This is a genomic window from Rhodoferax sp. (genome assembly GCF_018780565.1).
Lineage (GTDB): Bacteria > Pseudomonadota > Gammaproteobacteria > Burkholderiales > Burkholderiaceae_C > Rhodoferax.
Map to the genome: position 1 here is coordinate 454,521 of NZ_JADMJN010000002.1, position 55,414 is coordinate 509,934.

The 55,414-nt window shown below is 59.6% G+C and carries 58 protein-coding genes and 2 tRNA genes (2 of these 60 only partly in view); 27 read left to right on the top strand and 33 right to left on the bottom strand.

The features are described from left to right. On the top strand, window positions 1–836 hold the 3' portion of the coding sequence (locus tag IV109_RS02595; protein WP_296691669.1) for a cytochrome c oxidase subunit 3. Its footprint begins 46 nt before the window's first position; the window shows 836 of its 882 coding nt (coding positions 47–882); its start codon lies beyond the left edge, outside the window; it ends in the stop codon at window positions 834–836. Between the two features lie 76 nt (window positions 837–912). On the opposite strand, the gene IV109_RS02600 is transcribed toward IV109_RS02595, so the two are convergent. Then, window positions 913–1,134 (bottom strand): twin transmembrane helix small protein, encoded by a 222-nt coding sequence (locus tag IV109_RS02600; RefSeq protein WP_296691671.1) that lies wholly within the window; start codon window positions 1,132–1,134, stop codon window positions 913–915. Between the two features lie 15 nt (window positions 1,135–1,149). Between IV109_RS02600 and IV109_RS02605 the strand changes: the two genes are divergently transcribed. The 6 genes from IV109_RS02605 to IV109_RS02630 are packed head-to-tail and all read left to right on the top strand — an operon-like array spanning window position 1,150 to window position 6,087. After that, complete coding sequence (locus tag IV109_RS02605; RefSeq protein ID WP_296691673.1) at window positions 1,150–1,872, top strand: SURF1 family protein; 723 nt, start codon at window positions 1,150–1,152, stop codon at window positions 1,870–1,872. Window positions 1,873–1,912: 40 nt separating this feature from the next. Further along, entirely contained in the window at window positions 1,913–2,572 is a 660-nt protein-coding gene (locus tag IV109_RS02610) for a hypothetical protein (RefSeq protein WP_366834220.1), read from the top strand. 11 nt (window positions 2,573–2,583) lie between these two features. Further along, window positions 2,584–3,756: a heme A synthase gene (locus IV109_RS02615; RefSeq protein WP_296691679.1), complete on the top strand. Its 1,173-nt coding sequence runs from the start codon at window positions 2,584–2,586 to the stop codon at window positions 3,754–3,756. After that, window positions 3,753–4,649, top strand: a complete 897-nt coding sequence (cyoE, locus tag IV109_RS02620; protein ID WP_296691683.1) for a heme o synthase — start codon at window positions 3,753–3,755, stop codon at window positions 4,647–4,649. The genes IV109_RS02615 and cyoE overlap by 4 nt, the downstream gene beginning before the upstream one ends. 11 nt (window positions 4,650–4,660) lie before the next feature. Further along, entirely contained in the window at window positions 4,661–5,266 is a 606-nt protein-coding gene (locus tag IV109_RS02625; RefSeq protein ID WP_296691685.1) for an SCO family protein, read from the top strand. A gap of 5 nt (window positions 5,267–5,271) precedes the next feature. Next, window positions 5,272–6,087 carry a DNA alkylation repair protein gene (locus IV109_RS02630; RefSeq protein ID WP_296691686.1) on the top strand — a complete coding sequence of 272 codons (816 nt, stop codon included), beginning with the start codon at window positions 5,272–5,274 and terminating at the stop codon, window positions 6,085–6,087. Between the two features lie 46 nt (window positions 6,088–6,133). Here IV109_RS02630 and IV109_RS02635 read toward each other — a convergent pair whose 3' ends face one another. Further along, window positions 6,134–7,126, bottom strand: coding sequence for a tripartite tricarboxylate transporter substrate binding protein (locus IV109_RS02635; RefSeq protein ID WP_296691689.1), 993 nt, complete (start codon window positions 7,124–7,126; stop codon window positions 6,134–6,136). A 135-nt stretch (window positions 7,127–7,261) separates the two neighbouring features. After that, entirely contained in the window at window positions 7,262–8,203 is a 942-nt protein-coding gene (gene rpoH / locus IV109_RS02640) for an RNA polymerase sigma factor RpoH (protein WP_296691691.1), read from the bottom strand. Between the two features lie 156 nt (window positions 8,204–8,359). Here rpoH and IV109_RS02645 point away from each other — a divergent pair, with 156 nt between their 5' ends. The 6 genes from IV109_RS02645 to selD all read left to right on the top strand — a co-directional run bounded on the left by IV109_RS02645 (window position 8,360) and on the right by selD (window position 14,535). Further along, a complete protein-coding gene (locus tag IV109_RS02645) occupies window positions 8,360–8,983 on the top strand; it encodes a TetR/AcrR family transcriptional regulator (RefSeq protein ID WP_296691693.1) in 624 nt (207 codons plus the stop codon). Further along, complete coding sequence (locus IV109_RS02650; protein ID WP_296691694.1) at window positions 8,980–9,792, top strand: amidohydrolase family protein; 813 nt, start codon at window positions 8,980–8,982, stop codon at window positions 9,790–9,792. The genes IV109_RS02645 and IV109_RS02650 overlap by 4 nt, the downstream gene beginning before the upstream one ends. Before the next feature lie 98 nt (window positions 9,793–9,890). Continuing rightward, on the top strand, window positions 9,891–10,895 hold the full coding sequence (egtD, locus tag IV109_RS02655; RefSeq protein WP_296691695.1) for an L-histidine N(alpha)-methyltransferase: 1,005 nt from the start codon (window positions 9,891–9,893) through the stop codon (window positions 10,893–10,895). A 24-nt stretch (window positions 10,896–10,919) separates the two neighbouring features. Next, entirely contained in the window at window positions 10,920–12,380 is a 1,461-nt protein-coding gene (locus tag IV109_RS02660; protein ID WP_296691697.1) for an NAD(P)/FAD-dependent oxidoreductase, read from the top strand. Window positions 12,381–12,429: 49 nt separating this feature from the next. Next, on the top strand, window positions 12,430–13,389 hold the full coding sequence (gene senB / locus IV109_RS02665) for a selenoneine biosynthesis selenosugar synthase SenB (protein ID WP_296691699.1): 960 nt from the start codon (window positions 12,430–12,432) through the stop codon (window positions 13,387–13,389). Between the two features lie 42 nt (window positions 13,390–13,431). Beyond that, the gene (gene selD / locus IV109_RS02670; protein ID WP_296691701.1) at window positions 13,432–14,535 is read left to right on the top strand and encodes a selenide, water dikinase SelD; all 1,104 of its coding nucleotides are present in this window, start codon (window positions 13,432–13,434) and stop codon (window positions 14,533–14,535) included. 3 nt (window positions 14,536–14,538) lie between these two features. On the opposite strand, the gene IV109_RS02675 is transcribed toward selD, so the two are convergent. From IV109_RS02675 to IV109_RS02685, 3 genes are read right to left on the bottom strand one after another with little or no spacing between them, the layout of a single operon-like run. Continuing rightward, window positions 14,539–15,663: an FAD-dependent oxidoreductase gene (locus IV109_RS02675; protein ID WP_296691703.1), complete on the bottom strand. Its 1,125-nt coding sequence runs from the start codon at window positions 15,661–15,663 to the stop codon at window positions 14,539–14,541. After that, window positions 15,660–16,406: a DUF3047 domain-containing protein gene (locus IV109_RS02680; protein ID WP_296691706.1), complete on the bottom strand. Its 747-nt coding sequence runs from the start codon at window positions 16,404–16,406 to the stop codon at window positions 15,660–15,662. The genes IV109_RS02675 and IV109_RS02680 overlap by 4 nt, the downstream gene beginning before the upstream one ends. 34 nt (window positions 16,407–16,440) lie before the next feature. Further along, window positions 16,441–18,603, bottom strand: coding sequence for an FAD-dependent oxidoreductase (locus IV109_RS02685; RefSeq protein ID WP_296691708.1), 2,163 nt, complete (start codon window positions 18,601–18,603; stop codon window positions 16,441–16,443). Between the two features lie 160 nt (window positions 18,604–18,763). On the opposite strand from IV109_RS02685, the gene IV109_RS02690 reads away from it, so the two are divergent. Both IV109_RS02690 and IV109_RS02695 read left to right on the top strand, forming a co-directional pair. Further along, window positions 18,764–19,345: a hypothetical protein gene (locus IV109_RS02690; RefSeq protein WP_296691710.1), complete on the top strand. Its 582-nt coding sequence runs from the start codon at window positions 18,764–18,766 to the stop codon at window positions 19,343–19,345. A gap of 18 nt (window positions 19,346–19,363) precedes the next feature. Continuing rightward, window positions 19,364–19,870: a heme-binding protein gene (locus tag IV109_RS02695; protein WP_296691711.1), complete on the top strand. Its 507-nt coding sequence runs from the start codon at window positions 19,364–19,366 to the stop codon at window positions 19,868–19,870. A gap of 67 nt (window positions 19,871–19,937) precedes the next feature. Here the strand turns inward: IV109_RS02695 and IV109_RS02700 are convergent, their stop codons facing one another. The 5 genes from IV109_RS02700 to ftsY all read right to left on the bottom strand — a co-directional run bounded on the left by IV109_RS02700 (window position 19,938) and on the right by ftsY (window position 25,751). Next, on the bottom strand, window positions 19,938–21,236 hold the full coding sequence (locus tag IV109_RS02700) for an Hsp70 family protein (protein ID WP_296691712.1): 1,299 nt from the start codon (window positions 21,234–21,236) through the stop codon (window positions 19,938–19,940). After that, window positions 21,226–21,912 carry a dienelactone hydrolase family protein gene (locus tag IV109_RS02705; protein WP_296691713.1) on the bottom strand — a complete coding sequence of 229 codons (687 nt, stop codon included), beginning with the start codon at window positions 21,910–21,912 and terminating at the stop codon, window positions 21,226–21,228. Before IV109_RS02705 ends, IV109_RS02700 begins: the two co-directional genes overlap by 11 nt. A gap of 87 nt (window positions 21,913–21,999) precedes the next feature. Next, window positions 22,000–23,334: a beta-propeller fold lactonase family protein gene (locus IV109_RS02710; protein ID WP_296691714.1), complete on the bottom strand. Its 1,335-nt coding sequence runs from the start codon at window positions 23,332–23,334 to the stop codon at window positions 22,000–22,002. A 186-nt stretch (window positions 23,335–23,520) separates the two neighbouring features. Then, complete coding sequence (locus IV109_RS02715; RefSeq protein WP_296691715.1) at window positions 23,521–24,552, bottom strand: GGDEF domain-containing protein; 1,032 nt, start codon at window positions 24,550–24,552, stop codon at window positions 23,521–23,523. Window positions 24,553–24,671: 119 nt separating this feature from the next. Then, window positions 24,672–25,751, bottom strand: coding sequence for a signal recognition particle-docking protein FtsY (gene ftsY, locus IV109_RS02720; RefSeq protein WP_296691717.1), 1,080 nt, complete (start codon window positions 25,749–25,751; stop codon window positions 24,672–24,674). A 137-nt stretch (window positions 25,752–25,888) separates the two neighbouring features. Between ftsY and IV109_RS02725 the strand changes: the two genes are divergently transcribed. The 4 genes from IV109_RS02725 to coaD all read left to right on the top strand — a co-directional run bounded on the left by IV109_RS02725 (window position 25,889) and on the right by coaD (window position 29,841). Further along, window positions 25,889–27,223 (top strand): pitrilysin family protein, encoded by a 1,335-nt coding sequence (locus tag IV109_RS02725; RefSeq protein ID WP_296691719.1) that lies wholly within the window; start codon window positions 25,889–25,891, stop codon window positions 27,221–27,223. A 69-nt stretch (window positions 27,224–27,292) separates the two neighbouring features. Continuing rightward, on the top strand, window positions 27,293–28,606 hold the full coding sequence (locus IV109_RS02730; RefSeq protein WP_296691720.1) for a pitrilysin family protein: 1,314 nt from the start codon (window positions 27,293–27,295) through the stop codon (window positions 28,604–28,606). A gap of 10 nt (window positions 28,607–28,616) precedes the next feature. After that, on the top strand, window positions 28,617–29,252 hold the full coding sequence (gene rsmD / locus IV109_RS02735; protein ID WP_296691722.1) for a 16S rRNA (guanine(966)-N(2))-methyltransferase RsmD: 636 nt from the start codon (window positions 28,617–28,619) through the stop codon (window positions 29,250–29,252). Between the two features lie 88 nt (window positions 29,253–29,340). Then, window positions 29,341–29,841 carry a pantetheine-phosphate adenylyltransferase gene (gene coaD / locus IV109_RS02740; RefSeq protein ID WP_296691725.1) on the top strand — a complete coding sequence of 167 codons (501 nt, stop codon included), beginning with the start codon at window positions 29,341–29,343 and terminating at the stop codon, window positions 29,839–29,841. Here the strand turns inward: coaD and IV109_RS02745 are convergent. Then, on the bottom strand, window positions 29,795–30,562 hold the full coding sequence (locus tag IV109_RS02745; RefSeq protein ID WP_296691727.1) for an alpha/beta fold hydrolase: 768 nt from the start codon (window positions 30,560–30,562) through the stop codon (window positions 29,795–29,797). The two genes, coaD and IV109_RS02745, sit on opposite strands and share 47 nt — an antisense overlap. 110 nt (window positions 30,563–30,672) lie before the next feature. On the opposite strand from IV109_RS02745, the gene IV109_RS02750 reads away from it, so the two are divergent. Further along, window positions 30,673–31,122, top strand: coding sequence for a universal stress protein (locus IV109_RS02750; RefSeq protein ID WP_296691729.1), 450 nt, complete (start codon window positions 30,673–30,675; stop codon window positions 31,120–31,122). Here the strand turns inward: IV109_RS02750 and IV109_RS02755 are convergent. Continuing rightward, window positions 31,098–32,546 carry an amidase gene (locus IV109_RS02755; RefSeq protein ID WP_296691731.1) on the bottom strand — a complete coding sequence of 483 codons (1,449 nt, stop codon included), beginning with the start codon at window positions 32,544–32,546 and terminating at the stop codon, window positions 31,098–31,100. The two genes, IV109_RS02750 and IV109_RS02755, sit on opposite strands and share 25 nt — an antisense overlap. A gap of 101 nt (window positions 32,547–32,647) precedes the next feature. On the opposite strand from IV109_RS02755, the gene IV109_RS02760 reads away from it, so the two are divergent. Further along, entirely contained in the window at window positions 32,648–32,917 is a 270-nt protein-coding gene (locus tag IV109_RS02760; RefSeq protein WP_296691733.1) for a YfhL family 4Fe-4S dicluster ferredoxin, read from the top strand. A 45-nt stretch (window positions 32,918–32,962) separates the two neighbouring features. Here the strand turns inward: IV109_RS02760 and IV109_RS02765 are convergent, their stop codons facing one another. The 8 genes from IV109_RS02765 to IV109_RS02800 all read right to left on the bottom strand — a co-directional run bounded on the left by IV109_RS02765 (window position 32,963) and on the right by IV109_RS02800 (window position 39,144). Beyond that, complete coding sequence (locus IV109_RS02765) at window positions 32,963–33,388, bottom strand: hypothetical protein (protein WP_296691735.1); 426 nt, start codon at window positions 33,386–33,388, stop codon at window positions 32,963–32,965. Continuing rightward, window positions 33,369–34,040, bottom strand: coding sequence for an aminoacyl-tRNA hydrolase (pth, locus tag IV109_RS02770; protein ID WP_296691737.1), 672 nt, complete (start codon window positions 34,038–34,040; stop codon window positions 33,369–33,371). The genes IV109_RS02765 and pth overlap by 20 nt, the downstream gene beginning before the upstream one ends. Before the next feature lie 87 nt (window positions 34,041–34,127). After that, window positions 34,128–34,799 carry a 50S ribosomal protein L25/general stress protein Ctc gene (locus IV109_RS02775; RefSeq protein ID WP_296691740.1) on the bottom strand — a complete coding sequence of 224 codons (672 nt, stop codon included), beginning with the start codon at window positions 34,797–34,799 and terminating at the stop codon, window positions 34,128–34,130. Window positions 34,800–34,897: 98 nt separating this feature from the next. After that, window positions 34,898–35,875, bottom strand: a complete 978-nt coding sequence (locus IV109_RS02780) for a ribose-phosphate pyrophosphokinase (protein WP_296691741.1) — start codon at window positions 35,873–35,875, stop codon at window positions 34,898–34,900. Window positions 35,876–35,946: 71 nt separating this feature from the next. Beyond that, window positions 35,947–36,023 (bottom strand) — tRNA-Gln (locus IV109_RS02785). 21 nt (window positions 36,024–36,044) lie between these two features. Further along, on the bottom strand, window positions 36,045–36,914 hold the full coding sequence (gene ispE, locus IV109_RS02790) for a 4-(cytidine 5'-diphospho)-2-C-methyl-D-erythritol kinase (RefSeq protein WP_296691744.1): 870 nt from the start codon (window positions 36,912–36,914) through the stop codon (window positions 36,045–36,047). Beyond that, on the bottom strand, window positions 36,911–37,324 hold the full coding sequence (locus tag IV109_RS02795; protein WP_296691747.1) for an outer membrane lipoprotein LolB: 414 nt from the start codon (window positions 37,322–37,324) through the stop codon (window positions 36,911–36,913). Before IV109_RS02795 ends, ispE begins: the two co-directional genes overlap by 4 nt. Window positions 37,325–37,407: 83 nt before the next feature. Next, window positions 37,408–39,144, bottom strand: coding sequence for a tetratricopeptide repeat protein (locus IV109_RS02800; RefSeq protein ID WP_296691750.1), 1,737 nt, complete (start codon window positions 39,142–39,144; stop codon window positions 37,408–37,410). A 38-nt stretch (window positions 39,145–39,182) separates the two neighbouring features. Between IV109_RS02800 and mutM the strand changes: the two genes are divergently transcribed. The 3 genes from mutM to mutY are packed head-to-tail and all read left to right on the top strand — an operon-like array spanning window position 39,183 to window position 43,076. Continuing rightward, window positions 39,183–39,998: a bifunctional DNA-formamidopyrimidine glycosylase/DNA-(apurinic or apyrimidinic site) lyase gene (mutM, locus tag IV109_RS02805; RefSeq protein ID WP_296691752.1), complete on the top strand. Its 816-nt coding sequence runs from the start codon at window positions 39,183–39,185 to the stop codon at window positions 39,996–39,998. 49 nt (window positions 39,999–40,047) lie between these two features. Beyond that, the gene (locus tag IV109_RS02810; RefSeq protein ID WP_296691753.1) at window positions 40,048–42,009 is read left to right on the top strand and encodes a dynamin family protein; all 1,962 of its coding nucleotides are present in this window, start codon (window positions 40,048–40,050) and stop codon (window positions 42,007–42,009) included. A gap of 23 nt (window positions 42,010–42,032) precedes the next feature. Further along, window positions 42,033–43,076, top strand: a complete 1,044-nt coding sequence (mutY, locus tag IV109_RS02815) for an A/G-specific adenine glycosylase (protein ID WP_296691756.1) — start codon at window positions 42,033–42,035, stop codon at window positions 43,074–43,076. 20 nt (window positions 43,077–43,096) lie between these two features. On the opposite strand, the gene rapZ is transcribed toward mutY, so the two are convergent. Genes rapZ through IV109_RS02830 form a run of 3 tightly spaced genes read right to left on the bottom strand, consistent with a single transcriptional unit; the run spans window position 43,097 to window position 46,540 of the window. Continuing rightward, complete coding sequence (gene rapZ, locus IV109_RS02820; RefSeq protein ID WP_296691759.1) at window positions 43,097–43,987, bottom strand: RNase adapter RapZ; 891 nt, start codon at window positions 43,985–43,987, stop codon at window positions 43,097–43,099. 4 nt (window positions 43,988–43,991) lie between these two features. Further along, entirely contained in the window at window positions 43,992–45,641 is a 1,650-nt protein-coding gene (recN, locus tag IV109_RS02825) for a DNA repair protein RecN (RefSeq protein ID WP_296691762.1), read from the bottom strand. Between the two features lie 2 nt (window positions 45,642–45,643). Continuing rightward, window positions 45,644–46,540, bottom strand: a complete 897-nt coding sequence (locus tag IV109_RS02830; protein WP_296691764.1) for an NAD kinase — start codon at window positions 46,538–46,540, stop codon at window positions 45,644–45,646. Between the two features lie 28 nt (window positions 46,541–46,568). Between IV109_RS02830 and hrcA the strand changes: the two genes are divergently transcribed. Then, window positions 46,569–47,573, top strand: coding sequence for a heat-inducible transcriptional repressor HrcA (gene hrcA / locus IV109_RS02835; protein ID WP_296691767.1), 1,005 nt, complete (start codon window positions 46,569–46,571; stop codon window positions 47,571–47,573). Between the two features lie 24 nt (window positions 47,574–47,597). Further along, a tRNA-Ile gene (locus tag IV109_RS02840) sits at window positions 47,598–47,674 on the top strand. A gap of 205 nt (window positions 47,675–47,879) precedes the next feature. Here the strand turns inward: IV109_RS02840 and IV109_RS02845 are convergent. The 9 genes from IV109_RS02845 to IV109_RS02885 form a co-directional block, all read right to left on the bottom strand. After that, the gene (locus IV109_RS02845) at window positions 47,880–48,119 is read right to left on the bottom strand and encodes a hypothetical protein (protein WP_296691769.1); all 240 of its coding nucleotides are present in this window, start codon (window positions 48,117–48,119) and stop codon (window positions 47,880–47,882) included. Continuing rightward, complete coding sequence (locus tag IV109_RS02850; protein WP_296691771.1) at window positions 48,106–48,528, bottom strand: DUF5681 domain-containing protein; 423 nt, start codon at window positions 48,526–48,528, stop codon at window positions 48,106–48,108. The genes IV109_RS02845 and IV109_RS02850 overlap by 14 nt, the downstream gene beginning before the upstream one ends. After that, window positions 48,525–49,676 carry an AAA family ATPase gene (locus IV109_RS02855; RefSeq protein ID WP_296692500.1) on the bottom strand — a complete coding sequence of 384 codons (1,152 nt, stop codon included), beginning with the start codon at window positions 49,674–49,676 and terminating at the stop codon, window positions 48,525–48,527. Before IV109_RS02855 ends, IV109_RS02850 begins: the two co-directional genes overlap by 4 nt. A gap of 40 nt (window positions 49,677–49,716) precedes the next feature. Beyond that, window positions 49,717–50,184 (bottom strand): CHC2 zinc finger domain-containing protein, encoded by a 468-nt coding sequence (locus IV109_RS02860; protein WP_296691774.1) that lies wholly within the window; start codon window positions 50,182–50,184, stop codon window positions 49,717–49,719. Beyond that, window positions 50,177–50,461, bottom strand: a complete 285-nt coding sequence (locus tag IV109_RS02865; protein ID WP_296691776.1) for a hypothetical protein — start codon at window positions 50,459–50,461, stop codon at window positions 50,177–50,179. The genes IV109_RS02860 and IV109_RS02865 overlap by 8 nt, the downstream gene beginning before the upstream one ends. Before the next feature lie 157 nt (window positions 50,462–50,618). After that, window positions 50,619–50,879, bottom strand: a complete 261-nt coding sequence (locus tag IV109_RS02870) for a hypothetical protein (protein WP_296691779.1) — start codon at window positions 50,877–50,879, stop codon at window positions 50,619–50,621. A gap of 243 nt (window positions 50,880–51,122) precedes the next feature. Then, complete coding sequence (locus IV109_RS02875; RefSeq protein WP_296691783.1) at window positions 51,123–51,647, bottom strand: hypothetical protein; 525 nt, start codon at window positions 51,645–51,647, stop codon at window positions 51,123–51,125. 82 nt (window positions 51,648–51,729) lie between these two features. Continuing rightward, window positions 51,730–51,948 carry a helix-turn-helix transcriptional regulator gene (locus IV109_RS02880; protein ID WP_296691786.1) on the bottom strand — a complete coding sequence of 73 codons (219 nt, stop codon included), beginning with the start codon at window positions 51,946–51,948 and terminating at the stop codon, window positions 51,730–51,732. Between the two features lie 251 nt (window positions 51,949–52,199). Beyond that, window positions 52,200–53,519 (bottom strand): integrase family protein, encoded by a 1,320-nt coding sequence (locus IV109_RS02885; RefSeq protein WP_296691790.1) that lies wholly within the window; start codon window positions 53,517–53,519, stop codon window positions 52,200–52,202. A 478-nt stretch (window positions 53,520–53,997) separates the two neighbouring features. On the opposite strand from IV109_RS02885, the gene IV109_RS02890 reads away from it, so the two are divergent. Then, window positions 53,998–55,414, top strand: the 5' portion of a protein-coding gene (locus IV109_RS02890; protein ID WP_296691793.1) for an AsmA family protein. 653 nt of this gene lie beyond the right edge of the window; the window shows 1,417 of its 2,070 coding nt (coding positions 1–1,417); it begins with the start codon at window positions 53,998–54,000; its stop codon lies off the right edge, out of view.

Below are 55,414 nucleotides of genomic sequence, written 5' to 3' on the forward strand. Positions count from 1 at the left end.
ATCCGTCGCGGCATCCTGTATTGGCCTCATTTGGTCTGCTGTGCGTCTTTTTTGGCGCCGGGCAATGGATCAATGGTTCGGACTGGGGCAAGTATCTGCTTGCCTTTGGCATGTTGTGGTTTTTGGTCGTGCTGTTCCAGTGGTTCAGCGAGTCGGTCGGCGAGAGCGAGAGTGGTCAGTACGGTCACAAGATCGACATTTCTTACCGTTGGAGCATGAGCTGGTTCATTTTTTCGGAAGTGATGTTCTTCGGCGCATTTTTCACAGCCCTGTGGTGGGCGCGAGCCCATTCGGTGCCTGCTCTCGGTAGCCTGGACAACGCCTTGCTCTGGCCTGATTTCAAGGCGGTATGGCCCAGTGTCGCGGCCGGTGTGACCGGATCACCTGCCGGCATCGTGGAACCCTTCACGACCATGGGCCCCTTCTGGTTGCCCACCATCAATACGGCTTTGCTGTTGACATCCGGCGTCACACTGACCATTGCGCACCATGCACTGATCGGCGGCAATCGGGGCAAGACGATTGCGTTCATGTGGCTGACCGTGCTGTTGGGCGTGACCTTTCTGGGCGTGCAGGGATACGAGTATTACCATGCTTACACCGCTTACAACCTGAAGCTGACTTCAGGCATTTTTGGTTCGACCTTTTTCATGCTGACCGGCTTCCACGGTTTCCACGTGTTCGTGGGTATGTTGATGCTGCTGTTTATTACTCTGCGCCTGCAAAAGGGTCATTTCACCGCTGAGCGCCATTTCGGCTTTGAAGGTGCTGCCTGGTATTGGCACTTTGTGGACGTGGTGTGGCTCGGTTTGTACATCCTGGTTTACTGGATGTAAGCGGTCAAACTACCCCCCCCCAAAAAAAAAGGCACCGCAAGCGGTGCCTTTTTGATTGCTGGGGTTGATCTGATGCTCACTGTCCTGGCGCGATTCCGGTTGGTTGGATGTAACCCAGTTTCCAGGCCAGCAGGACACAGGCAAAAAGAAGAATCGAGATGCCAACCCGCATCGCCAATGCCCATGCCATTTTGTTGCTTCCTGAATTCCCGTCAGGATTGCGCCGCAGCATGAAAAACAAAGCGGTGCCCAAACTGCCAATGATGGCGATAAATGCAAGAATGACCAAATACTTCATGGAACGGATTATCTCGTGACTTCACGCTGGAAGTTCTGGTTGATCACGGTGGCGGCTTTGTTGTCCATCGCTGTGACGTCTGCCTTGGGGTGCTGGCAATTGTCGCGTGCGGCCCAGAAGGAGGCTGTGCAGGCGGACATCGACGCCAAGGCGGCCATGCCCCGGCTTGATGGCCCGGCGCTTGGCGCACGATCTGATCCGACCTCTGAGCTCCACCGTGGCGTCAGCTTGCGCGGTCACTGGATGCCGCAGTGGACTATTTTTCTGGACAATCGTCTGATGAACGGCAAGGTGGGTCTGTATGTGATGACCCCCCTGCAGCTAGAGGGGGGGAGCGGTGTGATCCTGGTCCAGCGCGGCTGGGTGGCCCGGAATTTTGTTGATCGCGCCAGTGTGCCAACCATTGAAACATCGACCGCCCTGGTCGACATTCAGGGGCGCATTGCCCCGCCGCCATCCAAGTTATACGAGCTTGGTGGCCCGGAACGTGGGCTGATCCGGCAAAATCTCGACCTGGCGCATTTTCGCGCAGAAACCGGTTTGTCCTTGCCTCCTGTGGTGGTGAAGCAAATCGGCATGCCCAGTGAGGGTTTGCTGCGTGAGTGGCCGCTTGCCAACCTGGGTGTCGACAAGAATTATGGTTATGCTTTCCAATGGTTCGGACTCAGTGGTCTGATCGCAATCCTTTATGTCTGGTTTCAAATTGTTAGACGATTCATCTACCCGCGGCGTGCCTGACGCTTCTTCCGACCAGCCTTTGGGTTTAACCGTTCATTCGATGCCGAACCCGCAAGGTGTTGCGCAGGATCTCGCCCGGCGCACGGGCAGTGGCCGCTGGAAAATGCTGTTGCTCTTCCTGGTCTGTCTGGCGCCCATCGTGGCGTCCTACTTCACCTATTACGTGGTGCGGCCGGAGGGGAGGCGCAACTTTGGCGAATTGATCAGCGAGCAGCGCCCTCTGCCTGATCTGGCGGGCGTGAACCTGAGTTCCCAGGCTGGCAACCTGAAGGCGCTTCATGGCCAGTGGCTTTTGTTGAGCGTGGCGGGCGGCGAGTGCAACGAGAGTTGCAGCCGCAACCTCTACCTGCAGCGTCAGTTGCGCGAGAGTCTGGGCAAGGAGAAGGACCGTGTCGATTGGGTCTGGTTGATTTCAGACGATACCCCGGTGCCTGACAAATTGCTGCCCGTGCTGAAAGAGGCGACGGTACTGCGCGTTCCCCTGCGTGGCTTGTCCGATTGGCTGGTGCCTGCCAGTGGCCAGCAACTTGCCGATCATCTGTACCTGGTGGACCCTATGGGCAATTGGATGATGCGATTCCCCCCGAACCTGGATATTTCCAGTGCCGCCAAGGTCAAACGGGATCTGGAGCGGCTGTTGCGCGCCTCGGCCTCGTGGGACAAGGCCGGGCGGGCCGTGTCGGCAGACGCCGGCAAATAGGATCGGCGATCATGGCATCTCTCTACGATCTTTCGCCACTGGTGCGCATGATGCTGGTGGGCCTGCTGCTGGCCCTTGGGCCCCTGGGCTGGATCTGGCTGCGCAACCGCCACGCCACACCGCTGCGTCGCCTGCAGGCCCTCACTCTCTTGACGCTGTTTCTGACTTTCGATCTGGTCCTGTTTGGTGCTTTTACCCGCTTGACGGACTCGGGCCTGGGATGCCCCGACTGGCCGGGTTGCTATGGCAATGCCAGTCCGATGGGCGCCAGCGACCACATCGCGGCAGCGCAAACCGCCATGCCGACGGGTCCGGTGACCCACGGCAAGGCCTGGGTTGAAATGATTCACCGCTATTTGGCGACCAGTGTTGGCGTGCTGATTTTGGTGCTGACGGTGGCGGCCTGGATGAGCACCAGGACGCAAGGCCGGGGGAGCAAGCGCAATGCCCCAGGTCCCTGGTTGCCTACCTTGACTTTGGTGTGGGTGTGCGTTCAAGGTGCTTTTGGCGCCTTGACGGTCACCATGAAGCTGTTTCCCGCCATCGTCACGCTGCATCTGCTGGGTGGCCTGGTCTTGCTGGCGCTGCTCTGCTTGCAAGTCGTACGCGCCATGCAGTTGGAGAGCGGTGTGGCCCCGACCGCTGTGACGCCGGGTTTGCGATGGCTGCTATGGCTGTCTGCCGCTTTGCTCGGGCTGCAGCTTGCCCTGGGTGGCTGGGTCAGCACCAACTATGCGGTACTGGCCTGTACTGATTTTCCGACCTGTCAGGGCAGCTGGTGGCCGCTGATGGATTTCTCGCAAGGCTTTGAGATCTGGCGCGAGTTGGGGCTCACCAAGGCAGGCGAACACATTGGTTTTGCGGCATTGACGGCGATTCACTATGTGCATCGCCTGATGGCATTCCTTGTTCTGGCCCTGCTGGGCCTGCTGGCCTGGCGACTGAACCGTGTGCCGGCGCTGCGCACCCAGTCGCGCTGGATGGCCGTGCTGATCAGTTTGCAACTCATGACCGGCTTGAGTAACGTGGTGCTGGATTGGCCTTTGGTGGCTGCTGTCTTGCATACCGGCGGCGCAGGCGCGCTGGTGATGGTCATCACCTGGGCTCTGGCCGCAAGCCGCACTCGGACCGCCAATCCGGCTTCACCTGTCCCTGAATCCCCTGAATCGAGACTCCCCGCATGAGTGCCAACTTGTCCCCTGCTCCGCTGTCCGTGTTGCGGCAGTTCTATGCCCTGACCAAGCCGCGCGTGGTCCAACTGATTGTGTTCTGTGCGCTCATCGGCATGGTGCTGGCAGTTCCCGGCGTGCCCACCTGGGCCGAGGTGCGTCTCGGGCTGATAGCGTGTGCGGGCATCTGGCTGGTCGCCGGTGCGGCGGCAGCTTTCAACTGCATTGTCGAAAAAGGCATCGATGCCAAAATGAAACGCACTGCCTGGCGTCCTACGGCCCAAGGCGAACTCGGCGACCGCCAGACCCTGCTGTTCTCCGCCGTGCTGTGCGCGACCGGCTCGGCGCTGCTGTACCTGTGGGTTAACCCGCTGACCATGTGGTTGACCTTTGCCACGTTTGTGGGTTATGCGGTGGTTTACACCGTGATTCTCAAACCCCTCACGCCACAAAACATCGTGATTGGCGGCGCCTCGGGCGCCATGCCGCCCGTGCTGGGATGGGCGGCCATGGCGGGCAATGTGGGCCCCGAAGCCCTGATCCTGTTTTTGATCATTTTCCTGTGGACCCCGCCGCATTTCTGGGCCCTGGCGCTGTACCGTGTGGAAGACTATCGCAAGGCTGGCCTGCCCATGCTGCCCGTTACGCATGGCAATGAATTCACCCGCTTGATGGTCCTGCTGTACACCTTCATCCTGTTTGCCGTGTGCCTGATGCCCTACATCTACGGCATGAGTTCCTGGATCTACCTCATTGCCGCGCTGGGCTTGAGTTTCGGGTTTTGCCTGTATGCCTTCCGGCTGTGGCGCAACTACTCGGATGAGCTGGCGCGCAAGACCTTTCGCTTCTCGCTCATTCACCTCAGCGTGCTGTTTGCCGCCTTGCTGGTGGACCACTACGCACTGTGACCAGGACGCTCATGAACAAACGAAATGCTCTTCAATTTATAGCTGCTGGTGCAATGACGGCGCTGGCTTTGGGCGCTATTTCTGCCTGCTCTGAAAAGAAGCCGGGTTTCGCCAGCATCGACCTCACAGGGGCCGACTATGCCCGCGACTTTGCCCTGACCGACCACAACGGCCAAGCGCGCAGTATCAAGGACTTCGCGGGCAAGGTGGTCGTGCTGTTCTTTGGCTACACCCAATGCCCTGATGTGTGCCCCACCTCCATGAGCGAACTGGCCGAGGTCAAGAAGCTGCTGGGCAAGGAGGGTGAGCGTCTGCAGGGATTGTTCGTCACGGTGGACCCCCAGCGCGATACGCCTGAGGTTCTGAAAGCTTACATGGGCAACTTTGACCCCACGTTTCTGGCCCTGTACGGTACGCCCGATAAGCTGGAAGCACTGGCCAAGGAATACAAGGTGTACTTCAAAAAGGTGGAGGGCAAAACCCCCACCAGTTACACCATGGACCACTCGGCCGGCAGCTATGTGTATGACACCCAGGGCAAGCTGCGCCTGTACACCCGCTATGGCACCGGCCCGCAGGCGCTGGCTGCGGACATCAAGCTTTTGCTGAACCCCTGATAGGGATGAACCACATCCAGTCGCTGCTGGGGCGCAAGGGCGCGGCGCGCATCGCGCTGATTCCGCCTGCGGTGCTGGATGCGCTGAATGAGGGTTTGATCGAAACCGTTAACCTCAACGAGTTTTTGGCCATCGACCTGGCGCACCTGGCCCGCAGCGTGGCGGCCCAGGTTGGACTCGACGACCGGCATGAACGCCTGAGCGATACCCTGGCCATGCTGGATGCCTTCAAGCCGATGAAGCGCCATTTGCACGTGGCCCGTGCCTTGTACGACATGACGGCCGAGCACCCGCAGCGCGACGCCGTGGCCCACCGCTTGGCCAGCCACACCAGCGATGTGGCCCGCTGCTGGGCCGCGCAATGGCTCATGTTCTCGGGCTTGAATTTGCCCGACAAGCTGCACGCGGTGCGGCGCTTTGCGGCAGACCGCCACTTTGGTGTGCGTGAGATCGCCTGGATGGCCGTGCGCGATGACCTGGTGGCCGCGCTGGACCCCGGCTTGGCACTGCTGCAGCCTTGGGTGCGGGACGGTGATGCGAACATACGCCGCTTTGCCAGCGAAGCCACCCGCCCGCGCGGCGTGTGGTGCGCGCAGATAGAGGCCCTCAAGCAGGAGCCCTGGCGTGCTGTGGGCTTACTGGAGCCGCTGCGCGCAGACCCCAGCCGCTATGTGCAGAACTCGGTGGCCAACTGGCTCAACGATGCCAGCAAGTCGCAAGCCGCCTGGGTGAGCCAGCTGTGCGAGCGCTGGCGCGACGAATCGGATTTGCCGCAGACGCGCTACATTGTTCAGCGGGCCCTGCGGACGCTATCGAAATAATAGCTGGTTAATAAGTTGCGACTGAGGCGTGGTGCCGATCTATTGACTATTCCACCTTGATGCCACGCTGTGCAATCACGCCGCCGAGCACGCGCGTGTCCTCCTTGATGCGGGTCGCTAGCCCCTCAGCCGAGGTTCCGGCGACCTGCCAGCCTTGCTGAAAGAGCTTTTGACGAATGTCGGGCGAGCGGGCGATTTCGCTGAGCAGGGCTGACAGTCTTTGCACATGGGCCGCCGGCATGGCAGCCGGTGCCGCTGCTGCGTTCCAGATCTCCAATTGAAAATTCTTGACGCCGCCCTCAGCCAAACTCGGGATGTTGGGCGCCAGGGCACTGCGGCCAGCAGAGCTCAGGCCCAGGGCCTTGAGTTTGCCAGCGCGCACTTGCGCCGTGGCCAGGCCCGGGGGCAGCAGCGCCAGCTGCAGCTGGCCACCCATCATGGCAGTGATGACCTGCGGGTTGCCAGGGTAGGGCACATGCACCGCGCGCAGTTGGGTTTGCGCCATCAAGAGTTCCATGCCGATGTGCGCCATGGTGCCCACCCCCGGTGTGCCATAGCTCCAGTGATCGCCCGCTTGTTGTCCCGCTCGCAGGAACTCGTTGGCGTTGTTGCCCGGTGCGCCCGCAGGGGCCGCCAGCACCAACGGTGCCGTGGCGATCAGGCTGATGGGCTGGAAGTCGCGCGCTGGGTCAAACGGTGTTTTGGGGTTGAGCAGCTTGGCAATCGTCAGGTTGCCGTTGATCATGATCCCGATGGTGTGTCCGTCAGTGGCCTTGGCCACCACATCGGCGGCGATGTTGCCGCTGGCACCGGGCCGGTTGTCCACCAGCACGGGTTGCCCCAGTGCTTTGGACAGGGGTTCGGCCAACGTGCGCGCCACCAGGTCCGGCGAAGAGCCGCCCGGAAACCCGACCACGATGCGCAGTGGGTGCGTGGGCCAAGTGGGCGCAGACCTGGTGCTGGTTTGGCTGTATGCCCTCGTAGATATTAGGCATATTGCTATGATTAGTGTAGCTATTGGCAGCGGATGGCGTGGCATGACGGGATGGGGCAGTTGGAGCACGCCAACCGAAGTGCGCGTGCGTAAGTGCTTCTGATTGTCCCGCATAAAAAAGCCTCCGAGGTCATCACCGTCGGAGGCTTGGGTACCGTGCGCTTTTTCGAACCCGTTACATCAGGCGTATTCGGCCAGCGTCTTCTTCATCTTCTTCATGGCCGCCACTTCGATCTGGCGAATACGCTCGGCGCTCACACCGTACTCGGCTGCCAAATCGTGCAGCGTCATGCCGCCTGAGTTGTCGTCGTTGACCTTGAGCCAGCGCTCTTCCACGATACGGCGGCTGCGCGGGTCCAGCGCTTCCAGTGCCGTGGCAATGCCGTCGCTGGCCAGCACGTCGCGCTGGTGGGCTTCGATCATGGCCGTAGGCTCATGGCGGGTATCGGTCAGGTAGGCAATGGGGCCAAAGGCATCTTCACCGTCATCAGAGGGGCTGGGGTCCAGCAGCACGTCGCCGCCGGAAAGCCGGGTTTCCATCTCGATCACTTCTTCGCGCTTGACCTTGAGCTCACGCGCCATCGCGTCAATCTGCTCCTCGTTCAGGGTTTCGCGGTGGGTGCCGGTATCGGCGGCTGCGTCATCGGACTTGTAGCGCTGTTTCATCGAGCGCAGGTTAAAGAACAGCTTGCGCTGGGCCTTGGTGGTCGCCACCTTGACCATGCGCCAGTTCTTCAGGATGTACTCGTGAATCTCGGCCTTGATCCAATGCATGGCATAGCTCACCAAGCGCACGCCCTGATCCGGGTCGAAGCGTTTGACGGCCTTCATGAGGCCAACGTTACCTTCCTGGATCAGATCGCCGTGCGGCAAACCGTAGCCCAGGTACTGGCGCGAGATGGATACCACCAGACGCAGGTGGGAGAGCACCAGCTTGCCCGCGGCATCCAGGTCATTGTCCAGCCTGAACTTGCGCGAGAACTCCTGCTCTTCCTCCAGCGTGAGCATGGGCAAACGATTGGCTGCCGAGATATAGGCATCCAGATTGCCCAATGAAGGTACCAGCGACCACGGATTGCCTACCGTCAACGCAGCACCTGAAACTCCAGTTTGATAAGACATACCAGAACTCCTTGTTGTCATATTTTGAATATTAGCACTCTCTTCGATGGAGTGCTAAAGCGAAAGTTCAATTGTGGTGATAGAGATATTTGATATTTGACACGGCAAGTTCAAATCCCGTAGAATTCCACTCTAGAGTAACAATCTAATTTTGGCATGATACACGCCCCTGCTCAGACCCAGACGACCCGCGATGCCCTGATGACAGCCGCTTTGGCAGTGTTTGAGGCACAGGGGTTTGAGCGCGCCACGGTCGCCTCCATCTGCCGCGCCAGTGGTGTGTCCAATGGCAGTTTTTTTCACGCCTTTGCATCCAAGGAGGCCTTGGGTGCCGCCTTGTTCGTGGATGCCCTGACCCGTTACCACGACGCCTTGCTGGCAGCCCTCCATGGCGGGCCAGGGGCTGCCCACGGTGTGCAGGCACTGATCACCGCCCATTTGAACTGGGTCGTGACCCAACGCCCCTGGTCGCGGCTCTTGTTCGAGCAGGCGCGCGCCGACTGGCTGGTTCACATCCGCCCCCAGCAGCGCCAGAGCAACGAGGCGCTGCGCCATGGCATCCACGTATGGCGGGCACCGCTGGTGGCCGCGGGCCAGCTTGTGGCCATGCCCGACCTTTTGTTTTTCAGCCAGCTCATCGGTCCAGCGCAAATGCTGTGCCGCATCTGGCTGGCTGACAGCGAAGCCACCGACCCGCGTGAATTTGCCCAGGAGCTTGTGACCTGCGCTGTTCGCGCGCTTGTTCTTGTCACACCCACCACGGAAGGAATCCCATCATGATCATCGACGCCTGGGGCCAGCACCCAACTTTGCGCCACAGCCAGGACCCCATCTTTGACTCGTTGCGGCGCTGGACCAAGGCAGATGTGCCCACTCACGCTTTGCCGGTGGCCAGCACGCTGGCTGCCATGGACCAGGGCGGGGTGGACAAGATGCTCAGCAGCGCCTGGATCGCCCCGCACCATGTGATGATTTCCAACGATGAGGTGGCCGATTTTGTGGCGCAGTCGCACGGGCGGCTGGTGGGTGTGGGCTCGGCGGACCTCTCCAGGCCGATGTCGGCGGTGCGTGAGATACGGCGCTGTGTGGAGGTCTTGGGATTCAAGGCCATTCGCATCCTGCCCTGGCTGTGGGAGTTGCCCCCGACGGATCGACGCTTTTACCCGGTGTACGCCGCCTGCTGCGAACTGGGCGTGCCGTTTTGCACCCAGATCGGCCACACAGGCCCGCTGATGCCTTCGGAGCCGGGCCGCCCGGTCTATCTGGATCAGGTGGCGCTGGACTTTCCGGAACTGGTGATCGTCGCCGGGCACATCGGCTACCCGCGGACCGATGAAGCCATTGCGGTGGCCACCAAGCATGAAAACGTCTACATCGACACCTCGGCCTACACGGTGGGTCGCTACCCGCCTGAGCTGGTGGCCTTCATGAAGTCGCACGGCAAGCGCAAGGTTCTGTTTGGCACCAACTACCCGATGATCACGCCGCAAAAAGCACTGGAAGGGCTGGAGAAGCTGGGTCTGGATGATGCGGCCAAGGCGCTGTTTCTGGGCGGCAATGCGCAGCGGGTGTTCAATTTACAGGGATGAGTCTGAAGACGATCTGCGGGTAGACTCGAATCCTCCCCGTCATGCCGGGGCGCCATGTTTAACCAGACTGACTGCGTATGACCCAGGCTCCCCCCTCGATGCGATCCCCCCGCTTTGTACAACTGCATCAGCACGATGAAGCGAGTGTGCGTGCCGAGTTGGCTGCAGGTTTGCTGGCCAGCGCTCCATTCACCCATCCCAAGTACCTGTACGACGCACTCGGCTCCCGGCTGTTTGCCGCCATCACCGAGTTGGCGGAGTACTACCCCACCCGTACCGAGGCGGCCATCTTCGCGCGGCATGCGTCTGACATGGCCACCTTCATTCCAGCGGGTATGACCCTGGTGGACCTGGGTGCGGGCAACTGCGAAAAGGCGGCCCGCCTGTTTGAGGTGTTGAGTCCTTCGCGCTATGTGGCAGTGGATATTTCGGTGTCGTTTTTGCAGAAAGCCCTGCAGTGCCTTCAGCGTGAGCATCCGGGTCTGGACATGGTGGGGGTGGGCATCGATTTCTCGAGTCAACTGAGGCTGCCGTCAGAAACCGGCGAGGGCCCGCGGCTGGTGTTTTACCCTGGATCGAGCATCGGCAATTTCACCCCCGCCGAGGCGCTCGCATTCCTGCGGCAGGTTCGTCAGGCGAGCCAGGGCGGCGGCTTGTTGATTGGTGTCGATCTGGTGAAGCCGCTCACTGTGCTGGAGCCGGCTTACGATGATGCGCTGGGCGTGACTTCAGCCTTCAATCTCAACATGCTGCTGCACATCAACCATCTGCTGGGCAGTGATTTTGATGTGAGGCATTGGCGCCACCGTGCGCTTTACAGCGTGGAGAAAGCCCGCATCGAGATGCATCTTGACGCTGTGCAGGACGTGATGGTGCGCTGGCCCGGGGCGCAGCGCCGCTTCATGCGCGGTGAAAGCATCCACACTGAAAATTCGTATAAATACACCCCGCAGCAGTTTGAAGCCCTGCTGCGTGAAGCGGGTTTTTCTTCGGTGCGCCAATGGCGCGATACGCAGGATTGGTTCGCAGTGTTTCTCGCGCAAGACGCAGCCAATTCACAGGCTGGCGGACAAGCACAAGGACGAGACAATGCAAAAAATTGACGATTCATCCAGGGCGGTATTGACATGACGGTGGAACATATTGACGTGCTGATTGTGGGCGCTGGCCTCTCGGGTATCGGCGCCGCCGTTCACCTCAGCAAGCACTGCCCCGAGCGGGGCTTTGCCATTCTGGAAGGGCGCGATGACCTGGGCGGTACCTGGGATCTGTTTCGTTACCCGGGCGTGCGCTCCGATTCGGACATGTACACACTGGGCTATTCCTTTCGCCCGTGGACGGCAGCCAAGGCGATTGCCGACGGACCGTCCATTCTCAAGTACATTCGCGATACCGCACATGACCATGACCTGGAGCGGCACATCCGCTACGGGCACCGTGTGAAGCGTGCATCCTGGTCAAGCACCGAGTCCCACTGGACGGTGCAGGTCGAGAAGGGGCCTGGCGCTGAGTCGGTGCAGATCACCTGCAATTTTCTGTTCGTCTGCGGCGGCTACTACAACTACGCGCAGGGCTACACACCGGACTTCCCCGGCGTCGAACGCTTTGCCGGGCGCATCGTGCACCCGCAGAAATGGACGCCGGATATCGACTACGCCAACAAGCGTGTGGTGATCATTGGCAGCGGTGCCACGGCCGTGACCCTGGTGCCCTCCATGGCAGAAACGGCAGCCCATGTGACGATGCTGCAGCGCTCGCCCACCTATGTGGTGGCACGCCCGGCGCAGGATGTGCTGGCCAACTGGCTCAATCGCCACCTGCCCGCGCACTTGGCTTATGGCATCACGCGCTGGAAAAATGTGCTGATGGGCATGTTCTTTTTTCGCCTGGCCAAGCGCAAGCCCGAGCGCGTCAAGCAGCTGATGATCAATGGCGTGCGACACGCCCTGGGCCCGGATTTCGATGTGCAAAAGCATTTCACGCCCAGCTACAAGCCCTGGGATCAGCGCGTGTGCCTGGTGCCTGACGCGGACCTGTTCACGGCCATTCGCAAGGGTCGTGCCTCGGTGGTAACGGACCAGATCGAGACCTTCACCGAAGCTGGTATCCAACTGCGCTCGGGCCAGACGCTGGAGGCCGACCTGGTTGTCACTGCCACCGGCCTGGACCTGGTCGCCGTTGGCGGTATTGAGCTGGTGGTGGATGACAAGCCGGTGGTCATGCCCAAGACCATGAGCTACAAGGGCATGATGCTGGCGGGCGTGCCCAACTTCGCCTATGTGATCGGGTACACCAATGCCTCCTGGACTCTGAAGGGCGACCTGACCTGCGAGTTTGTCTGCCGCTTGCTCAAGCGCATGAGCAAGCGTGGCATGACGCAGTGCACGCCGCGCCTGCTCGACGCCAGCGTCCAGCAGGAAAACTGGGTTGACTTCAGTTCGGGGTATATCCAGCGTTCACTGGACAAGTTTCCGACGCAGGGCAACAAAAAGCCCTGGCGGCTGCATCAGAACTATGCGCGCGACATCATGACCCTGCGCTACGGCGCCATCGAGGATGGCACCCTGGTGCTGTCCAGTTGCTCCTGAAATAATAGCTACCAAGGAAATATATACGGGGGCTAAGGGCATATTTTTTGTGAAATCACCACATGTTCTGATCATCAGTCCGGCGCTGGCCGAGGCGAACAACGGCAACTGGCAAACCGCCTGGCGCTGGTCGCGCATGCTGCGCCCGGTGTTTCGCACCAGCATTGCCAGCCAGTGGCAAGGCGAGCATGCCGATGTCATGCTGGCCCTGCACGCACGCAAGTCGGCGCCGTCGGCTTTGGCCTTTGCACAGGCCCAAGGTGCAGACCATGTGGCCGTGGTGCTGACGGGCACAGATCTTTACCGGGATATTCAAACCGACGCGTCTGCCCAGGCCGCCCTGCAAGCAGCCGGCCAGCTGGTCGTTTTGCAGGAATGCGGGCCGGACGCTTTGCCCGCAGCGCTTCGCCCCAAAGCGCGCGTGATTTTCCAGTCGACGCCCCGGCGTGTGCCGCTGACCAAAACCAGTCGCCACCTGCGCGCGGTGATGGTGGGCCATTTGCGCGATGAAAAAGATCCCCTGACATACCTGCGTGCGGCGGCCCGGCTGGTCTCCCGGCCGGACATCCACCTGGACCATATTGGCGACGCGCTGGAGCCCGCGTTGGGGCAGGCGGCCGCGCAAGCCGCGGCCAGTTACACCCGCTACCGTTGGCTGGGTGGCCTGCCGCACAACCAGGCGCTAAGCCGCATCCAGCGTGCCCATGTGCTGGTGCACGCCAGCAAGATGGAAGGCGGCGCTCACGTGATTCTGGAGGCGGTGCAGTGCGGCACGGCGGTGCTGGCCTCGCGTATCGATGGCAATGTGGGCATGTTGGGCCCTGACTACGCAGGGTATTTTGCTTTGGGCGATGATGTGGCGCTGGCTGCCCTGCTTCAGCGCTGCTGCGACGATGCCGGGTTTTTATCCCTGTTGCGCCGTCAGTGTGAGGCGCGCTCGCATCTGTTTGAACCCCGGCGTGAACAGGCCCTGCTGCGCGAGCTGGTCAGTGCACTGGCAGCTGCGTAGCCGCAGCAAGATAATGGTCAAACGAAACCTATGGACAACCTCATGAGCAATACCAATACACCTTCCGTCGCTGCACCCACTACCCAGGCTACTCAGGCCGTGCCCCAGCCACGCCTGACCAGCTTGTCCCACGGTGGTGGCTGCGGCTGCAAGATCGCGCCCGGTGTGCTGTCGGAAATTCTCAAGGGCATCACTGCCATGCCCATGCCGAAGGAACTGATGGTGGGCATCGAGACGGCGGACGATGCCGCTGTGTACAAGCTCAACGACGAGCAGGCACTGATAGCCACCACCGACTTCTTCATGCCCATCGTGGACGATCCGTTTGACTTTGGCCGCATTGCCGCCACCAACGCGATCTCCGATGTCTATGCCATGGGCGGCAAGCCGATTCTGGCGCTGGCGCTGGTCGGCATGCCGATCAATGTGCTGTCGACCGAGACCATTGCCAAGATTCTCGAAGGGGGCGCCTCGGTGTGCCGTGCCGCCGGCATCCCGATCGCTGGTGGCCACACCATCGACTCGGTGGAACCGATTTATGGCCTGGTGGCTCTGGGCCTGGTGCACCCCAGCCGCGTCAAGCGCAATGCCGATGCCAAAGTGGGAGACAAGCTGATTCTGGGCAAGCCGTTGGGCGTGGGCATTCTGTCGGCGGCGCTGAAGAAAGAACAACTCGATGCTGCGGGCTACGCGCAGATGATTGCCGTAACGACCAAATTGAATACCCCCGGCCCCGAACTGGCGGCGCTCGATGGCGTGCACGCCCTGACCGATGTCACTGGTTTTGGACTGGCTGGCCATGCCCTGGAACTGGCGCGCGGTGCCAACTGCACCGTTCAAATCGACTGGGCCCGAGTGCCTTTGCTCAGCGGGGTGCGGGCTCTGGCCTCCCAGGGCATGGTCACCGGCGCATCAGGGCGCAACTGGGCCGGCTATGGGCATGACATTGCCCTGCCTGCGAACTTTGCCGAAGTGGACCGCGCCCTGTTGAGCGATCCGCAAACCAGTGGTGGTTTGCTGGTGTCATGCGCTCCCGAGGCCGTGCCTGCCGTGTTGCAAATCTTCAAACAGCATGGTTTTGATGCGGCTGCTGAAATCGGCGAGATCACGGCCAGTACGGGTGCCGGCCGGCTGGTGCTGCGCTGAGGCTCAGGCCTTTTGATAGCGCTTGATAAACGATCGATCGATCCAGTCCTTGAGCCACCACACCCAGCGACCTTGCGCTGAGTACGGCCCCCAACTGGCGATGGCGTAGTGGTCGCCACAGGACAGCAAGTTCAAGGTGTTGGCCGGCGGCATGTGCGGGGTGGGTTCCATGCCAGTCGTGGCGGCGGCCAGGTTCTTTGCCAGTGCCGGTCCGGCCCGTACCGCGTAGACACCGCTGCGCGCCAGTGTCTGGTCGACTCGGCTGCTGACGTCCCCTGCCGCGAACACATTGGCGTGGTTGGTGGAACGCTGGCATGCATCCACCGCAATGAAACCCTGTTCATCCAGCGCCAGGCCACTGCCTGCCAGCCAGGCCGGCGCTTGTGCACCCGTGGCGATGATGGGCACATCGCAGGCCAGCCGCGCACCGCTGCCCAACACCACTTCGCCGGATTGGATGCTCGCAGCCACGTCGGGCAGTACCGTGACGTTGCGGCGTTTCAGTGCCCGGCTCACGCGTTGCTGAACGCCCGACGGGTAGCTGGCCCCCACTTTGTCGCCGCCTGTGATGAGGGTGACTGACGCAGTGGGCAGCCGATGGCGTATTGCCATGGCCAGTTCAATACCGGCCGCGCCACCGCCAATGATGGCCACCCGCAGCGCGCGGGTGCTGGCCATCTCGGCAACGCGCGGCCACAGGGCACCCAAGGTTTCAATCGGGCGCACGAACAGGCCATGCTCGCGGGCACCGGGCAGCGCGGCTTCAATGCGCTGGCGGTCCTGCACCGGGCCGGTGTTCACCGAGAGCCAGTCGTACTGAAGCTCGCTGCCGTCGTCCAGTGTGAGACAGCATGTGTTGGCGTCGAGTCCGGTGGCGCTGCGGGCCAGCCAGCGGATGCCGGTGTTTTCCAGCAGGGGCTCCAGCGGGATCACGCAGTCATCCAGCGCATAGTGGCCTGCCACGAAGCCGGGCACCATGCCCGAGTAAAGCTGGCGCGGGTAGGGGGCAATCAGGGTGATATGAACGCCCGGTAAAGGCTGGGCAGCGAGTGTCGACAGGACGTGCACATGGGCATGGCCCGCCCCCAGCAAGACAAGGTGTGGGGCAGTGTGTGTGGGCAATGTCATGGGCCGGGTGTCAGCGCCAGGTCACTGGCGTAGGCCAGGCTGGAGCCGTCCGTGGTGTCAGAGTCTGCGCCGATCAGGATCGCGACCAGCGGTGGTACCAGGCCATCGGATTCGTGGCCAAAGGCCTTCAGAAAATCAGCGGCCAGGTTGCGTTCATGGGATACCCATTGCTTGAGCTGAACCGTGCCGGAATTCACCACGATGTAGCGAACCCGACGGGTATAGGCGTTGGGCAACTCTGTGCCTTCTGGCAGCTTTTGGTCCCACACATAGCACAGGGTGGCGCTGGGCAGGAACTCGGTGCTGACACTGCGCGCCAGGCGCAACAGGCTGCGTTCGGCAAGCCCCAGTCTGGCCAGCGGCATATCAAACAGGGCGCAGACTTTGAGTGGCACATCGTCACCGCTTTTGCGCTGCAGATCGGCCAGAGGCAGCCCCTGGTCCAGCCGCCAGCGCCAGCGCAGCAGGGTGCCGGGTGAAACCGCCAGGGCGGGCAGTTCATGGATCAGGTTGGCATAGGCGTTGTCGGCGGTGATGCGCAGCACACGCAAACCATCCAGGGGCACGATGTCGAAGCGGGTGGGTGCCTTGCCGGCTTTGGGCAGACCCACCACGCGCCAGGGTTGTCCGGGCTTGTCACTGGCCGCCACGGCGAGCGGCTGCAGCACCTGGGCAGGGGCCAGATTGCACAAGGCTGCCAGCAGCAGGCCGCAAGCCGCGTTGACAAGATGAGAGGGTTTCATTGAAGGAGGCCAGCAAACATGAACAGGCCCTACTTTAGCCGCGCCGCCAGTCGTGGTATTTGCCCACCCATTCCAGCAGCTTGCCAGGCTGGTGCGCACGTTTCCATTCGCCGGCGGCGTACTTGTTGGCTTCGGCCCGTGTGGGGTAGGTGTGGATGGTGCCCAGAATTTTGTTCAGGCCCAGGCCATGTTTCATGGCCAGAACATACTCGGCCAGCAAATCGCCTGCGTGCGTACCGACCATGGTGACGCCCAGAATCCGGTCTTTGCCCGGGGCTGTGAGCACCTTCACAAAGCCTTCGGTGTCGCTGTCGGCAATCGCGCGGTCCAGATCATCCAGATGGTATGTGGTGAGTTCATAGGCAATGCCTTTTTCCTTGGCCTCCTGCTCGTTGAGGCCCACACGCGCTACCTCGGGGTCAATGAAGGTGGCCCAGGGAATCACCGAATAGTCGGCCTTGAATTTCCTGAGGTCGCCAAACAGCGCATTCACCGCCACATACCAGGCCTGATGCGCAGCCACGTGGGTGAACTGGTAGGGACCGGCCACGTCGCCGGCGGCATAGATGTTGGGGAAAATGGTTTGCAGGTACTCGTTGGTCGGCACGGTGCGTTCGGTGGCAATCCCCAGTTCTTCCAGGCCGTAGCCTGTGAGTCGTGCCACGCGACCCACGGCGCACAACAGCGTGTCGAATTCGATGCGGATTTCCTTGCCTTCGTGTTCCACAAAGATCGCTTTCGTTGCGCCGGATTTCTCGCAACGCAAGGCCTTGTGTCCGGTCAGCACTGTGACGCCATCACGTGCCAGCGAGGCCTGCGCCAAAGCGGAGACGTCCTCATCTTCACGAATCAGGATGCGTGGCGCCATTTCCACTTGCGTGACTTGTGCCCCCAGCCGCGCAAAGCTTTGCGCCAGCTCGCACCCAATCGGGCCGCCTCCCAGAACGACCATTCGCCGGGGCACTTCGTCCAGTTTTGCAAACTCGTCCCACAGGGTATCGCTGGTGACATAGCCGACCTCGTCCATGCCCGGCAGCGGTGGCACGAAGGGGCGTGCACCTGCCGCAATCACGATGGCGCGGGTGGTCAGAAGCTGCTTGCTGCCGTTGTTCAGCGTGATTTCCACGGTCCATGGATTCACAATTTTGGCGTAACCTTGCAGGACTTCCACACCCAGACCGGTATAGCGCTCGATGCTGTCGTGGGGTTCGATGGCGGCGATCACCTCGTGAATACGTTGCATCACTGCCTTGAAGCTGAATGTGGCAAGGGTGTCTGACAGGCCGTACTGGCTGGCGTGCTTCATCTGGTTGGCCAACTTGGCACTCTTGATCAGCGCCTTGCTGGGTACGCAGCCGTAGTTCAGACAGTCGCCCCCCATTTTGTGCGCCTCAACCAGCGTCACCTTCGCCTTCACCACGGCCGCAATATAGGCCGACACCAGACCGGCCGCGCCGCCACCGATGACCACCAGATTGCGATCAAATTGCCGGGGTTTGAGATGGCGCCAGCGGGCATAGACCTGGCGGCTTTTGAGGCCATCCACGATCTTGCGGGCCAGCAGGGGGAATACGCCCAACAGGACGAAGGACCCCAGCAGCGCCGGGCTCAAAATGCCCTTGAGAGAATCCAGCTGAGCTAATTGCGTGCCTGCATTCACATACACCGCAGTGCCGGCCAGCATGCCGAGCTGGCTGACCCAGTAGAAGGTGGCCGCCTTCATCTTGGTCAGACCCATCAGCAGGTTGATGACGAAGAAGGGCACCAGCGGGACCAGTCGCAGGGTGAACAGGTAGAAAGCACCTTCCTTTTCAACACCCCGGTTGAACTCCGCCAGGCGCTGACCCAAGCGGGCCTCGACGCTGTCGCGCAGCACAAATCGAGATGCCAGAAATGCCAGTGTGGCGCCCACGCTGGACGCGAAGGACACAATCAGGGTGCCCCACCACAGGCCGAAGATGGCGCCGCCGGCCAGCGTCAGAATCACCGCGCCCGGAAACGACAGGGCCGTGACGAGCACATAGAGCGCAAAGTAGGCGGCCACTATCTGCAGCGGCTGTTGTGCATAAAGGTTTTCGAATGCTGTCTGGCTGCTTTTGAGATAGTCCAGGCTCAGGAACCGGCCCAGGTCGAAGGCAAAGTAGGCGGCCACCAATGCGGACAGCATCAGTAAGACGCTGATTTTTTTCGTGTTCATAGGGGATAGTAGGTACCGAGGCTGGTTTTCTTACAGTTCGACCGCCAGCTCCATCGTTGTGGATTGTCAAGGGCTGCCATACAGCAGGGGGATAATGCGCCAAGTGCCGACGGCCACTTCTGGCTGACCGGATTGAGTCTATTGTCTGGGAGAAATTGCGATGAGAAAATTTATGACCGTAGCCCTGCTGGCGCTGGCCGGCCTGGCACACGCCGAGACCTCGGCTGCCAAAAGGGAACTGGTTGCCAAGGTTCTGCAACTGCAGCAGCCGGCCATCGAAATGGCTGCGCGCGCCCTGGCTGAACGCCCGGCGGCCATGCTGATGCAACAGGCGGGTCTGGCTTTGCAAACCCGCGTTGCCGCGGAGAAGCGAGAGGCCATTGGCAAAGAGATTCAGGCCGATGTCAAAAAATACGTGGAAGAGGCCGTTCCGCTGGTGCGCGAGCGGGCGGTCAAGCTCGCACCGTCCACCATCGGTGTCATGCTGGAAGAAAAGTTCAGCGAGGAAGAGCTCAAGCAACTTATCGCCATCATCGAATCGCCCGTGAATCGCAAATTCACTCAAATGAGTGGCGAGATGCAGAAGTCACTGGTAGACAAGCTCGTCGCAGACACCCAGAGTGCGATGGATCCGAAAATCAAGGCGCTGGAACAAGTCATCGTCAAGCGGCTGGGCCTGCCTGCACCGACGGCCGCCGCCGGCAAGGTGGCGAACCCACCTGCCAAAACCCCCGCCAAGTAAATCTGAAGGAGTTGCACCATGAAGTCCGCCCTGTCGTCTGCCATCGTTGCTGGCCTGTTGGCAAGCAGTCTGCCCGTGCTGGCGCAATCAGCAAGTGGCACCCATACCGTGCGCTTGCTTACACCTGAGACGGCACTGAAGGCTGCCTCTGCAGCATTGCAGGATTGCCGCAAGCGGGGTTTTCAGGTGGCGGTGGCTGTGGTGGACCGCGGTGGCGTGGCGCAGGTCATGTTGCGTGACCGTTTTGCTGGCGCGCACACGCCTGACACGGCCACCAACAAGGCATGGACTGCAGTGAGTTTTCGCACCGATACGCTGGAACTGGCCCGGGCCACCGAGGCTGGCCAGCCCAGTTCCGGTATTCGTCATGTACCGCGCTTTGTGGGCGCAGGTGGCGGGGTGACGGTCCAGGCTGCCGGGACTGTGCTTGGCGGCATTGGCGTGTCCGGGGCGCCCACGGGCGAGATGGACGAGGCCTGTGCCAAAGCCGGCATTGTCAGCATTCGCGACGACGTCGAATTCTGAGGTTCGTGGCTTGGGGCCACAACAATGGCGGCCCAAGTCGGCGGCTGATACCTGGCGGGGAGCCTGATCAGGGATCGCTCGGCACCAGAAAACCGGCATAGGCCAGACCCGCGGCGACGCCACCAAAGCGGTCGCCATGCAACAGGGCTGTCCCTGGCAAAGCGGCTTGCAGTGCTTCGACCAGTGGCTGCAGCGCAGAAGAGCCGCCGGTCAGGTACATCACATCCACGCTCGCAAGTCCGGATGCCTCTATGCACTGCAGGGCGCAGGCAACAACCTGGGCGACGGGCTGGCTCAGGGCTTCGCGCATGCCCGGCGCTGTGATGCTGGCGTCCAGTGACGCTGAAGCGGGCGTACTCAGGAAGTCCAGGTTGACGACAGCGCTTTCACCAGAGACCGAGCAGGCGATTTTGGCCACTTCCACGCCCGCCAGAATACGGTGTCCGTGGTGCTCTTCAATCACCTCCATCAGCCGCGCATGCAAGGTCTGGTCGACATAGTCGGTCCACAGTTCACGGGCAAAGTGCAGGGCCTTGCGTGTCGTGGTCTGGTGGATCAGATGCCAGGTGGAGAGATCAAAAAAGATGCTGTTGGGCACCGGGCGTCCACCGGTGCCGATGTGTTTGTAGCCCAGCAGGGGCATCACGGTGGACAGGTCAAGCAGGCGGTCAAAATCGGTGCCGCCAATGTGCACGCCGGTCGTCGCCAGGATGTCGCCACTGCGATCAGCGTCACGGCTGCGCTCGGGGTTCAGGCGGATAACCGTGAAATCAGAGGTGCCACCGCCGATATCCACGACAAGGGCCGTGGTCTCCGTTGCAATTCTCTGCTCGTAGTCAAACGCAGCGGCAATGGGTTCAAGCTGAAAGCTGATGTGGGTGAATCCGGCCTCCCGGGCGGCGCGGGCCAGGGTGTCTTGTGCGAGTGCATCACGTTCAGGGTTGTCATCCACAAAGTGGACCGGGCGCCCCAGCATGGCGCGCTCAATGGAGTGGCCCACATGGATCTCACAGCGGCGTTTGAGCTCCTTGAAGAACAGCACCACGATGTCGAAGAATCGGATGGACTGGTTGTTGACCACCGTGTACTCGTCCATCAACCGACTGCCCAGCAGGCTCTTGAGCGAGCGCAATAGCCGGCCTTCGGTGCTGGACAGGTAGGCTTGCATGGCCTGCGAGCCGAAGGCGACGGTATGCGTTTCGCTGGCGAAAAATAGCGCGGTCGGCATTTCCGGGCGGCTGTCGTCCAGCGCAATCACCTGCAACTTGCCGTCGCGGTCGATCAGCGCAGCGGCGGAGTTGGATGTACCAAAGTCGATGCCCAGGGTGACTTCATTCGCGGGCGCGTCACTGACCCTAGGCTGCACTGGTGGAGGCTCCCAGCACGTGCGTCAAAAAGGCAGAAATGTCCGCTATCTCCCGTGGATGAACGCTGTGCTGCATGGGGTAGGTGTGCCAGTACACCGCATGACCCTGTGCCAGCAGTGCGTCGCGCGAGCTTTCACCCCGGGCCAACACCACCACCGGGTCCATGGTGCCGTGGGCCATGAAGACCGGCGTGCTTGCATTGGCCGTGTGGCGCTCGTCGATGAATCGGTCTACCAGCGGCAAATAGCCAGACAGTGCGATGATGCCGGCAAGCTGATAAGGCAAGCGAAGTCCCGTGTGCAAGGCCATCGCGCAACCCTGTGAAAAACCAGCCAGCACGATGCGCGACGGCGCAATGCCGCGGGCTATTTCGTTTTCAATCAGCGCGATGATGGCCTGCTCTGATTTTTGAATCCCTGCGGCGTCCTGGCGGCTAATCAGGTCGGTGCCCAGAATGTCGTACCAGGCGGGCATGACATAGCCGCCATTGAGGCTGACCGGAATGCTGGGTGCATGGGGAAAAATAAAACGTATCGGAGGGCAAGCGTGCAAATCCAGTTCGGGAACCAGGGCTGCAAAGTCGTTGCCGTCAGCCCCCAGGCCATGCAGCCAGATGACAGCCGCAGTCGGTTGGGGAGCGCTTTCAATTTCAATATGAGGCAACAGGGTGTTCATGGCGCAGAAGTGTACAAAATGAGATCGCCAGCCCACAGCACAGGCCAATAGGCCCAACCCCGAGTCTTGCCAGCGATGCGAAGCCGGTTAGCGTACCACGACGCTGGCGGGATTGTTGCCGGTAATGACGATGGCAGGCGCCATGCCGGTCAGGCTGCCATCGACGGCCGAGATGTTGTACTGGGAGACGGTATTGCTGCCATGGTTGGCCACATACGCGTAGCGGCCAGACGGGTCCACCGCTACGCTTCTGGGCGTGCTGCCGGTGGCGACACTGCCCGGGGTGATGGCCGTCAGCTTGCCGGTCGTGCCCGAGAGGGTGTATTGCGAGACGGTATTGTTGCCTTCGTTGACGACATAGGCGTAGCGTCCAGACGGGTCGATGGCCGCACTTCGGGGGTTGGTGCCGGTGATGACGGTGGCAGGCGCCATGGCTGACAGTGTGCCGTTGACGGTCGAGATGATGTACTGCGAGACGGTATTGCTACCGTAGTTGGCGACATAGGCGTAGCTTCCCGAAGGGTCGATGACCACACTGGCCGGATTGATCTCCGTGATGACGGTGGCAGGCGTCATGGCTGACAGTGTGCCGTTGACGGCCGAGAGGGTGTACTGGGAGACGGTATTGCTGCCGTAGTTGGCAACATAGGCGTAGCGTCCCGACGGGTCGATGACCACGCTCTCGGGATTGATGCCGGTGATGACGGTGGCGGGCGCCATGGCCGTCAGGCTGCCATCGACCGCCGAGATCGTGTACTGCGAGATGGTATTGCTGCCGTGGTTCACCACATAGGCGTAGCGGCCCGAGGGGTCGATGGCCATATCGCGCGGCGCGACGCCGGCCACGACGGAACCGGGAACCATGGGGGCCAGGCCTCCCGCTGCGGAGATGGTGTACTGCGACACGGTGTTATCCGCTTCGTTGCTCGCGTAGGCATACCGGCCGCTCGGGTCGATCCGGATACCCAAGGGGTTCGTACCGGAAAGCACGGTGGCGGGCGCCAGTGCTGCCAGACTGCCATTTGCTGCTGAAAGTGCGTACTGTGAGAGCGTATTGCTTGCGAAATTTGCAGCATAGGCGGCATGTACGCCATTTCGGCAAGTGATGGTGACATTGCTGACGTTGCTGGTCGCGACGGTACCACCGCCGTTGCTGACCTGGCACAACTGGGCCGGGGCGGCGGGGTCTTGGTAAACCGCGACGGCATAGCGTTCGCCACTGGCCACTCGCGTGGTGAAGCTGGCTACGCCATTGGCGACGATGGTCAGATTGTCGGTGCCTTTGTTTTGCAGAATCAGGCCGGTGCCGGCCAGTCCACTGACACTGACGCTCAAGGTATAAGTCGGTGTGGTAACCGGTGCGGGGGTGACAGCGCTGCCATTACCCCCGCATCCTGCCAGCAGCAGGGTGGCAGGAAGCACCAGCAGGGCGGTTTTGCCCCAATTTGCTGGTCTGCCCCTCGCAGGTTTGCTCAAATGGCGCGAATGACACAGTGAAGGCGGACGCATGGCAAAAGTTTAGCAAGTGCCTTCAAGAAGAAACGTGAGAATTCGCAAACTATCCCGGGATGTCGGGCTGCCCACTGTGGCTTTGTCAGCCGGGTCGCGCTAGAACAGTTCCATGTCGCCCAGGTTCTGGGTCGCTTCAGCCAGCTGGCCGCTTGCAATCAGCGCTGAGTAGCTACAAACCTGGTTGCGTCCATGCCCTTTGGCATGGTAAACCGCCTTGTCAGCCCGCTCGAATGCACCACTGGGGGTGTCGCCAGCCTTGATTTCAGAAAAACCGATGCTGATGGTGATCTTGCCAACCTGAGGGAAAGCGTGTGCCTCGGTGGTTGCCCTGAGCCGCTCCAGAACACTGGCAGCTTCTTCTTCGCCGTTGCAGCGCATGAGCACCACGAACTCCTCCCCGCCGAAGCGGTACAGCTGGTCGTGGAAACGAAAGCATGAGCGCATCAGGCGCGCCAGTAGCAACAGGACTTCGTCCCCGATCAGGTGCCCATAGTTGTCGTTGACACGCTTGAAATGGTCAATATCGATCATGACCAGCCAATAGGTGCCTGCCGCAGTCCGGTCGCGGCGGTCACCCTGCTCATTGACTGCGGCCAGTTTTTGTTCGATGGTGGCCTTGAGAAAAGCACCGTCAAAAGTCTTGCGATTGAGAAGCTCGGTCAGGGCATCACGTTCGCCATAGTCGAGCAGACTCTGAAAGTTGAAATAGAGCCGCAAAACCCCACTGACAAGTCGTTGGGAGTCCTCCGAGAGTGGCTGGTCCGTGCCAATTTCCAGTATTCCGATCGAGTCCACGCTACCTGCCAGCGGAAAAACGGTGATGCTGGGGCAAGCGTTATTCTGTTGGACTTGCTGCAACTGAATGGCTTTTTGCCGCAGGGGCTGGTCCGCCAGACGGGGCAGCAAATCCAGGTTGGTCCAACTCGAGTCGGATGTGGGTGCCAACTGACCGGCATCCAGCTTGGCGCTGGTCAGCCATCGCTCGTTTCCCTCTTCACCCACCACCCGGCAAATCCCGGTGGTCTGGGGCTGCAGCAGGTCATTAATGGCACTGACCAACGCAATGTCGAGTGCATCTCGGTCCCGCAGGGCGGTCAGATTGGCCAGGTTATCGACGAGTTCAGGCATTTAGCGGCGCGATTTTTAAATTTGGGGCAGTGTACCTTGTCACCCTCAGTCTGTCGCTTTTTACGCGTGGTGTTTCAACCACGCTGTCGCAGGCGCTACAACATTGTCGCCACTGTGCCTTATGACAGCAGTGCCTGGGCAAATTCACGGGCATTGAAAGTCTCGAGATCCTCCAGCTTTTCTCCAATACCGATGAAGTAAACGGGAACCGGTCGCTCACGGGCGATGGCCGCCAGCACGCCACCCTTGGCCGTCCCATCCAGCTTGGTGACGATCAGACCGGTGAGCTGCAGCGCATCGTCGAAAGCCTTGACCTGCGTCAGGGCGTTTTGCCCGGTGTTGCCGTCAATGACCAGCAGCACTTCATGGGGCGCGGTCGGGTCAGCCTTTTGCACGACACGTTTGATCTTCTTCAATTCTTCCATCAGATGCAGTTGTGTTGGCAGGCGACCGGCCGTATCCACCAGCACCACGTCTTTGCCGCGTGCACGTCCGGCGCTGACCGCGTCAAAACTCACGGCTGCCGGATCGCCGCCTTCCTGGCTGATGACTTCAACGGTATTGCGGTCTGCCCAGACGCTGAGTTGCTCGCGGGCCGCTGCGCGAAAGGTGTCGGCTGCGGCGAGCAGCACCGAGGCACCCTCGTCTGCCAGGTGACGCGTGAGCTTGCCGATGGATGTGGTCTTGCCCGCACCGTTGACACCGGCCACCATGATCACGGTGGGCTGCTGCTGGCCAATGACCAGCGCCTTTTCCAGCGGCTGGAGCAATTCGGTCAGTGAAGCCACCAGGATGTTTTTCATGGCCACCGGGTGTGTAACGCCGCTGTCACGCACCTTGCGGCGCAAGTCCTGCAAAAGGTACTGCGTTGCGGCGACGCCGGCGTCGGACATCAGCAGGGCGTCCTCCAGACTCTCGTACAGCGCTTCGTCAATTTGCGCTCCACCAAAAACAGCAGAGATGCTGGAGGCGGTCTTGCCCAAGCTGGACTTGAGCTTGTCCTGCCAGGTCTTGCGCTCGGGAGGTGTGGCGACGGGTACCGGAATGTCAATCGGTGTGACCAGTGCGCGGCCAATCAGCGAGCCGCCGGTATTGGGGGGGGGCACAGTGGATGGCGCGCCAGCGACGCTGGCCATGGCTGGCGTGACCGGACTTGCCGCAGGAGCGGGTGGGGGTTTCTTTTTGAAAAAACTGAACATTTCGTGGGTTCGTAGAATCACATCATTCTATGAAACGCTGCCAGTCCCCCCTTCTTCCCCCCTTTCTGCGCTGCCGGGTCTGCCGTGCGTCGCTCGTTATCGGATTTCTTTGGGGCGCTTTGTTTGCAGGGGCTGCGATGGCGCAAACCCCGCCTGCGGTGGAGCAGTTCACCTTGCCCAATGGCCTCACCGTCATCGTCAAGCCGGATCATCGGGCCCCAACAGCCGTGCATATGTTGTGGGTGCGGGTGGGGTCCATGGACGAAGTGGACGGCACATCCGGGGTGGCGCATGTGCTGGAGCACATGATGTTTAAGGGGACCCGGTTGGTCAAGCCTGGTGAATTTTCGCGCCGGGTGGCGGCGCTGGGTGGGCGTGAGAACGCTTTCACGGGCAAGGACTACACCGGTTATTACCAGCAGATTCCCGCCAGCCGGCTGGAAGACGTCATGAAGCTGGAGGCTGACCGGTTTGCCAACAACCACTGGGCCGATGAGGAATTTAAAAAGGAGTTGGAGGTCGTCAAGGAAGAGCGCCGCCTTAGAACCGAAGACAGCCCCCGGGCCCTCATGTACGAGGCGCTCAATGCGACGGTCTTTGTAGCATCCCCCTACCGTCGCCCGATTGTGGGCTGGATGAGCGATCTGGACGCCATGACCCCGGGTGATGCGCGGGACTTTCACCGGCGCTGGTATGTACCTGCCAATGCTGTTGTGGTGGTCGCCGGTGACGTGGAAGTGACCCAGGTGCGGCGCCTTGCTGAAAAACACTATGGCAGTTTGCCCGAGCGGGCCGTTCCACCGCGTAAACCACGTGCCGAGCCGCTGCAGACAGGCATGCGGCGCATGGCTTTCAAGGCCCCGGCCGAGCAGGCCTATGTGTCTCTGGCATTCAAGGTGCCCAGTTTGCAGTCCCTTGATGGTGCTCAACCCGGGGATGCTGATGCGCTGGCGCTGACCGTGTTGGCTGCCGTGCTGGATGGCTACTCTGGCGCTCGCCTGGATCGCGTGCTGACACAGGGTGAAAATCCACTGGCCGACAGCGCTGGCGCGCACAACGGTCTGTGGGGCCGCGGGCCGCAGGTGTTTACCCTGGATGGCGTGCCAGCGCAGGGCAAGACCGCGGAGCAATTGGAGGTGGCGCTGCGTGAACAGGTGAATCGGATCGCCGCCGATGGTGTCTCCGAGACGGAGCTGAACCGCGTCAAGACCCAGTGGGTAGCCAGCGAGGTCTACAAGCTGGACTCGGTGTTCAATCAGGCACGCGAGCTGGGCAGTAATTGGGTGCAAGCTTTGCCTCTGGACGCGAGCGAACGGCTGATTGCCCGTTTGCGCGCTGTCACCGCCGATCAGGTCAGGGCCGTGGCGGGCAAATATTTTGGTGATGACCAGCTCACCGTGGCGGTCCTGCAGCCGCAGCCCCTGGACAAGACCCGCAAGCCGCGCACGCCCTTGGCTGGTTCGCGACACTGAGCGGGCATCCTGATGAACAAGGTGAATACTATAAAAAAGATAGCTTCTTGCTTAATATCGACGTGGGCTATGGGCATTTTTTTTCCCGCTTCTGCGCTGGCGGCCATTCCGGTGGTGCATTGGACGCAGGCATCCGGGGCGCAGATTTATCTGGTGCAGAGCCCGGCCATTCCGATGGTGGACGTGCAGCTTGATTTTGATGCCGGCAGCCGTCGCGATCCGCCAGAGCAGGCCGGCTTGGCGAGTGTCACGGCCGGCATGACCTCCAAAGGCGTGGCGGCGACGGCCACCGAAGCTGCGCTGGATGAAAACGGTTTGAGTGAAGCCTGGGCTGATCTGGGGGCCTCGTTTGGCGCTGGCGCCAGTGGTGATCGCATGAGCTTTTCGCTGCGCTCACTGGCTTACCCGGATCTCCTGGGCAAGGCTGCCTTGCTGGCCGCGCGCCAAATGGGCGAACCGGCATTTCCGGCTGCAGTCTGGCTACGCGAGCGTGACCGCCTGAATGCGGCCTTGCGAGAAGCCAATACCCGTCCGGCAACTCTGGCGGGGCGCGCCTTCAATGCGGCGGTTTATGGGCAACACCCCTATGGATTCGAGATGACCGAAGCCACGCTGGCGCGCATCAGTGTGGGGGATATGAAGGCAGCTTACAGCCGTCTGGTTCTGCCCTGCCGGGCCAAGGTGACGATCGTGGGGGCGCTGGACCGGGCGCAGGCTGACGCATTGGTCAGGCAGATTTTTTCCCGTATGTCCGCAACGGGTATGTCGTCCACTGCATGCCCGGCGCTCCCCTTGGTGGCAGAGGTGGCAGCGCTGGAGCAAGCTGTTGAGAAAAGAATTGCTTTCGATTCGGCGCAGGCCCATGTCCTGATCGGGCAACCTGGGTTCAAACGTGACGATCCGGATTTCTTTGCCATCACCGTTGGCAACTATATTTTGGGTGGTGGCGGTTTTGTGTCCCGCCTGAGCACCGAGGTGCGGGAAAAGCGTGGCTTGAGTTACAGCGTGTACAGCTATTTTTCGCCGGGGCTGCACGCTGGCGCGTTCACCGTCGGGTTGCAAACCCGGCCTGACCAGGCCGATCAGGCCGTTCAGGTGTCGCGCGACGTCGTGGCCAATTTCGTGGACAAAGGTCCGACCGAGACAGAACTCAAAGCGGCCAAGGACAATCTGATCGGCGGCTTCGCCCTGCGCATCGACAGCAACCGAAAGCTGCTGGACAACATCGCCAACATGGCCTGGAACAATTTGCCGCTGGACTACCTGGACACCTGGAGCCAGAAAGTGGATGCGATCACGGTCACAGACATCCGGGCGGCCTTTTCGCGCAAGCTGCAGCCCGAAAAAATGGTGACCGTGATATTGGGCGGCGCGTCCCGTTAAGCTCGCTGGTATGAAAAAACAAGAATCCAAATCTCCGACCCAACCGGCAAAGAAGGGCGCCACTGGCAAAGATGCGTCAGCGGCTGGCGCTCGCGCGCATGAGGTGCGCATCATCGGCGGCTTGTGGAAGCGTACCAAGCTGGCCGTGGCCGACAAGCCTGGCTTGCGCCCGACACCCGATCGTGTGCGCGAGACCTTGTTCAACTGGTTGGGTCAGGACTTGAGCGGCTGGCGTTGCATTGACGCTTTTGCGGGGACCGGTGCGCTGGGTTTTGAGGCTGCATCGCGTGGCGCCAAAGAAGTGCGTCTGGTCGAGCAGGATGGTGCTTTGGTGGCTCAGCTCAAGCGTGTGCAAACACAACTGCAGGCCAGTGCCACGCAAATCGTGCGCGGCGATGGCGTGGCGGCGCTCAAGCATCTGGACCCCGCCAGCGTGGATGCCGTGTTCCTTGACCCGCCTTTTGATTCCGACCTGTTTGAAGCGGCGCTACAAGCGGCGGGTCGCACGCTGGCTCCCGGCGGTTTTGTTTACCTGGAGGCGCCCACGGCCTGGACCGATGAGCAGCTGGCAGGTGCCGGGCTGATGGTGTACCGGCATCTGAAGGCGGGTGCAGTGCATGCCCATTTGCTCAAGCGGCTTGCCTAGTGCGGCGCATTGCACTGCATAATGCGGCGCAAACGAGTCCTGAGATGAAAAGACAGTCCCCCTCCACTTGACCTACAGGCCGAAGAATATGTCCCATAGCGTGATTGCCGTCTACCCCGGTACCTTTGACCCCATGACCCTTGGTCATGAAGACCTGGTCCGACGGGCAACCCAGTTGTTTGACCGCGTCATCGTGGCCGTGGCGGTGGGCCACCACAAAAAGACCATGTTTTCATTGGAGGAGCGGATGGACATGGTGCGTGAAGCTGTTAAGTCTTACCCGCAGGTGGAGGTGGCGAGTTTTGCCGGTTTGATGCGTGATTTCGTGGTGGCGCAGGGCGCCAAGGCCATGGTGCGTGGCTTGCGCGCCGTGACGGACTTTGACTACGAGTTCCAGCTTGCGGGCATGAACCGCACCCTGATGCCGCAGGTGGAAACTGTTTTCCTCACCCCCAGCGACAAGTACCAGTTCATCTCCAGCACCTTTGTGCGTGAGATCGCCACGCTGGGTGGCGAGGTGGACAAGTTCGTCTCGCCCGTGGTCAATGAGCGCTTGATGGAGAAGGTTCGCGGCTCGGCCCGGACTTGAACCCACCAGCATGAGGTGCCGGTGCAACGTGGGCCAGCCAGGCCAACAGCGCTGCATTCACTTCGCTGGGTCGTTCCATGGTCAGCATGTGGCCGCATTGCCCAATGAGCTGAAATTCGGCACCTTGGATCAGGCCTGCAATTTCACGCGAGCATTCGGGCGGCGTCAGCCGGTCGGCATCACCGCACAGCACCAGCGTGGGGCAGGTGATTTCGCTCAGATGGGGCCGCGCATCGGGGCGCGACATCAGCGCCCGGGTTTGCTGAATCAACTGTTCGGCGCCAGCTTCCAGGACAAAATCCAGGTAGGTTTGCAACAGGGCCGCATCATCCGCCCGGCTCGGATGAAACGCCATGGGCAAATTCACTTTCAGGATCGCTTTGGTGCGGCCTTGCCTGAACATGTTGATGGTTGCTTCGCGCAAGGTCCGCATCGCGTCTGTTTCAGGCCGCGCATTGGTGCCCAGCAAGGCCAAAGCCTTCACACGCTCTGGTGCCTGGCGCACCGCTTCCATGGCCAGACTGCCGCCCATGGAGGCCCCCACCAGGATCAGATCGCCCGGATGCTCCTGCAGCAGGGCGGCAGCCATCTCCTGCAGCGTGGTGTGGCGCGCGTGCACATTGGTCACCACAACGTCCAGGTGTGATGGCATGGCGGCCACCTGGTGCTGCCACATCACGGCATCGGCCGCCAGGCCGGGCAGGAAAACAAGTTCGGTCATGAGGCTGGTATCGGTCCTAGACTGGCGTATATTGACCCATCTCAAGACTGCCCCCTGGGGGCTGGTCTACGCTTGAGAGGTTTGGTATCACATTCCAGTCGGAGAAAAAAATGAACATATTATTGCCTGTGGATGGTTCCGCGGTCTCTTTGGAGGCCGTTCGGTTTGCAGTACGCATGGCGCGGTCCGGTCTGGACGTCAGCGCGGTTCTGGCGAATGTGCAGGAACCTGCCACTTTGTATGAGTTGGTGGTGGCGCATGATCCGGAAGTGATTGCGCAAGTGAGTGCGGCCGCTGGCGCGCATACGCTGCAAGCTGCAGAGGCGCTGCTGAAAGAGGCGAATATCCCTTACCAGTCTGAAGTGGCATCAGGTGACCCGGCGCACACCATCCTTGACATTGTGGAGCGTTTTGAATGCGATCTGGTGGTGATGGGCGCCAGTGGAACCAGCACCTTGCGCAGTGCCTTGCTGGGTTCTGTCTCCAACGAGGTTCTGCACGCAGCGAATGTGCCGGTGATGATTGTCAAGGCCAGTCAGGACGTCGAAGCCGAGGACTGAAGGACTTCTGGGGCTGCTGACAGCTGGGGCCAGGGTCGCTGCGGGTCACGCAGCATTTCAAAAGCACGCGAAACCTGCAGCACCCCCAAATCATCAAACCGGCGCCCGGCAATCTGCAGGCCAATGGGCAAGCCACTGCGGGTATAGCCGCAGTTGATGGACGCCGCAGGTTGCTCCGACATGTTGTAGGGCACGGTGAACCCGATGTGCTCCAGCGGGTGCAGCGGGTCATTGGTGGGCGAAGGCAGCTCCGCCGCAAAAGCCGGCATCGGGGAGGTGGGTGAAATCACGAAATCAAAGGGCTGACAAGCGCGCACACTGGCCAGGCGGGTGGCGTGAAACTGGCTGAATGCTGCAAACACCTGTGCGCCGCTCATGCCGGCTGCGCTGTCGGCCCATTGCTGGATGTAAGGCAGCACGGTGGCTTTTTTTTCGGCTGGTAGTGCTGACAGATCGAGGTGCGAGCGCATGCGCCAGGCATGGTCCATGCCGTCCAGCATGGCTTGTGTCATGAAGGGCTGCATCGGCTCGATGATGGCGCCGGCGCGCTCGAAAATGCGGGCCGCATGTTCAATGGCCTGGCGCACCTCCGGCTCCACTGCCAGTCCGCAACCGGCTTCCAGAAGCAACCCGATTCTGAGCCCGCGCAGTATCTCCACCCCCCGGTCAAACTGATCCCACGCAATGGCCTGGTAGGGCAGGCTCATGCTGTCGCGGGCATCCGGCAGTGACAGCGCCTGCATCATGAGTGCCGAGTCCGCCACGGTACGCGTCATGGGCCCTGCCGCACGCCCGGTGTAGGGGGGATCGATCGGGATGCGACCCAGGCTGGGTTTGAGGCTGAAAATGCCACACCAGCCCGCTGGCAGGCGCAGCGAGCCACCAATGTCGGTGCCCACATGCAGCGGGCCATAGCCTGCCGCTGCGGCGGCCCCGCCACCGGCACTGGAACCGCCGGGTGTTTTGCTCAGATCCCATGGGTTGCGCGCCAGTGGATGAAAGCTGGACAAGCCGCTGGAGAGCATGCCGTAGTCGGGCATGGTGGTCTTGCAGACCATCACCGCGCCCGCCTCGAACAGGCGCGCGGCAGGCGGCGCGTCCGTCAGCGCGGGTGTCAGGTTGGATGCGCGGGTGCCCAGTGGCATGGGATCGCCCCGGGTTGCAATGTTTTCCTTGAGGGTAAGGGGTACGCCATCAAGCGGGCCACAAGGCTCACCGCGCTGCCAGCGGGCCTCCGATGCCCGCGCCTGCACCATCGCGATCTCTGGCCGCAGCAGGTAGCTGGCATGGATATAAGGTTCCCAGCGCTCAATGTGCGCCAGCACCGATTGAGTGACTTCCAGGGGCGAGAGTTCTTTACGCCGATAGGCGGAAATCAGCGCGTGGGCGCCAAGTTCGTTCAAGGGAATGCTGGGTATGGTCATGATGCCAGTGGGGTGTTTGCCCCGTGCTGTGCCAGAACGCCGATAATTCGATGCATGTTAGTCACCCTGAAAACTCTTGACGATGTAGCGGATGGTAAGCCATGGCTTTGATCATCACCGACGAGTGCATCAATTGCGACGTGTGCGAGCCGGAATGCCCCAATGAAGCCATTTACCTGGGTCCCGAGATCTATGAGATCGACCCGCAGAAATGCACTGAATGCGTAGGTCATTTTGATGAACCCCAGTGCGTTCAGGTCTGCCCGGTCGCCTGCATACCCGTCAATCCGAAGTTCGTGGAAGACAAGGAGACGCTATGGCAAAAGTACCGGCGCTTGCAGCTTGAGGTGAAGAAAACGACCAGCCATTGAGCTAGCCCCGGCGCATCAAGGTGAGCTCAGGGCCGAGTTTCATCCTTACCGAGGCTCTGGGTCCTTTTTGCCGGTGGCATGTTTTTTCTTTTTCTGACCAGGCACCTGTGCCGTGAAGTAGGGGGGAGCCTTCTTTTTCTTCTTTTTGCTCACCTGGCGTGGACTGGTCGTGTCGAGGGCATCACCGCTCGCCGGTTTGGCAGGAGGCGTATTGACAGCCAGATCCTTTTTTTCTTGCTCCAGCCGTGCCTTTTCCATCGCTCTGGCCGCCTCAGAGTTGCGGCGAGTTGCATCGTCAGCCTGTGTTTTTTGTTCGCTGCTTCGTTTGTCTGTTGCGTCAATCGCGACAGCGCCGGGACAGGGTGTCTGGTTGTAGGTATCCCCGCATTTATAGGCATTTTGGGCTAAGGCCCACGTCGAAAAACAACATGTCGCTATTAAAAAAATAGCTTTAAGAGTTCGGTTTGGCATGGGATTCTTCCTGCGCAGGGATGACTTGAACAGTGGGTGGATTGCTGGGGTTTTCTGGTCGTGGTGGCTTGGGCCGCGGCGGCTTGCTGGTGTGGACCTGCATCATGGCCTTGTTCATATCACCGCTGAGAAAGTGCGGCAGGGCCTTGAGCGCACGGTCAATTGTCTGTTCGATGGCAATGCGTTCATCCAACGGTGGCTTTTTCAGCACCCAGTTGACGACTTCCGATTTGACGCCCGGATGTCCGACCCCCAGTCGCAGGCGCCAGTAGTCGTCTGTGCCGAGTTGGGCGTGAATGTCCCGCAAGCCGTTGTGGCCGGCGTGGCTGCCCCCGAGCTTGAGCTTGGCTTCGCCTGGCGCGATATCCAGCTCGTCATGGGCTACCAGTATTTCCTGAGGTTGAATTTTGAAAAAACGCGCCAAGCCCGCCACCGATTTGCCTGACAGGTTCATGAAAGTCTGGGGTTCGAGCAGCCATACCGTTTGACCGTTCACAGATGTGCGTGCGAGCAAGCCGTGGTAGCTCTTGTCCATCACCAAGCTGGCTTTGAGTTCGCGAGCCACCGCGTCGATCCACCAGAAGCCTGCATTGTGCCGTGTGGATTCGTATTCCGGTCCAGGGTTGCCCAGACCAACAAAAAGTCTAATCATGCGCAAATTATCAGGGCAAGTTCAGAAAACAAAATGGCCCACCGAAGTGGGCCATTCAGGTGCGCTGGGCGCGTAATCTTTAAGGGATTACTTTTTCTTGGCGGCCGCAGCAGCCTTGCCGGCTGCAGCTTTGCCAGCCGCCGCAGCGGCGCCAGGAGCGGCAGCAGCAGCGCCTGCCTCGGCAGCAGGTGCTTCAGCTGCGGCAATGACCACCACCGACACGAGGACGGGGTTGTTCTTGCCGTGAGTCACAGCGGTCACGCCTTTTGGCAAGGCGATGTCGGCCAAATGCAGGGATGCACCTTTCTTCAAGCCGCTCAAGTCCACAGCGATGAACTCAGGCAGGTCGGAGGGCAGGCACAGCACTTCAATTTCAGTCACCACGTGGTTGGCAATGCAACCTTCGGTTTTGACTGCTGGCGAATTTTCGTCGCCGCTGTAGTGCAATGGCACCTTCATGTGCAGTTTGGTGTTGGCATCGACGCGCTGGAAGTCAATGTGCAGGATGAGCTGTTTGAAGGGGTGCATTTGCACGTCGCGCAACAAAACCTTGTGCTCTTTGCCGTCCATTTCCATGTCCAGAACGGTGGAGTGGAACACTTCCTTTTTCAGGGCGTGCCACAGTGCGTTGTGGTCAAGTTCGATGAGCGAGGGTTCACCTGTGCCACCGTAGACGATACCGGGCGTGCGACCGGAAATGCGGAGACGGCGGCTCGCACCCGTGCCCTGCTTGGCGCGCTCAAAAGCGACGAATTTCATACTCTTACTCCTGAAAGAGTCCACCGCGACCAGTGTGACTCCGATTTAAAAAAGCCTGGTCAACCCCGAGAGTTGAACCAAGCCCACTTTTGCCCGAATCAGAAAAGGTTTTCTTGATCCGAGAACAAACTCATGACCGACTCGCCTTTGGCAATGCGCTGGATCGTTTCGGCGATCAGAGGTGCCACGCTGAGTTGTCGAATTTTTTGGCAAGCCGCGGCGGCTTGGCTCAAGGGAATTGTGTTGGTCACCACCACTTCATCGAGCGCACCGCCGTTGGTGATGCGTTCAATGGCAGGACCCGAGAAAATGGGGTGGGTGCAATACGCGTAAACCTTCTTGGCGCCGCGTTCTTTCAAGACCTCGGCTGCCTTGACCAAGGTGCCGGCGGTGTCGATCATGTCATCCATGATGACGCAGTTGCGACCGTCGATTTCGCCGATGACGTGCATCACTTCGCTCACATTGGCCTTGGGACGCCGCTTGTCGATGATGGCCAAATCGCAGTTGAGCTGCTTGGCCAAAGCCCGCGCGCGCACCACGCCACCGACATCGGGTGAGACAACGATCAGGTCTTCGTAGTTTTTCTGGCGCAAATCACCCAGCAAAACGGGAGACGCGTAAATGTTGTCGACCGGTATATCAAAGAATCCCTGGATCTGGTCCGCGTGCAAATCCATGGTCAGAACGCGCGCCACACCCACTGCCTGAAGCATATTGGCCACCACCTTGGCGGTGATGGGCACACGGCTGGAACGCGGGCGGCGGTCTTGCCGGGCATAACCAAAGTAGGGGATGACGGCGCTGATGCGTTCTGCCGAGGCGCGCTTGAGTGCGTCCACCATGATCAGCAATTCCATCAGGTTTTCGTTGGTCGGCGCGCAGGTGCTTTGCACCACAAACACATCACGGGCACGAACGTTTTGATTGATCTCGACAGTTACTTCACCGTCGGAAAAGCGACCAACCGTCGCAGCGCCGAGGGAAATATTCAGATGGCGGGCAATGTCCGCGGCCATGCCGGGATTGGCGTTGCCGGTAAAAACCATGAAATCAGGGGTTGGAGCAGCCTGCATGAGAATCCCAGCGATTGAGTAACGATTGGCGCCTGTATATCCAGCGTGCAGGACATACAACATGAAAAATTTGGCAGGGGAAGAAGGATTCGAACCTTCGCATGCTGGAATCAAAATCCAGTGCCTTAACCAACTTGGCGACTCCCCTACACGGGTCGGTAGCTCAACGCTACAAACCGATATCCTGTTCCGACATATTGTCGCTGGCTGCCCAGCCCACTAGGGGATGAACTGCCAGATTGTTGCAAAGCCTGACCACAAAGGTACGGGGTACGTTCGACAAATCAATGTCCTGCAACACTTGTGCAAATACAGCACTTCCAGAGCCAGTCATCCGACCATCAAGTCCACATGAAGCAAGCCAGTCTAGGGCCTGGGTCACGCCGGGACAAAGTCTTTGGGCGACACTCTGCAAGTCGTTCCGGCCGAAGCTGAATGCATTTGCAGCGAAGCCTGAAATTATAGCAGTTTTACTGTCCCTTTTGAGCAAAGGATCCGAGAAAATTAGTCTGGTATCCAGTCCTTGTGCAGGTTTGACCACCAAAAACCGACCTTTCGGCAGCGTGACAGGGGTCATTTTCTCGCCAATACCCTCGACCCATGCGTTGTGCCCGCCCAGGAAAAATGGCACATCGGCGCCCAGCTGCAGTCCGATCTGAATGAGCTTTTCTACTGAATAATCAAGTTGCCACAGGCGATTCAAGGCCAGCAGGGTTGATGCCGCATCGGATGAGCCGCCACCCATGCCCGCCTGTGCAGGAATGCGTTTCTCTATGGCGATGTGGACGCCGTGCGGACTGTTGCTGGCTGCCTTCAGAAGGCCTGCGGCACGCACGATCAGGTCGTCGGCGGGCAAGGGTGTGATCAGATCTTCGCGACTGATCCGGCCGTCTGCACGCAGGTCAAAGTGCAGCGTGTCGCACCAGTCGATCAGCATGAAGACGGATTGCAGCAGGTGGTAGCCATCCTCTCTTCTTCCTGTGATGTGCAGGAACAGGTTGAGCTTGGCGGGGGCGCTTACGTCGTAGAGCGATTTCATTTTTCAAGTACCAGACGGAGTTCCGCCAGCGGGGCGGGGGCCATGCGTCGCGCAGTGATTCGGCCTTGGTCGTGCTGGGACAGATCGGCATCCCAGCCCGATGCTGCCACGTGATCGCCGGCCAGCCATGCGAACAGGGCTGCGACAGGAATCTCGACGCCGACAGCCTGCTTGATCAGGGCGTCCAGTGACTCGAAGTGGCGGACCTCGCCGTTGGTGCGCATGAGCGCACTGCCCGAGGACCAGGACAGGGCTGCTACCGTGCTACCCAGCGGGGTGTACAGAATCAGTTCGCCAGCCACACCGTTGCCCCTCAGTTCAAACCCGGCCGAAAAAGACCGGGATGGATCGGATTCCACCTTGACGGCAAGCCGCCCTCGCCAAGGCGCAATGCCGTTTTGCCCTTCCAAAGTGGCTTGTGGCGGGACTGCGCAGCCACCCAACAAGAAGACGGCGCAAAAAATTGCCGCGCAAATGCTTCTGAGCGCCGATCTCACAGCTTCACACGCAGGCGTTTGAGAGTGTCCAGCAAAGTTTCATTCTGTGCGTTGATCTGCACGCCTTCCTTCCAGACGTTCATGGCCTGGTCGCGGCGACCCATGATCCATAAAACTTCACCCAGATGGGCGGCGATCTCTGCATCGGGCTTTGCTTTGAAAGCCGCCTGCAAAATGCGGACGGATTCAGTCAGGTTGCCGGCGCGGAACTCCACCCAGCCCAGGCTGTCGCTGATGAACGGGTCTCCGGGCGCATATTCCAGCGCTTTGAGAATAAGTTGCCGCGCTTCAGGCAGGCGGGTGTTGCGTTCTGCCAGCGAATAACCCAAGGCGTTGTAGGCGTGGTGATACTCGGGCTTGCCCGCCATCACGCTGCGCAACAGACGCTCCATATCCTCCAGATTGCCCATCTTTTCGGCCACCATGGCCATGTCGTAGACAAGGTCAAAGTCGTTGGCATTCCGGGCTGAGGCTTCTGCCAGCAGGTCATACGCCATCTTGTATTTCTTGCTGTCGCGCAGCAACTGGACTTCGGCCGTGATTTTCAATCGGGCGTCTGCGGGGGACCGCTCTGGCAAGCCCCGAATCAGTTTGCGCGCCTCCTCCAGTTTGCCCTGGCGGGCCAGAATGGCAGATCGTCGCAGCTGGGCGTTGAGCATGTCGTTGGGGCTGTCAATGCGGTTCAGCCACTGCTCGGCCTCGACGAAGTCTTTTCGCTGTTCGGCAATCTGGGCCAGGGAAAGGTAAGCCTGTACCAGGCCACGCTCGGTTGGCGCGCGCGCTGTGGCGGTACGCTTGGCCGTCGCCAAATCGACATAACGCTTGAGGGAGCGCTCTGCGACCGAAGGCTTGCCGTCTTGCAGTTCAAGTGCACCCAGTATCAGCCAGGGCTCCGGATAGTCCGGCTTTTCTGCCGTCATGATTTGAAGCTGGGCCGTGGCTTCCGCGTAGCGCTGCGTGTCCAGCAGAACGCGAACATACTCCATCCGCAATTCGGGCAATGCTTTGCCTTCAAGGTATTTTTTGACAATCACCTCGGCTTGGGGCGCCTTGGGGCTCATCATGGACAATGCCAAGACAACGGGGACTTCGGATTTCACATCCAAAGCCTGGGCATTGCGGGCTGCTTCGATCGCGCCGTTGATGTCGCCTGCTTCGAAACGAAGTCGTCCGATCACGCTCCAGGCTGCAACCCCTACCGTCGCTGGCGTCAGAAAATCCGTGAGAACCTGTTCGATCGTGGTGGCTGCGAGTTTCTTGTCCGTTGCCCGGGCAAAGTAGCGCGGAATGGCCATGATGGCGGTCACACGGTCTTTGGGGTCAACGGCGGCAATCTCCCGCTTCAGTGGCTCTGCGGTCTCGCCAATGCGGTTCAGGCCAATCAATATCTGCAGGATGTAACGATTTGCTTCCCGGGACGCCGGGATGGCCAGCTTCCATGCCCGGGCGGCCTGCAGGGCTGATTCGCCCGAGCGCGCCTGGAGTGCGATGTCGACGGCTCTTTGAAACAGTTTGGGGTCGTTGGTTTTGCGCGCAGCGTCCAGCATCAGCGAGTAACCCACACCCGGTTCACCGCTTCGTGCATTCAACTCCCCCAACAGCAGTTGGTAAAACAAGCCGCTGTCCAGAGCCGAACTGATGGGCGGGGCCGGTTTGCTCTCGGGCGTCTGGGCGTACGTGGCGACACTACCAAGCGCAAGGAGGGCAAGGAAAATAGGGTTAAAGCGAGACATCCATTCATAATAATCCATGACAGCAGAAATTACGCCCTATGCCCGAATTGCCCGAAGTTGAAGTCACACGGCTGAGTTTTGCCGACGAAATTGCCGGTGCGAAAGTGCTGTCTGCGCGTTTGGGCAAAGCCTTGCGATGGCCGCTGGGCTGCGCCGTGGAGCATCTCGCCGGGAGAGCTGTGCTGGCGGTGCGCAGGCGGGGCAAGTATTTGTTGATCGATCTGGACCAGGGCTTGTTGCTGGTGCACCTGGGCATGTCTGGAAGTCTTCGATTTTCAAGTCACTTGCCACAGGCGGGAGTTCATGACCATTTTGATCTGGTAACGACCCGGGGAACACTTCGGCTCAATGACCCTCGCCGGTTTGGAGCGGTCGTCTATGCAGACAGCGAGGCTGCTCCCATTGCGCAAAAGCTGCTGGGCAAACTCGGGATGGAGCCTTTGTCTGCTGATTTTGATGTTGACCGGTTTCATACCGCCGTGAAGCGGCGCAAGATGTCGATCAAGCAGGTGTTGCTGGCAGGCGACGTTGTCGTGGGGGTTGGGAACATCTATGCGTCGGAGGCGCTGTTTCTGGCCGGGATCCGGCCAACCTTGAGCGCTGACCGCCTGAGCCGACCACGCGCCGCCAAGCTGTGCGCGGCCATCCGGGATGTTCTTGCGCGCGCCGTGGCAAAGGGCGGCAGTACGCTGAGGGACTTTTCGAGCGCCAACGGCGAGAGCGGCTATTTCCAGCTTGAAGCCATGGTGTATGGCCGCGAGGGGCAACCCTGCCGGGTGTGCGGCGGTCCCATCAAATCGATCCGGCAGGGCCAGCGTTCGACGTTTTTCTGTCCCACTTGCCAGAAAGCGTGAGTGCTTGGCATGAACTCGGTGCTATATTGAAAGATTGCTCGGAGGAAATTTGGGTACTTCATTCAACGAACAGTTTGACCATCACGGCACTTGGCGGCGTGAGTTTGCGCTTCGGCTGAAATTGCTCGGCGAGTGGATGAAAGACCACGAACTGCTGGATGCTGCTGTGGAAGAGCGTCTGCGGCGTCTGGAAGTGCAGGTCCGGGCCGACAAGGTCATGGTCGCCTTTGTTGCGGAGTTTTCGCGTGGAAAGTCCGAGCTGATCAATGCAATTTTCTTTGCCGGTTATGGTCGACGCATCATGCCGGCCAGTGCCGGGCGCACGACGATGTGCCCTACGGAGATGGGTTTTGACGCGGACGTTCCACCTTGCTTGCGTCTGTTACCAATTGAAACACGTTTGCAGCCTCAGGCCTTGATGGAATGGCGCATGGTTCCGGAGAAGTGGACGCGCATTGATCTGGATGTGAACGACCCGAAGCAGCTTTCGGCGGCGCTTGAAAAAGTGGCGGAAACCCGTCGCGTGACGCAGGATGAAGCCCGGGCACTGGGTTTCTGGCAAAACGAGGCGCCGGAACACAACCCGATGGTCGATGCGCAGGGCTTGGTGGAAGTGCCGAAGTGGCGGCATGCCCTGATCAATATCGCACACCCTCTACTCAAGCAGGGGCTGGTGATTCTGGACACGCCCGGACTCAACGCCATCGGTGCAGAGCCGGAACTCACGGTGAGCTTGATTCCGCAAGCGCATGCGATTGTCTTTGTCCTGGGAGCCGATACCGGGGTGACCAAATCTGATCTCGCCATCTGGCGCGAGCATCTGGTCAGCGATTCGCAGGATACAAGCACGCGTGTGGTGGTGCTGAACAAAATCGACACGCTTTGGGATGCCTTAAGCTCTGCGGCGCAAGTGCAGACGCAGATCGAGCGGCAGCGGGCTTCCACCGCCGAGATTCTGGGCATACCCAAGCAACAGGTTATTCCTGTGTCGGCGCAAAAGGGTTTGGTGGGCAAGGTGACGGAAGATCCGGCCTTGCTGGAGCAGAGTTGCCTGCCGGCGCTCGAAGAGGCTTTGGGGCACGACATCATGGGCCAGCGCCAGAAGATGCTGGGTGCGGCAGTGGCCGGTGGCATCACCGATTTGCGCGCTGAAACGGGCCGGGTCATCAATATCCGCCGCCGTGATTTGGCCGAACAGATGATGGAACTCAAGGGGCTCAAGGGTAAAAATTCGTCGGTGATCAAGAACATGCGTTCCCGCATCTCGCAGGAACAGGCTGAGTTCGATCTGGGTGGGGCCAAAATCCATGCGGTGCGTTCGGTGCACTTGAAACTGCTGCGTGACGTGTTTCGCCTGCTGGGACCTTCGACGTTGAAGAAAGAAATGGCCCAGCTGATGGCGGCCCTGGATCAAAAGGGTCTGAAGCTCGGCGTCAAGAAAGCCTATGGTGAAACCTTTGACCGCCTGCGTGAGAACCTGCGCCGCGTTCAATCAATCAGCGGGGAAATCCAGTCCATGCTGGCGGCGACATTCCGGCAATTGAATGCCGAGCACGGCTTCTCGCTGCAGGCCCCGACCGAGCCCCCCATGGACAGGTATTTTCGCGATCTCGATCTGGTGGAGCGCAGCCATCTGCAGTATCTTGGCATTGGCAATGCCTTCAGGTTGGCACAGCCCGAGTTCGCCGATCGTCTGGTACGGGCGCTGTCGAACCGTCTTCGCGTCATCCACGAAACGGCGCTGGCCGACGTGGAGTTGTGGAGCAAATCGGCCGCGGCGCAGCTTGATGCGCAATTGCGGGAGCGACGCCGCAACTTTGTGCGTCGTCTGGAAGCGATCGATCGCATACAGCAGGCCGCCGGTGGACTTGATGACCGGATGAATGAAATAGCGGCGAGTGATGCGGCTTTGAATCAGCTTGATGCCAAGTTGTCCGAGCTGACCGCTTATCTGATGACGCCCGTGGCGACGGTTCGCTCCGAAGTGCCCCTTGGCGTCGAGCACGTTTGACAAGCAGGAATTTGGCGGTCGAGGTGGACCTTGCTGCTCGCATCGTGCGATGGCAGCAAGCTTTCGGCCGCAATGATCTGCCTTGGCAGAACACGCGGGATCCTTACCGCGTCTGGCTGTCTGAAATCATGCTGCAGCAGACCCAGGTGGCAACTGTCCTGGACTATTTTCCCCGCTTTCTGGCTCGTTTTCCCGACGTGGCATCGCTGGCCGCGGCACCGCTTGACGATGTTCTGGGTTTGTGGAGCGGCCTGGGCTACTACAGCCGTGCTCGCAATCTGCATGCCTGTGCGCTGGACGTTGTGCGATTGCACGGCGGTGCATTTCCCCAGACTGCGCAATTGCTTCAAACCTTACCAGGTATCGGGCGTTCTACGGCCGCTGCGGTGGCCTCGCTGTGCTTTGGTGAACGAGTGGCCATTCTGGATGGCAACGTCAAGCGGGTACTGACACGCGTTCTGGGTTTTGATGCAGATTTGTCAGTCGCTGCCAATGAGCGATGGTTATGGGATGAAGCCTCGCGGGTGTTGCCCGCACGCGACTTGCAGCGTGCGATGCCACGCTACACACAGGGCGTCATGGATCTGGGCGCAACCGTGTGCACGGCCCGGAAGCCTGCCTGCGGCGCCTGTCCGGTCGCCGAGCTTTGTGTGGCGTTTGGGCAGGAGCTGCCCGAGCGCTACCCCGTGAAAACGCGCAAGATCAAGCGCAGCGCGCAGTCAATTTGGCTGCTGTGGGCTCAGGCCCGCGATGGCTCGGTGTGGCTTGACAAGCGGCCGACCCCCGGTGTGTGGGCTGGGCTCTATTGCCTCCCCCTGTTTGACAGCCGTGAGGCACTCGAAGCTGCTGTGACAACGCGCTACCGCAAGCACTTGGAGGACGTACCGGCTTTCACCCATGTCCTGACGCACAAGGACCTTTATCTGCATCCCGTGAAAGTGCAAATACCAACGGGCGCGAAGCAGGATATCGATGGCGCCTGGATGAGCCCTGACGAATGGCTTCGCCTGGGCTTGCCCGCACCGGTCAGGAAGCTTCTGGCTGAGGTCGCAAGGGGTTCCGACTAGATACCTCGACGCGAGGCCTTTCAGATGGCTTCAATTTCCCGGTGGCGTTTCAGTGTGACCCACTTGTCTTCAAACAGCTTTACCAACTGCTCCACCAGGTAGACCGAGCGGTGCTGGCCCCCGGTGCAGCCAATCGCCACGGTGACATAGCTGCGATGATCCCGCGCCAGCATATCCAGCCAGTGTTCCAGAAAATCCTGAATGTGTTCCAGCATCTGCGTGACATCGGGCTGCTCTTTCAGAAATTTGGCCACGGGCTCGTCCCGTCCCGTCAAATGGCGCAGCTCCGGCTCGTAATGCGGATTGGGCAGCATGCGCACATCGAATACATAGTCCGCGTCGCCCGGCACGCCACGCTTGAAGGCAAACGATTCGAACACCAGTGTCAGCTGACCACCCGGTGTTGAAATCAGGGACTTGACGTAGCCCTGCAATTGGGAAGGACGAATAATGCTGGTGTCAATGACATGCGCCTGTTCACGCAAATCTGCCAGCAGTTCGCGCTCCAGTTCGATGGCGTCGACCAAAGCACGCCGCATGTCGACGGCAGAGTGTTCGGAATCAAGCTGGGACAGCGGATGCTTGCGCCTGGTTTCGGAATAGCGACGAACCAGCGTTCCAGTCGTGGCATCCAGAAACAGGGATTTGATTTCAACATTTTGCTGGCGCAGGGCAGCCAACTGCTCGGGAACCAGGGGCAAAGACTTGGCACTGCGAATGTCCATCGCAATGGCGACGCGACTCGCTTTGTGCTTTTTTTCAAGCTCCACAAAGTCCAGAAGCAGTTCCGGGGGGAGGTTGTCAACACAGAAAAAACCGGCGTCCTCCAATGCGTGTAGCGCCACCGACTTGCCGGAGCCCGACATGCCGGTGATCAACACAATCTGCAAATCGAGGGGGTCATTTTTCATTTGCTCACTCCCGCGCCTGCAGCATTTCCTTGGCGTGGGCCAACGTGGTGCCGGACAAACGTTCGCCACCCAGCATGCGGGCCACTTCGGCCACGCGCTGTTCACCCAGCGCCGTGGTAACTGAGCTCAGTGTGCTGTGGCCTTGCATCTGCTTGCTGACCACCAGATGGTGATCGGCGCAGGCGGCGACTTGGGGTAGGTGGGTGACCGCGAGTACCTGCCGGTCCACGCCCAATTGCTTCATCAGGCGCCCCACTGTTTCGGCCACGGCACCGCCTACGCCCGCATCGACTTCGTCAAAAATCAGGGTCTGAGCTGTGCCGAGCTGGCTGGTGGTCACAGCCACGGCCAGTGCCATGCGGGACAACTCACCGCCCGAGGCCACTTTGTTGACCGGTCTGGGGGTGCTGCCCGCATGCCCCGCGACGAGAAAGCTGACCTCTTCCAGTCCGCTTTGCATGGGTTGTGCGGCTTTTTGAAGCGCCACCTCGAATTGGCCTCCTTGCATGCCCAGGCCTTGCATGGCCTGGGTAATGGCCTGTGACAGCTGGGGTGCCGCTTTGGCGCGTGCCTTGGAGATCAGCTTGGCTTCCTGCAGATAGGCCTCATGCGTGGCCTTCTCGGCCATGGTCAAGCCTGCCAGATCGGCTGCTGCATTGAGCCTTTCCAGTTCCTGATGCCAGGACGCCAGCAATATGGGTAAATCTTCTGGCGCACGTTTGTAGCGCCGTGCCAGCGACAGCCACAGGGCCATGCGTTCATCGAGTTCAGTCAAACGCTGCGGGTCCAGTTCTGTTTTGCGCAAGTAGATGCGCAGGGAGTGCACGGTGTCCTCCACCTGTGCCAGACTGGAGGCCAAAACCTCGGTCAACCCCTGAAAATAGGGCTCCAGATGCTCTTGTTGTTGTAGCGCCTGACAGGCGCTGTGCAGCGAGCCCAGTGCACCACGCTCATCGTCGTCAAGCGTCTGGATGGCGCCTTGCGCTGCGTCCAGAAGGGCTTGCGCATTGGCGAGGCGTCCATGTTCGGTGCTCAGCGTCCCCCACTCGTCAGGCTGCGGGGCAAGTTTTTCAAGCTCGCCAATTTGCCAGTTCAGGCGCTCGCGCTCGCGTTGCAGTGACTCCTGTGCGGTTTGGGCCTCGGCCAGATCATTCTGAGCTTGCCGCCACCGCTCCCACAGCAGTGCCAAGGTTGCAGGTGAGATACGGGCATAGGCGTCCAGCAGACCGCGGATCGCATCCGCACGCGTCAAGCTCTGCCACGCGTGCTGGCCATGGATGTCCAGCAGTTGTTCGCCGATCTCACGCAATTGGGTGGCCGTGGCCGGGCTGCCGTTGATCCAGGCGCGGCTCTTGCCCTGCGTGTCGACCGTGCGTCGCAGCAGCAGGCTGTCGCCCGCATCAAAGCCGGCTGCGTCCAACCACGTCGCCAATGCAGGCGTCGCGTCGAACTCGGCGCTGACATCCGCGCGCTGGGTGCCTTCGCGGATCACCCCCACATCTGCCCGACCACCGGTAACCAGTTGCAGCGCGTCAATCAGTATGGATTTGCCGGCACCAGTTTCGCCCGTCAGAACGGTGAAGCCCGTAGACAGGTCGAGCTCAAGTTCGCTCACGATGACGAAGTCGCGCAGGACTATACGTTTCAAGCTCACGGTCAGGCTACTCCTTCATTCCAGTGCAATTTTTGCCGCAGCGTATCAAAGTAGGACCAGCCCTTGGGATGGAGAAAGCGGACATGGTGTTTTGAACGCGTCACCACGATACGGTCACCGTGAAGCAGCGAGGCCAGCGACTGCATGTCGAAACTGGCGCTGGCGTCGCGGCCAGCTACTATTTTTATAGCAATTTCGGCAACATTGGCGAGAACAATCGGCCTGTTTGACAAGGTGTGCGGGGCAATGGGCACGAGCACCCAGCCGGGAATGGAAGGGTGCAGAAGCGGCCCGCCAGCTGACAGCGCATAGGCCGTAGAGCCCGTGGGGGTGGCAATAATCAGTCCGTCGGCACGCTGGTTGGCCACGAAATGGCCGTCGACTTCGACCCGAAGCTCGACCATGCCCGAGGTGGCGCCGCGGTTGACCACCACGTCATTCATGGCCAGCGCATCAAACACGCAGTGCCCATCGCGCATGACCTTGGCGTGCATCAGGCTGCGGTGGTCTTCTTCGTATTCGCCGCGCAGCATGGGCGCCAGCGTGGAGGTGAAACTGTCAAACGGAATGTCGGTGATGAAGCCCAGGCGCCCCTGGTTGATGCCAATCAGCGGCACACCAAAGTGCGCCAACTGGCGGCCAATGCCCAGCATGGTGCCGTCGCCGCCAACCACCAGGCCCAAGTCACATTGCGCTCCAATGCCTGCGACATTGAGCACCGGGTAGCCGGAAATACCCATGTTGAGTGCCGTGTCATGCTCAAACACCACTTCACAGCCCTGGGCATGTAAAAAATGGGCAATGCTTTCCAGCGCGTTGCGGGAAGACGCGCCGGAAGCACCAGATGCCACCGTCTGGTACTTGCCAATAAGTGCGACATGCCGAAATTTTGATTTCATCGGCAAATTACATCACTAAAATGACTTCATGCTGGATGATCGTGCCAAGTTGTTATTGAAAGCGCTGGTCGAGCGCTATATTGCCGATGGACAGCCGGTGGGCTCGCGCACCTTGTCCAAAGCCTCGGGGCTGGAGTTGTCGCCAGCCACGATCCGTAACGTCATGTCGGATCTGGAAGCGCTGGGGTTGATCGTCAGTCCGCATACCTCTGCGGGGCGCATCCCCACGGCACGCGGCTACCGCCTGTTTGTCGACACCATGCTGACCGTTCAGCAGGGACAATTCGCGAGCCACAGCCTGGCACCGGACCAGCCGCAAAAAGTGATTTCCAACGCGGCCAATCTGCTTTCCAGTTTGTCGCAGTTTGTCGGCGTGGTGATTGCGCCGCGCCGCTCCTCTGTGTTTCGTCACATCGAGTTTTTGCGACTCTCTGAACGACGCCTGTTGGTCATCATTGTCACCCCCGAAGGAGATGTGCAAAACCGCGTCATCTTCACGGAAGTCGATTATTCGCAGGCGCAACTGGTTGAGGCGGCCAACTACCTCAACAGCAATTATGTCGGCCTGGCTATCGAGCAGGTGCGCGAACGCCTGAAGAACGAGGTGGAGTCCCTGCGCTCGGAAATCGCCAGTCTCATGCAAGCGGCTGTGGCTGTCAGTTCCGAAGCCATTGCCGAGACCCAGGGCGATGTGGTGATTTCCGGTGAGCGCAATCTGCTGGCTGTGACCGATTTTTCAAGCGATATGGGTCACCTGCGGCGCGCTTTTGAGCTGTTTGAGCAAAAAGCCCAGCTCATGCGCCTGCTGGATGTGGCTGGTCAGGCAGAAGGCGTGCGCATTTTCATTGGTGGAGAAAGCCAGGTCGTGCCGTTTGAGGACCTGTCCATCGTTAGCTCGCCGTACGAGGTAGATGGCCAGGTGGTGGGCACTTTGGGTGTCATTGGTCCAACCCGCATGGCCTATGACCGCATGATCCAGATTGTGGACATCACATCCAAATTGGTCAGCAACGCCCTGAGCCACCACAAGTAGCCCGGTACAATCACCGGCTGGTTCGGGCCGTTAGCTCAGTTGGTTAGAGCAGAGGACTCATAATCCTTTGGTCCACAGTTCAAGTCTGTGACGGCCCACCATTTCAGACCTCGTCAGATATAGAAAGCCTGCTACTTAATTGATAGCGGTCTTTTCTGTTTTTGGGGTTTTGATGTTGTTTTTGTGGTCATACCTGCGCCGTGCTTTTTTTGGTACGTGGGTTTGTACTCAATACACCAGCCCAAAACGTAAGAAAACCCAGCAGGCTAGGCTGGGTTCGTCGGTGGTCGCTGTTTAGCGGGTGAATCAGAAGCAAAGAAACACGTTGCTACATCCTGACTTTGGCGGCGGTGTCTCTCGGATCGCACGGTCTTTCAGGTCTTGCGCTGATTCGTCCGGCTGGCGCTGCCACTCTTGATAGCCTTTTTCAATGCGTTGAATCTCGCTGTCTTTGGTGTCTAGTCCGACAAAGTGAATGAATATCGGCCCCATGTTGCTGGGGCTGGCCTGCTCCAGTGTTGCGATGCGTTTTTCAAGTGTTGCCATGTTTGGCCTCCAGTGTGGTGATCCTTGCGGCTAGGTCGTCAACTTCGGAAAGCTTCGCCAGCGATCCCAGTGCGGCTATCAGTTGGGCGGCTTGTCCTGGTGCAACGTCACCAGATGCGGCCGCAGAGAGCACGGCGCTGGCTTTTGCGGTCAAGGTGTCACCATCGAAAAACTCAAGCCGAACGGCCTGCTCTATGGCCTTCACGGGCGGCAGTACTCGGTCCAGAATGATGCGGGCGGCTTGGACGTCCCCACCTTTGGCAGCTATCACCAGCCCGGCCAGAATCTCGGGCACATCGGCGGCAATGGTTGCGCGCAGCTTTTGGAGTGCGCCGCTTCCGGGCGTTTTCCCCGTTGGATTACCCGATTCGCCAGCTTTCCAGCGCCCAATACGTCTTTTTTCAGTCATTGCAAACCTCCTGCAATTTCAAGGTGCTCAAGGTGCTCATCTTTTAAAGGTTGAGCATGTTGAGCTTCTTGAGCATGTTGAATAGATAACTCTCGGTCGTTCAGCTTCCAATACCAGCCACTGGCACCTTTGCGCTTCACCACTGAGCTTGAATCAGCAGCCCGGCGAATGGATGCCCAACTAATACCCGCGTCCTTGCCTTCCGCTTGAATGGTCTTGCACGGTGTTAGGCCGTCCTTGAGCACCTCGCGCAGAAACTCGGTCGCAGAATCAATAGCTGATTTGCTATCGTCTTGGCCTTCGTTGGGGTCGCTCAGTAGCTCCCGCGCAGATCCAGCAACTGACGCGCCCCAAGTCACATAGCTGGCATGGATGCCCGGCAGTGGCTCGCCTTGCTCCAGGTTGTACTCATAGCCGCCATCGTCCGGGCCAATATTGGATTTGCTGCGCGCCAATATGCGGCGGTCGTCGTTGCCATCCTCTCCCTTCACTTTGGCCGCGACCAGCACAACCCGCGCCACCGCAGTAAACGCTACAGAGCCCATAACCCGCTGCGATGGGTCGCCACCTTGCCCGCCTTTGGAAAAGTGCGTGATGCCAACGAGCGCGGCATTCATGCTGGCGGCTAGGTCAACCAGTGGTTGCAGTGCCCGGCGTGTCTCCGTGTTCTTGTGACTGTCACCGGTCACAGCACTGACGATGGGGTCAACGATGATTAGTCGGACGTCACCGATCCTTTCCGCCGCCGCCTGCAATGCCTTCATATCGCGGGCTGGATCGAACGATAGAAGCTCGCCAGCTATACGGGTGCTCTCCACGAAATAGACGCGGCTCCTGTCACCACCAGCAGCCATGAGGCGCGGTAGCAGCGTATCGGCTGGGTCGTCCTCGCCACTCCATACCAGCACATTGCCGCGCTCACACCTAGAGCCGTCAGGCCATCGCCCGCCACTGGTGATGGTTGCGGCGAAGGCGATAGCAATGGTCGTCTTTCCCTGTCCGGGCGCTCCTGCCAATAGGTGAAGCTTTCCCTTAGCCAGCCATTCATGCCAGAGCCACTGCACCGGCTCCGGTTTCAGGTCAGAGCCACACAGTAGGACAACACCATCGCGGGCCGATTTAGATCGCGCCTCAACTTGCGCCGCCATGCTGCGGTCAATCTGCGACGTAGCCTGTTCAATGGTCGCGCTACGCATTTGCCACCTCAGAGATATAGATCACACGGCCAGTAGCTTCACGAAATCGATCAAAGTCGCCGTCGTTGATAAATCCATTCATGGCGTCGGCCAGCACCATCGTGCAAATGGTCAACTCCAATGCCGCGACTTCCAGCAATGCTCTAGCGGGCACAGGTGAAGGCTTCGCAGAGCCTTGATGTGGTTTGCCGTCATCACGGTAAGCCCCTAGCGCCTTTGCTGCTTCCACAAAGCCAACGCCGTTGGATGCCATGTGATAGGCCAGTACGTCGCCACCCTTGGCACCACAACCAGCCATGCAGACAAACGCGCCAGAATCGGAATTGACGCGCATGGAATCGCTACTGCCATGAAACTCACAGCGTGTAGTCCTCCATTTCTTACCGGGTTGCAAGACAAGCCCCACGGACTCGTAAAAGCTCACGGGGTCGGGCAATTGCTCCTTAATGAAATTACCCATGATGGATGCCTCCCAATCGACGAACAAAGATCGACGCGGCTCGCATGTCGGCTGCTCTGTGCGTCAGACCGTCATAGGTAACGATCAAGAAATCGTCAATTCCAAGCGGGTAGACGTTGACGCCTTTCCTCTTTGCGTCTGCCTCAAGGCGCTTGAAACTCGTAAGTTGTTCACCTAGCCTGTCGAGTTTGCAATCACGGGAATGATCAGCAAACACTTTGGTGACTGGGACGAAGTCCACTGTTCGCAGAATCTTGTCGTAACTGGTGCTGCTCATGACAACCCCCTTACGGCAACTGCCATCCATGACGCCACGCGGAACAACTTGCTTTTGAAGTTTGTGTAGATTGCTATAAAATATGTAGCGTATATATTGGGAATCTTGGCGGGCCGATCTTTGGCGAGATCGAGCCCGTTGCCTTTTGTGGCGGCCATTACAGCGAAACGCCCAGCAATTGGCGAATGTCATCAGTTTTCCAGTGGAGGTGTGCGCCTACGCGAATAGGTCGAATTGGCCCGTTTTCTCGACAGGCGTAAATTCGCATGGTTTGCTGTTGCTTGTGCAGGTAGTAGGCAGCCGCAGCAGTTCCCACAGTTGGGCGGGTTTCAAGTTCCAGCGGCGGGAACGATTGCGGGGCAGTTGCCGCGCGGCGGGTTTCTTGGCTGTGGTTTACAGCCTGGGTCGTAGTCAGCATTTAAGCCTCCTGTAGCGTCTTCGACGTTTACAAACCTTTCAGCCCGAATTGACCAAAAGGCACCAATGGCGAATCACTTCGTTGATTGGTTGGTGCCCATGATAAGAATTGGTAAAGGGTTATCTTTCGCGTTGTTTTTAGGCAAAGAAAAACCCGCGATAGGCGGGTGTTTTTGAGTTCAGTTTCAGGACTATTAGTCAGCGGGAATTAGTCACAAACTAGGCAGAGGCAAAACTATGCGCTTCAGTTAGACCTGCTGGGGCGGCCCCGTCCGGGCTTTGGCTCTCCCGTCAGTCGGTTTCTAAAGGCCATGTACTTATCGTCCGAGCGCGCTTTATAGGCTCGGTTGAACAGGAAGTTAAATTGGGGGCTGCCGCGATACAGAACGAAGGCGAGCTCTTGTTGTTTTTCGTAAATGTCGGCGGCCTGATAGCCACCCCATTCTTGAGATGTTAGTCCGCGCCGCACAAACCAATAATCACCATCCATCCATGAACACATTGGGCCTTTGTGTCCTTCAGGACGGCGGCGACCCAGCCAGAACGTAAATTCTCCCAACTTATAGTAGAGGCGTCCTGATCCAACAGGCCACTTGAACCCGTCAGGGATAAGGCCTTCAGCTATTAGCTGTGCAGCGGTTCCACGGTATTCTGTGTGTGCCCTTGGGGTTATCGATATCACCAGGTCGGATACGCCACCAATCGCATTCACTGCCTCCCAATAAGTTGGGGTGGTGCGCGCCGATTGATTTACATTCACGTCAGCCATTTTCAAACTCCTGTTTTGATTGTGGTTAGGGGCTGGCTTGTGTGTCACCACTTGCTAGCCCCGACTATTGCCTGAGAACCGCTCAGGTGTCGGTGTCGCCCTTAGCTGGCGCAACGTATTTGGCATGCAGGTCTGCAAGGTCTTGCATTGCCCCAAGGTAAGCAGGCACCCATGCCTGAATCGGTGTCTCACCATTCACCCAGCGCGAAGGCGTGTTCTTAGTAACACCAGTTTTTCGGCAAAAGTCTGATTGCTTCCAGCCCAGCTTATCTAGCGCGGCGGTGAATTGTTCGGGTGTCATAGTGGGGAAGGTTTGAAGTGTTTAATATTGCGATTGAGTGTATCGCACGTTTCCCCTATTGGGTAAAATAAATTCATAAACGTACCCATTATTAACATAACGCCCGTTGTATAAAGTAGCCAATGTGGATGGTTTTCTTCCTCAATAAGGGAATATTCAAGTAAATCAACGGGTTGCGCTTGCTGGCCTTGGTGCCTAAAAAATAGGCGTCCGACAGATTGCGGAAAACATAAAAGTTATCCACAAGGGGATTACGACACCACGCGCAGCGCACCGGGCGTGGCCTTGGCATCGAACGTAATCTTTGCCTGCTCCAAAATCCACGCTTCAATCTTTTCATGGTGAACGCGCAGCAGGTCAAGCGGGCGCACGGTGTAGTGCTTTTCGGCGGTTGCGCTGGGTTTGTGCCCCATGAGTTGTGCAACCACGCCTGCAGGTATCTCTAGCCATTCGGTCAGGCTTTTGAATGAGCGGCGCAGGCCATGCAGGGTCATGCCATCAATGCCAGCCACAGTACACGCGGTGGTGTGGGCATGGTTTGGCTCTGTGATGTGCCCTGTATCGCTGGAAGGACTGGAAAACACCAACTCATTGCGGCGGGGCAGGGCGGCTAGTAGGCTGGAAACGTATTGTGTCAGCGGAATAACGCGGGTTCCCTCCACTTTGTCGCGTATGGTTAAACCCTTCCATTGGGTGTTCATATCCTCCCAACGAACTCCAATGATTTCACCCGGCCTTGCGCCAGTGAGTAGCAGGGTTTGCAAGTAGGCGGCGGTCACGGGATTACCAATCTTCTGTACAGCCTCAAACCAAACGCCCAATTGCTCACGCTGTAGTGCGTCCGACTTAGTGCCAGCCTTGCCCAAATGCTCGCGGCTCTTTTTGGTCTTGGCTGGGTTCTTCAGTGGCAGCAGGGCTGCATAAACATGTTCCCCTGTAACTGGGTTGATTTGTTCTTCGCACCATCCTAGAAACACCTTCAACATACGCCATGCAAGTCTCGCGGATGTTTGGCGGATCTTGGCTTCCTTAGCGGCCCATGCCTCCACGGTTGCGGCTGTCAGGTCGCGCAGAGGTATTGCCATCAATGCGAACAGCGGCCCCTCCACGGTGGTGCCAGTGCCACGCTTGAACGGTTCACCACCGGGCGCAGCCTTGCGGATGTGGTCACGGTAGTGCAGGCCACCCCAATGTGGGCGGCGTTCTTCCACGTACAGGGCCCACACCTCGCCCACGGTTATTGAATTAACGACGGTCAAGGCGGCTTGGGCTGCGGCTTCTATTTTGTCGGCCTCCACCAGCGCAGCAGCAGCGGCATTCGCAACAGCGGTGGCTTCCTGTTGCTGGCGCTCCAATTCTCTCGGGTCTTGCTTCTTGGTTTTTACCGTTGTTGCCAATTCGCGTGCTTTGGCTTGCGCCTCGGGAATCGGCATCAGTGGGAAACGTCCCAGCGTCTTGCTGAACACCTTGCCGTTAATCTTCGCCTCATATACGAACGCCTTTGCACCATTGGCCGTAACTCGCACCTTTAGGCCATTGCCTTCTTTGTCTTTTAGGAAGGCTTTGGACATTCCAGCAGGGCAAGTGAACCTGTCGCCAATTAGCGGCGCGGTCAATTCATGGGGATGCTTTAGCTCGTCGGCGGTCAGTGGGGTCGTTTTCGGTCTTGCCATGAAATGCCCTGTGTTGGTACATCAATCAGTCCATACCTGCGCCATACCGCCCGAATTGGGCTATTTAAGCGAATATCAATCAACGAGGTGACTGCTTGCTTATCCAGTATGTGACTTGTAAGTGATTGATTTGTAAGATGATACTACTCCAATCAACACTGGCAAATGCATTTATTCTGCGACTCATAATCCTTTGGTCCACAGTTCAAGTCTGTGACGGCCCACCATTTGATTCAAAAGCCTGCAACCTTTTTCGTTGCAGGCTTTTTCTTTTGACAGCGCTTTAGATTTGCTTTTTGACAGGCGACCCAGAGCCAGCTCAGAAATACAATGTTCTCGTAAGCTCATTGACTCTTCGCAAAAGGACCCCCGCCCCATGAAAGCCCTACGCATCGTTGGTATTGTTGTGGGGGCTGTTGTGGTCCTGCTTTTGCTGGGGGCCGTGGCGCTCTATGCCTTGTTCGATGGCGAGAAAGTCAAATCAGAACTCAGCCGCGTCATGCTGGAGGAAAAGCAGCGCACACTGGTGATCGAAGGTCAGCCCAAGCTGTCCCTCTGGCCGGACATCGGCATTGCACTGGACCGAGTGACGCTGAGTGAGCGTGCCAGCAAGACCGAGTTTGTTGCACTGCAGTCTGCGCGGGTGTCGGTGGCGCTGATGCCGCTGTTGTCCAGGCAGGTCAAGGTTCGTGGCCTGGAGCTCAATGGCCTGAAGGCGACGGTGGTCAAGACCAAGAGTGGCAGTTTCAATTTTTCCGACCTGATGGGGGAGGAGCAGAAGCCCGCCAAAACACCAGAGGCCCCAGCCACCAAGCCGGCGGAGCCCTTGCAAATCGACATCGCCAGCATCAAGATCGCCGATGCCCAGGTCACATGGCGGGATGAGAAAAGCGGCAGCACCACCGTGCTGTCCAACATCGGGCTGAACACCGGGCGTGTGCAGGCCGATGGCGCCAGGAAAACAGTTGCGGTGAATGCGCTTGCTTTGTCAGCCAGGGGCAAGAGCGCCGCTGACGTGTTCGAGGTCAAACTGGATGCGCCCAGGCTCGACATTTCACCGGAAAAATCGGGTGGTGACAAGGTGAGCCTAGCCGTTACGCTGGCCGGTGGTGATCGTCGTATACAGCTTGACTTGAGCCTGTCGGGCGTGCAGGGTAATGCAGACGCCTTGCAGATCAACAGTCTGGCGCTGAAGCTGGATGCCAAGTCGGGCGACACCACAGTCAAGGGTCAGCTTGGCTCGCCGGTGGCGGTGAACGTGACGGCGCAGACGCTGGCACTGAGCAAGCTGTCTGGCAACTTCGATGTGGCCAGTCCCAAGATGCCGATGAAGCAATTAAAGCTGCCGGTGTCCGGTAGTCTGAAGGTCGATGCAGCCCGCCAGTCTGCTGTGCTGGACCTGGCAACGCAGTTTGATGAATCCCATATCGCCGTCAAGCTGAATGTGTCCAAATTCGCCCCGCTGGGGTTGGCCTTTGAACTGGATGTGGACAAACTCAACGTGGACAAGTATTTTCCGCCCCAGTCGGGCGAGGCCGCAGCCGCGGGCGGTGGCAAGGGTGACAAGACTGCCAAGGAGGCACCATTGGACTTTTCTGCGCTCAAGGGGCCCAGTGTGCGCGGCGTGGTTCGCGTGGGTGCCTTGCAGGTGTCTGGCATCAAGCTTGACAAGCTCAACACCACGGTCAATCTGGCAGGCGGGCGACTGGAGCTGGCGCCCCTGAGCATGAATCTGTACCAGGGCAGCGCCAGCGGGCGTGTGGCCGTGAATGCGGTGGGCAACAGCGTTTCCA

Bases quoted from the DNA above. Each gene is read 5' to 3' on its own strand.
- pth (WP_296691737.1), bottom strand. From the start codon at position 34,040: ATGATTAGACTTTTTGTTGGTCTGGGCAACCCTGGACCGGAATACGAA.
- rpoH (WP_296691691.1), bottom strand. From the start codon at position 8,203: ATGTCTTATCAAACTGGAGTTTCAGGTGCTGCGTTGACGGTAGGCAAT.
- IV109_RS02880 (WP_296691786.1), bottom strand. From the start codon at position 51,948: ATGACACCCGAACAATTCACCGCCGCGCTAGATAAGCTGGGCTGGAAG.
- IV109_RS02870 (WP_296691779.1), bottom strand. From the start codon at position 50,879: ATGCTGACTACGACCCAGGCTGTAAACCACAGCCAAGAAACCCGCCGC.
- ispE (WP_296691744.1), bottom strand. From the start codon at position 36,914: ATGAAATCGCTCTACGACGTAAGCGCCCCCGCCAAGCTCAACCTGTTC.
- cyoE (WP_296691683.1), top strand. From the start codon at position 3,753: ATGAGTGCCAACTTGTCCCCTGCTCCGCTGTCCGTGTTGCGGCAGTTC.
- coaD (WP_296691725.1), top strand. From the start codon at position 29,341: ATGTCCCATAGCGTGATTGCCGTCTACCCCGGTACCTTTGACCCCATG.
- IV109_RS02860 (WP_296691774.1), bottom strand. From the start codon at position 50,184: ATGGGTAATTTCATTAAGGAGCAATTGCCCGACCCCGTGAGCTTTTAC.
- IV109_RS02845 (WP_296691769.1), bottom strand. From the start codon at position 48,119: ATGGCAACACTTGAAAAACGCATCGCAACACTGGAGCAGGCCAGCCCC.
- egtD (WP_296691695.1), top strand. From the start codon at position 9,891: ATGCGATCCCCCCGCTTTGTACAACTGCATCAGCACGATGAAGCGAGT.
- IV109_RS02875 (WP_296691783.1), bottom strand. From the start codon at position 51,647: ATGGCTGACGTGAATGTAAATCAATCGGCGCGCACCACCCCAACTTAT.
- IV109_RS02800 (WP_296691750.1), bottom strand. From the start codon at position 39,144: ATGTCTCGCTTTAACCCTATTTTCCTTGCCCTCCTTGCGCTTGGTAGT.
- IV109_RS02885 (WP_296691790.1), bottom strand. From the start codon at position 53,519: ATGTCCAAAGCCTTCCTAAAAGACAAAGAAGGCAATGGCCTAAAGGTG.
- IV109_RS02745 (WP_296691727.1), bottom strand. From the start codon at position 30,562: ATGACCGAACTTGTTTTCCTGCCCGGCCTGGCGGCCGATGCCGTGATG.
- IV109_RS02685 (WP_296691708.1), bottom strand. From the start codon at position 18,603: ATGAACACGAAAAAAATCAGCGTCTTACTGATGCTGTCCGCATTGGTG.
- selD (WP_296691701.1), top strand. From the start codon at position 13,432: ATGAGCAATACCAATACACCTTCCGTCGCTGCACCCACTACCCAGGCT.
- IV109_RS02680 (WP_296691706.1), bottom strand. From the start codon at position 16,406: ATGAAACCCTCTCATCTTGTCAACGCGGCTTGCGGCCTGCTGCTGGCA.
- IV109_RS02780 (WP_296691741.1), bottom strand. From the start codon at position 35,875: ATGCAGGCTGCTCCAACCCCTGATTTCATGGTTTTTACCGGCAACGCC.
- IV109_RS02855 (WP_296692500.1), bottom strand. From the start codon at position 49,676: ATGGCGGCGCAAGTTGAGGCGCGATCTAAATCGGCCCGCGATGGTGTT.
- IV109_RS02850 (WP_296691771.1), bottom strand. From the start codon at position 48,528: ATGACTGAAAAAAGACGTATTGGGCGCTGGAAAGCTGGCGAATCGGGT.
- IV109_RS02695 (WP_296691711.1), top strand. From the start codon at position 19,364: ATGAAGTCCGCCCTGTCGTCTGCCATCGTTGCTGGCCTGTTGGCAAGC.
- ftsY (WP_296691717.1), bottom strand. From the start codon at position 25,751: ATGTTCAGTTTTTTCAAAAAGAAACCCCCACCCGCTCCTGCGGCAAGT.
- IV109_RS02865 (WP_296691776.1), bottom strand. From the start codon at position 50,461: ATGAGCAGCACCAGTTACGACAAGATTCTGCGAACAGTGGACTTCGTC.
- IV109_RS02650 (WP_296691694.1), top strand. From the start codon at position 8,980: ATGATCATCGACGCCTGGGGCCAGCACCCAACTTTGCGCCACAGCCAG.
- IV109_RS02760 (WP_296691733.1), top strand. From the start codon at position 32,648: ATGGCTTTGATCATCACCGACGAGTGCATCAATTGCGACGTGTGCGAG.
- IV109_RS02675 (WP_296691703.1), bottom strand. From the start codon at position 15,663: ATGACATTGCCCACACACACTGCCCCACACCTTGTCTTGCTGGGGGCG.
- IV109_RS02715 (WP_296691715.1), bottom strand. From the start codon at position 24,552: ATGCCTGAACTCGTCGATAACCTGGCCAATCTGACCGCCCTGCGGGAC.
- IV109_RS02830 (WP_296691764.1), bottom strand. From the start codon at position 46,540: ATGAAATCAAAATTTCGGCATGTCGCACTTATTGGCAAGTACCAGACG.
- IV109_RS02750 (WP_296691729.1), top strand. From the start codon at position 30,673: ATGAACATATTATTGCCTGTGGATGGTTCCGCGGTCTCTTTGGAGGCC.
- IV109_RS02705 (WP_296691713.1), bottom strand. From the start codon at position 21,912: ATGAACACCCTGTTGCCTCATATTGAAATTGAAAGCGCTCCCCAACCG.
- IV109_RS02690 (WP_296691710.1), top strand. From the start codon at position 18,764: ATGAGAAAATTTATGACCGTAGCCCTGCTGGCGCTGGCCGGCCTGGCA.
- rsmD (WP_296691722.1), top strand. From the start codon at position 28,617: ATGAAAAAACAAGAATCCAAATCTCCGACCCAACCGGCAAAGAAGGGC.
- IV109_RS02600 (WP_296691671.1), bottom strand. From the start codon at position 1,134: ATGAAGTATTTGGTCATTCTTGCATTTATCGCCATCATTGGCAGTTTG.
- IV109_RS02725 (WP_296691719.1), top strand. From the start codon at position 25,889: ATGGCGCAAACCCCGCCTGCGGTGGAGCAGTTCACCTTGCCCAATGGC.
- IV109_RS02645 (WP_296691693.1), top strand. From the start codon at position 8,360: ATGATACACGCCCCTGCTCAGACCCAGACGACCCGCGATGCCCTGATG.
- IV109_RS02755 (WP_296691731.1), bottom strand. From the start codon at position 32,546: ATGACCATACCCAGCATTCCCTTGAACGAACTTGGCGCCCACGCGCTG.
- IV109_RS02610 (WP_366834220.1), top strand. From the start codon at position 1,913: ATGCCGAACCCGCAAGGTGTTGCGCAGGATCTCGCCCGGCGCACGGGC.
- IV109_RS02730 (WP_296691720.1), top strand. From the start codon at position 27,293: ATGGGCATTTTTTTTCCCGCTTCTGCGCTGGCGGCCATTCCGGTGGTG.
- IV109_RS02660 (WP_296691697.1), top strand. From the start codon at position 10,920: ATGACGGTGGAACATATTGACGTGCTGATTGTGGGCGCTGGCCTCTCG.
- IV109_RS02630 (WP_296691686.1), top strand. From the start codon at position 5,272: ATGAACCACATCCAGTCGCTGCTGGGGCGCAAGGGCGCGGCGCGCATC.
- rapZ (WP_296691759.1), bottom strand. From the start codon at position 43,987: ATGAAAAATGACCCCCTCGATTTGCAGATTGTGTTGATCACCGGCATG.
- IV109_RS02775 (WP_296691740.1), bottom strand. From the start codon at position 34,799: ATGAAATTCGTCGCTTTTGAGCGCGCCAAGCAGGGCACGGGTGCGAGC.
- IV109_RS02765 (WP_296691735.1), bottom strand. From the start codon at position 33,388: ATGCCAAACCGAACTCTTAAAGCTATTTTTTTAATAGCGACATGTTGT.
- mutM (WP_296691752.1), top strand. From the start codon at position 39,183: ATGCCCGAATTGCCCGAAGTTGAAGTCACACGGCTGAGTTTTGCCGAC.
- IV109_RS02615 (WP_296691679.1), top strand. From the start codon at position 2,584: ATGGCATCTCTCTACGATCTTTCGCCACTGGTGCGCATGATGCTGGTG.
- IV109_RS02635 (WP_296691689.1), bottom strand. From the start codon at position 7,126: ATGCCACGCCATCCGCTGCCAATAGCTACACTAATCATAGCAATATGC.
- hrcA (WP_296691767.1), top strand. From the start codon at position 46,569: ATGCTGGATGATCGTGCCAAGTTGTTATTGAAAGCGCTGGTCGAGCGC.
- IV109_RS02625 (WP_296691685.1), top strand. From the start codon at position 4,661: ATGAACAAACGAAATGCTCTTCAATTTATAGCTGCTGGTGCAATGACG.